The following is a 56,689-nucleotide window of genomic DNA, read 5'->3' on the forward strand; positions in this document are numbered from 1 at the left end:
GGGCATCGTCCGGAGGGCAGGACACACGAACCACACGAGCAAGACAGCAAGACAGCAAGACAGCAAGACAGCAAGTGATCGAGCACGCTCGCGAGCGAGTGCGCGTGTGGGTGGTGGGGTGTCGCATCGCGGTCGGGCTTGAAGCGCCCGAACCGTTCACGGCAACGAACCGGCCACCAGCACCAGTGCGAGCGGGAGGGCGAGTTCGATCGGCGGGCACCGCGGTGTCCTGCAACGCGAAGCGAAGCGAAGTGGACCGAGCACGGCGGAGGAAGACAAAAGCCGGGCTAGGAACCCGAAGCGAAGCAGAGCAGGGGCGGGGCGGGGCGGGCGAAGCGAACTGGATCGGAGTGGGTACGGCGAAGCGGCACACCGTGGAGCAGTGCGGCCTTCACCCGGTGCGGCGAGGCAAGAAGCTAGCCGAGCAGGTTGAGGGCGGCAAGTCAAAGCGGCACACCGCGAAGCAGTGCGCCCGTGACGCGAAGCGAGGCACGACAGGAGCCGGGCAGGCGGGGAAGCGAAGCGGAGCGGCTTCACCCCTCGCGCGATTGCGGAGCGGCTTTCGCCGGGCGAGGCGGGCGGGATGATGCCGAGCCAGGTGGGGCGGCAAGGTAGCGCGAAGCTGGGCGCCGTGGCCCTCATCGGGTGCGGCGGATCGCAGCGGTTGTCGAGATGCGGCGCGAAGTGCGTTGACGCCAAGCGAGGCAAGCGAAGCCAGTCCGGCGAGGCGAATCGGCTCTCACCATGCACAGCGGGGCGAGGCTGGACCAGGCTAAGCGGCGCGCGACGGTGTGAAGCGGCGCAGGGCGAACAGGAAGGGGGGTGACGACCAGTCCAGCGGTAAGACCAACCTCGGCCGCCCCGGACCGAGACGGCCCGGCCACACGAGCGCTCCGGCACCAACCACCCAGTCCGTTGTCGCCGCCCGTTTTAAGGCCGGGCAACACCGACCCGGCCCCGCCAACACGACCGCGGCAGTGCCCCAGCTCGCTGTCGCTGCCCGCCCTCACCTCAGCCGCCCTCGCTACCAGCCTTGAGACCGAGCGAATCCGACCCAGCCCCGACACTGCGGCCGCACGAACCACCCAGCTCATTGTCGTTGACCGTCTTAACCTCGGGCTTCGGTCACCAGACCCGGCGCGCCACGGCCCCACCGACCAAGCCGCCAGGCGCGTAAGCAGCCCAGGCGCTGCGGCTTCTCCGACAAGTCGAAGACCGAGCCGAAAAAGCGCGACCGGCACGGCCCCGTTCAAGCGCGTGAAGCCAACCCTCTGTCGCCCAGGCCGAGACGACCCGGCCACACGAGCGCTCCGGCACCAACCACCCCGCCCTTTGTCGCCGCCCGCTTTGAGGCCGGGCGAAACCGACTCGGCCCCGCGATCCGACCGCACGGACCGCCCCGCGCTTCGTCGCCGCCCGCTTTGCGTCCGACCCCCTGCGAGCCGACCCCTGCAACGCAACCCCGGGGCCAGTCGGCGCCGCACGGAGAGCCGTTGCCGCTTCGAGGCCCCGGGGTGCTGGAGCGTCGCCCGGGGCCTTCCCCCGCAGGCCCTTTCAGAGCGCGGCGAGCTTTGTTCTGACCCTGTCGAGTTCGTGGGGCGAGCCGAGTTCGAGGTAGACGCGTTCGGCTGCGCGCCAGTCGCGTTGGGCGTGGGCCGGATCGCCTCCAGCGTGTCGGGCGTCGCCGGTCAGCTCCCGCGCGAAGGCCACGGCGAGGTCGAGTTCGAGCGCTGCGAACATGGCACTGGCACGGTCGTAGTGCGCGAGCGCGTCCGCGTAGCGGCCCTCGTGCGTGGCGACGCGGCCGCGCCCGACGTGGACGTAGGCGATGCCCGGCAGGACCTCGGGTTCGCTCGCGGCGGCCATGAGGAGGTCGAAGCACTCGCGTGCCTCGTCGAGCTCGCCGAGCTGCGCGAGGTGCCAGCCCACCGCCCACAGCGCGCGGTACTCCCAGAACTCGTCCCCGGCCTCGCGGAAGCTGCGCACCGACTCCCGGGCGAACGCGAGCGCGGCAGCGTCGTCGCCCCGGCCCGCCTGGGCGCACAGTCCGAAATAGACGAAACCTTTGGCCCAGGGCTCGGCGTTCGCGTCGGCGAGCGCGAGCGCGCGCCGCAGCAGCGCCGCGGCCCCCTCCTGGTCGCCGATCTGGATCGCCACGGCCGAGAGGTACCCGACCGAGACGACCTGGCCGGACCCGTCCCCGGTCCGCTCGGCCGCCGCGAGCGCCGCGGTCTGGACGGCCCGCAGGTCGTCACTGCGGTTGCGGCCCATCATGTACTCCGAGAGGCACCACGCCAGCTGCCAGACCCGGCGGTCGTCGGCCGACCCCATGCGTCGCAGCGCCAGGCCCAGCAGGACGTCGTACTCGGCGCGGAACCACGCCGCCGCGGCGGCGGCGTCGCCGACCGGCTCGGGCACCACGCCCGGTCCCGGCGGCTCCAGGCCGGGGGCACCGCCGTGCACGGTGAGAAGGTGGTCGGCCGCATTGGAGGAGTGCACGAAGTAGTCGAGCATCCGCTGGGAGGCCTCGCGGCGGCGGTCCTCGGGGACCTCCTGGGTGAACCGCTCCCTCGCGTAGGCCCGCAAGAGGTCGTGCATCGTGTAGCGGCCCTCGCGGTGCTGGTCGGCGAGGTGCACTTCGGCGAGTTCGGCCAGGGCCGCTTCGGCTTCGGCGGCGGTGGCGCCCATGAGGCTCGCCATCGCCGCGACCGTCAGGTCCGGGCCGGGGTGGAGCCCGAAGAGGCGGAACGCCCGCGCGGCCTGCCCGCCGAGCTCCTGGTAGGAGCACGCGAACACCGAGCGCGGGTCGGAGGCGAGGTCGGGCGAAGAGAGCACCTTGAACACGTTCGTGGTGCTCTCCAGGCGGGACGCGAGCGACGCGAGCGAGAACCGCGGGTGCGCCGCGGCCCACGCGCCGATGAGCGTGAGCGCCAACGGCAGTCGCGCGCACGAGGCGACGATGCGGCGCACCGCGGTCTCCTCGGCGAGCGCCCGGTTCATGCCGATGCGCCGCACCAGCAGCGACCACGCGTCCCGGTCGGAGAGCAGGTCGAGCGGCACCGTGTCGGCGCCCTCGGTGTGGTCGAGGCCCGAGAGGCGCCCGCGGCTGGTGACGAGCGCGAAGCTGCCGGGCGCGACCGGCAGGAGCGGGCGCGCGACCGCCGAGTCGCGGGCGTTGTCGAGGACGACCAGGACCTTCCGCTGCGCGAGCACGGTGCGGTACAGGCCGATCCGCTCGTCGAGGCCGGCCGGGACGCGGTGGGACTCGACGCCGAGCACCGACAGCGCCTCGCCGAGGACCGCGCCGGGGTCGGCGCCCGGGGTGAGCGGGTCGAAGCCGCGCAGGTTGAAGTACAGGTGCCCGTCGGGGAAGCGGTGCGCGACCCGGTGGGCCCACCGCACCGCCAGGGCGGTCTTGCCGACCCCACCCATGCCGGTGACGACCGCGAGCCCCGCCTCGCCGTCGGCCGCGTCGAGGTAGCCGTCCAGGAGCGCGAGGTCGTCCTCGCGGCCGGTGAAGCGCGCGTTCGCCCTCGGCAGCATCGCCGGGACGAGCCGCGGCGGCGAGGGTTCGGCGTGGACCTGCGGCTCGTGGCGCAGGATCTGGAGGTGCAGCTCCTTGAGCTCGGGGTCGGGGTCGGCGCCGAGCGCGTCCGAGAGGCGCTCGCGCAGCGCCTCGAAGGCCTCCAGGGCCTCCACCGACCGACCGCCCGCGTGCAGGGCCCGCATGAGCTGCGCGGTGTAGCGCTGGCGCGTGTCGTGGACGGCGACGATCTGCCGCAGCTCCTCCACTAGGTCGTCGTGGCGCTCCAGGTCCAGGTCGAGGTCGATGCGCCGCTCCAGCAGCGCGAGGCGGTACTCGTCGTGGCGGCGGCGGATCGCCTCCACCGTCGCCCCCGACAGGTCCGCGAGCGCCGGCCCGCCCCATTCGGCGAGCGCCTCGCGCAGGCTCGCGGCGGCCCCCGCCAGGTCCCCCTCCTGTTTGCGTCGCCGCGCCTGGTCGTCCTTCGCCTTGCAGCGCAGCAGGTCCAGTTCGAGGGTGTCGATGACGAGCTTGTAGGCGCGCCCGACGGTCTTGATGCGCTCGCGCAGCAGCGCGTGCTTGCCGCGCAGGACGCCGATCGTGTTCTGGATCTGCGTCTCGGGGTCCTGGGGCCGGTCGTACCCGTAGACGGCGTGGACGAGCCGCTCCAGGGGCACGACCGCGTTGGCCTCGTCGAGCAGGATCGCCAGCACGGCCGCGGTGTTGCCGCGGGGCACGGCGATGTCGGCGCCGTCGGACCGGACCTGGAGCGGCCCGAGTATCCGCACGTCGAAGGTTGGCATGTGGGTGTCCGCCTTCACTCGTTTCCGGGGGACATCCAGTGTCCCACAATGCGATGAACTTCCGATTGCACCGAGTCATGACGGAAAGGTGACCGATCCGTGAGCGCGGGGCGGAGGATTCGCCCCTCAGCGTCGCGGCGGCTTCGGCGCGCCCCGGAGTGGAAGGAACGCCGATGGGACACGTCGATATCCCCGAGGACTACGAGGACCGCCTCCGCGAGGGCCGCCGCGCGGCCGACCGCCTGCCGGAGGGGCCCGCTCGCGACACCGCGTCGGCGGCGCTCGCGGCGGCGCCCTCCCGCGAGGACCACGCCCGCGCCGCTGCGCTGGCCGCGGAGGCGTCGGCCCTGACCGGGGCGCTCGCGGAGGCCGCGTTCGACGGCACCGACGCCGGGCGGGTCGCGTGGCTGCGCCTGGACTTCACCGGTCGGCTCCGGGAGCTGTCGCTGAGCCCGACGATCGACCGGTTGAGCAACAAGGCGGTCGCCGACGCGATCGAGGCGGCCTGGACGGCGGCCGAGGCCGCGCGCTCGGAGCACGTGCTACGCCTGGAGCGGGACCGCGCCGCGCTCCTGGCGGGCCGCGTCCCCGACCCGCTCGGCGACGCCATCCGCGACCGGGTGGCCCGAAGCACCGCCGAGCGCTTCGCGCACGTCACCGACGACGACCTGTGCGCCGCCGAAGTGAACCTCGAAGGGCGCCTTGTCGAGTTGAAGTTCCTGGTCCCGAACGCGACCGTCGACACCGACTGCGAGGCCCTCGCCGAGACCGCGGCGGCCGTCATCGCCCTGGTGCAGGCCAGGGCCGCCGAGCGCATGTCGGAAGTGGTCGCCTCATGCCTCGGTTGAGGCGTCGAGGACGGCCCGCAGGCGCTCGGCGAGCGCGGCCCGCTCGGCGGGGCTCTGGTCGAGCACGCCGTTCTCGGCCATGAGCGCGTGGAACTGCTGCTCGCCGTAGGGGACGCCGGGAGGGAGCGGCGCGACGTGCCAGTGCACGTGCGCGTTGCCCTGCATGCTGCCCAGCGACATGACGTAGACGCGTTCGACGGGCAGGACCGCCCGGAGCCCGATGCCGACCCTGCGGACCACCCGCTGGACGGCGAGGTAGGAGGCCTCGTCGAAGCCGCCCACGGCGTCCTCGACGTGCCGCTTCGGGCACACGAGCGTGTAACCCTCCAGGGTCGGGTACCGGCTGAGGAACGCGACGTGGTCGGCGTCCTCGTACACGATCTCGTGGAAGGACCCGGGTTCGCCTGCGACCAGGGCGCAGACGAAGCAGCCGCCGGTGCGCACCCGCTCGGCGTAGGCGTCGAGGTCGAAGGGCACCTTCGCGGTTCGGCCGTCGCTCAACGGATCTGAACGGGGAAGAGGACCGTGGTCTCGATGACGCGGTCGCGCTCCGCGGCCATCGCGGTGCGGCGCGGGTCGGCCATGTAGGCGTCGATGGCGGACTGGCCGGGGAAGCGGTAGACGTGGACCTCGTGGGGATTCCCGTCCGCGCCGTCGGCGACGGCGCGGGCGACGAGTTCGCCGCCGTGCTCGGGCACGAGCGCGAGCACCTTGTCCTCGTACGCGGACATGTCCGCCTCAAGGCCGGGCCGGGCCCGCAGGGTGCAGCACAGTTCGATCGCTTCGCTCATGGCGACCATGATCGCAGCCGGGGCGCGCGCGGCGAAGCGCGTTCCCAGAGCGTGGCCGCCTTCAGGAGGCGGGCGGGCGCTGGGCCTCGCGGTCGGCCTTGACGAGGCGCGAGAGGGTCGCGTGGACCTCGGCCACGCCCGGCACGCCCTTCCAGTGGACGTCGCCCGACCAGTTCGCGGCACGGAACACCAGGTGGCCGGTGCCCCGCATCCGGTCGAGGAGGCCGGTCTCGACCTGGATGCTGTCGATCTTCGCGAGGGCGATCTCGGAGGTGCGCCGCCGGGTCAGGCCGGTGCGCCACAGGATGCGCTCGTCGGTCACGACGTAGAACGTGGTGGCCCACCGGACGATCCGCTTGGCCAGCAGGAGGGCGATGAGGACGCCTGCGGCGATGGCGACCGCCCGGCCGCCGTCGCCCTCATCGCTGTCGGACATGCCGTAGAGGAACGCGATGAAGCCGAGAACGACGCTCCAGGAGATCGCGGCGCTCAACTCGCCGAAGTCGGCGCGGAATCGGACCTCGACGCGCTCGCCGTCGCTGAGCAGCTCATCGGGGAACATGGCACCTCCACATGCGCACCGGCACTTGCGAACCGGTCCCCGTGACCAATCGTTCACTCCACTGTATCGATGCCGCGCCCTCAACGGTGTGCTGCCGAAGCGGCTTTCTCACAGCAGCCGCTCTCGGCGTTCGAGGTCGAGGCGCAGGCGTCCGTTCGAGAGGTTCCGGATGCTCGCGTCGAGGCGTTTCCAGGCGGTGCGGGTGAGGAGGTCGGCGCTGACCAGGCGCACGGCCGGGCCGTCCTCGTCCTTCCTGGCGAAGAGGGCCGCGCCGCCGGGTTCCAGCTGGAACTCCAAGGCCTGCACGGCGTTCCGGGCGAGGCGTGCGCGGTCGGTGCGAACCTCGGCGCCGCCGGGTCCGCGCGTGACGGTGCGGACGGTGAGGTCGGCGGCGTCCGTGGCGATCTCGGTCCCGCCGGAGTCGAACGCCACGGGGCCGACCGGTTCCGGCGGCGGGGCCGGGCGGGCGGGCCGCTTTTCGGTTGCCTTCGTCGGCGCCGGGCGCGGCGGCGCGGCGCGCTGCGGCGGCGCCCGCCGGACCGGCGGCCGGTACGGGGCCGGGGCCGGTCGCGGCGTGAACTCCGCGGGGCTCGCGGCCAGGGCCGCGATCGCGATCACCAGGCCCACGATGATGCCGCAGACGCCGCCGATGCCGCCGAGCACGTCGGTGCGCGACTCCACTTCGGACTGCTCCTGGTACGAGTTCGACCCGCCGCCGCCGAGGTTGACGCAGGAGTCGCCCTCCTCCATCTCGACGCCGCCGCACTCCACGGCGTCGCCGCCGCCGAGCGACCCGACCGTGCACGCGAGCGAGACCCCCGCGATGAGGAGGCCGAACAGCACCGCGAGCGTCTTCGCGACCGCGGCGTCCGCCTTGGGACTCGACTGTGCCATTTCAACCGTGCAAACCCCTACGCGTACGGGTCGTCGTCGCTGCCGATGCCCCAGACGTCCTCGTCGGGGTCCTCGGTCAGGTTCGACTCGCGGGCGGTCTCGTCCTCGTTCTTGGCGCCGCCGCCGCGTCCGCCGCCGCCCATCATGCCGCCCATGCCGCTGCGGCCTCCGGCACCGGCCGAGGCCTTCGCGGGGACGGGCGCCGCCGCACCGGGCGCCAGCGCGCCGGGGGCGACGGTGCCGGTGCCGGTGGCGAGGCCGCCGGGGTTCGGGGCGCCGCCGAGGCCAGCGCCCGCGCCGCCGCCGAGGCCGCCGCCGGAGGCGAGGCCGCCGCCGAACTCCTCGGGGTCGGGCAGTTCGGCGGTCTCCCAAGGGTTGTCGAGTTCGGGGACCTCAGGGGCGAAGTCCTCCATGTCGGGGGTCTGCGGCATCTCGCCCTGGCCAGGGGTCTGCTGGGCCGACTCGGGCTGCGGGGTCTCCTCGGCGGGCTCCTCCTGCTCCTCCTCGGTCTCCTCCTCCGCTTCCTCCTCAACCGCTTCCTCGTCCTCTTCGGACGGCTCCTCCTCGGTGCCGGTGCCGGAGTGGTCGGCGGCCTTCTTGAGGTCGCGGTTCTCGTCGCCGGTGCCGGTCTTGTCGTCCAGCGGCTTCAGGAGGTCGGCGGCGGCCGAGAGGGCGGCGCCCGCGGCGGCGTCGGCGGCGTTCACGAGCGACAGCAGGGCCTGGAGTCCGGCGGTGCCGGCGGCGGCCTGCGCCTGGAGGGCGGCCTCGACGACGGCGCCGAAGGGCCCGGCGGCGGCGATCGCGATGCGCTGCACCGCGCCGAGGGTCACCAGCGGCGCGGGCTGGACGTCGAATCCGGCGGCCTTGAGCGCGGCGTCGGCGAGGTTGAGCATCGCGCACTCGGCGGCCATCTGCGCGCCTGCCGCGCTCAGGCCCGCCGCGGCGCCGTTGACCTCGCCGACGACCTGCGCGACATGGGCGTTGACCTTGGAGACGTCGCCGTTGAAGGCGTCGTTCGCCGTGTCCTTCCAGTGGACGTTGATCTGCGCGACCTGCTCGCCGTACTCGCCCTGGTGGGCGGTGAGGTCGTTCGCTGCGGCGGTCATCTGGGCGGCGTAGTCGACGAACTGCGAGGGCTCGGCCGACAGCGCGTCCTGGTAGGTGGGCATGGCGGTCTCCTATCGGGTCGGTCCGGCGGGCAGGTCGCCCTGGATGTCCTTGAAGCGGGTGCCGTTCTCGGCGTCGGCCGACTCCAGGTCGTCGGCGCTGCCGACGACCTGCTCCCCCTGCCAGTCGAGGCGGCGCTCGACGCCGGAGGCGACGGCCGCGAGCGCGGCCTGCCAGCGGGTCCCGGCCTCGCCGGTGGCGAAGCCGCCGTTGCGGTCCGCGGCGGACCGCGAGGGGCCCTCCACGCGCCGGGGCGCGTTCTGGGCTCCCGGTGCCAGGCCGCGCAGCCCGGCCCCGCCCGATCGCACGTCGTCGACGTCCATGTGCAAGGTCATGGGGTCCTCCTTCGAGGTGCCTGCGCCCTGGGGGCGGACGCCCGGCGGCGTCAACGGGTACTGTCGCGCGCTTCGTCACGGACCGGTCCGGGCCGGTGCGGAGCGGCCCATGACGGATTCGTGACCGGGCGGTCTTTCATGGGCCGCATGGTGTCCGGGACCGGCCGGGCGCAGCGACGAGGAGGGGAGCCGACGATGACCGACAACCCGTTCGCGGCCGCCGACGGCGGCGACGAGGCGGAGGCGACCTCGGAGGGCGTCTTCTTCTCGGTCGAGTCGCCGGGGTTCACGTTCACGATCGCCTTCGGCGACACCGGAACCGCCGCTGCCGGCGGTTCGCGGCCCGGCTGCGCCGCCGGGGCGTGCCCGCACCCGGTCGCGCATCCGGCCGAGGAGGACTGGGTGCAGCTCGCCTCGGCCGTCCCGGTGGAGGGCCAGCTGCACCGCTTCAAGCCGCGCTGCGAGGGCATGGCCTACCCGGCCGAGGAGGACTTCCGGGCCGCGATCGGCGCGGTCCGGCCCGAGGACGCGGACGCGTTCTCGTTGCAGCGCCTGCGGGGCGGCTGGAGCGAGGAGGTCGGCGCGGTGGTCGGGCAGTGGCCGGCGCGGATGCGGACGAACCTGGCGGCCCTCGCGGAGGGCTGGGCGGGCGACGACTTCGACGCGTTCGCGGCGATGGCCGACGAGACCCGCCAGCTCCTTGAGGGCGTGGTGGACGACGTCGAGGCCACGGTGGCGGAGCTGGAAGACCGCGAGGCGGCGATCTACGCGCTCCAGGGCGCCGACTCGGGCGAGATCCCCTATCCCGCACCGCTGGTCGGGGTGGAGGGCGAGTGGTCGGAGCTGGTGTCGCTGCATGTGCGCCCGGCCTGGTGGCACGGCGACTGCATCATCGTGACCTGCGAGGAGGCCGAGCGGGCGCTCGAACTCGCCGGGGCGGACCCGGGTCTGGCCTCGGAGGTGCGCGAGTTCATCGACGAGAAGGTCGGCGAGCGCCTGACGGGCCTGGGCGCCTTGGTGTCGGACGTGCGCCGCCTCGCGGGCGAGGAGGCGAAGGAGGTCTACGCCGAGCGGGTCGCGGCCGAACTGGCGGCGTACCTGGAGCGGCAGGCGGCCATCGACGAGTCGATCGCGGCCAAGCGCGCCGACCAGAGCGCGGAGCTGGAGGCGCTGCGCGCCACCGGCGAGGACCGCCTGTGGCCCACCGGCGCCGACGCCTCCTATATGGACCTCGCGGTGCCGGAGGCGGAGAGTCCCGCCGCGCCGGTCGCGCCGCGCACGACCCTCGACCCCAGTCCCGTGCCGCCCGAAGGCGACGGGACCGCCAGTGCGGCCTCGGAGGCCGACGATGAGTCCGAAGAGGACCCCTGGGATGCGGCGGGCGCCTCGTACGAGGAGGGCGGCCACGTCGGCGGCCTCGCGAGCGGCGGCGCTCCCGCGAACGCCGCGCCCACCAATTCGTCCGCGCCGATGCGCACCGGGGGCGCGATGCTCCCCGGCGGCGCGGTGCCGCAGGGCCTGTTCGGCCCCGCCGTCACCGCCCCGGCGTCCTCCTCCGGCACCGGCGCGGGCGCGGCCCGTCCCGGCGCCGCCCCGCAGGCGGGCTCGGCCCCCAAGGGCGGCAAGGGGAAGGACCGCAAGGACGAGGAGGCCGAGGAGGCGCCGCAGGACCTCGCGCGGCGCGAGACGGGCAACGTCTGGGGCTACGTCAAGCCCAACGAGGACCCCTACAACTGACCGGCCGCGGCGGCGGCCACGAGCGAAGGAGCGCGACATGGGCGAGCGGGTGTTCGACCCGGCCTCGATCGAGGAGTACCGGGCCTTCCTGCTGGAACTCATCGACGACCTGGAGAACCAGGTGATCCCGGTGCTGGCCTCCGGCACCCTGAGCCGGGCCCCGGCGTTCGGCACCGCGCCCGGCGCGGCCGAGAACGCCGCCGGGCGGTACCTCGACTTCCACGCCGCGACCTGGCGGAACCTCCAGTACCTGCGCGGTGCCCTGCACGGCATGGAGTCCGCGCTCGCGGCGGCGACCGGCGGCGACGACGAGGCCGGCGCGGCCGTCTACTTCCAGTTCGGGGTCGACCCGGGCTGAAGAGCCCCCGGCCGTGCGAGCCGCGCCGGCGCCCGGCGTACGAGACGGGCGACGGCGGCACGGCCGGGAGACGCGGCGGCGCCCGCCCGCATGTGCGCGCGGACGGGCGCCGTCGTACGTCTCCTGCAGTTCCTAGAAAGCAGCGCTGCTAGAAAGCACCGTCCGGGAGGTCCATCGCCACCAGGTCGGCGGCCTCGGCGATCTTGCGGTCGGCGGTCAGGCGCGGGAGGACCTCCTTGGCGAAGAACGTCGCGGCGGCGACCTTCCCGCGGTAGAAGTCGTCGTCCGACCCGGCGTCGAGTTTGGACTGGGCGATCTCGGCCTGGCGCAGCAGGAGCCAGCCGACCATGAGGTCGCCGACGGCCAGAAGCAGGCGCCGGGAGTGCAGCCCGACCTTGTACAGCTCGCGCGGCTCGCCGTTCATCGGGCCCATGAGCGAGGGCTGGAGCGCCTCCAGCAGGCCCTGGACGTCGCCGAGGGCCCGCAGGACCTTCCCGCGGGTCTCCGCGAGCGACTCGTGTCCGTCCTGGGTGGACTCCATGATCTCGGCGGCCACGGCCATGAGCGACTCGCCGTTGTCCTTGATGATCTTGCGGAACAGGAAGTCGAGGCTCTGGATCGCGGTGGTGCCCTCGTAGAGCGTGTCGATCTTCGCGTCGCGCACGTACTGCTCGAGCGGGTAGTCCTGGAGGTAGCCGGAGCCGCCGAAGGTCTGGAGCGCCTCGGAGCTGAGCAGGTCGTAGGCCCGCTCGGAGCCGCAGCCCTTGACCAGCGGCAGCAGCAGGTCGTTGATGCGCTTGGCGGTCTCGGCGGCCTCCTCGTCGCCGTCGATCTCGGCCAGGCGCGCCTTGTCCTGCCAGGAGGCGGTGTAGGCCACGAGCGCCCGCAGGCCCTCGGCGTAGGACTTCTGGAGCAGCAGCGAGCGGCGCACGTCCGGGTGCTTGATGATCGGCACGCGCGGGGCGGTCTTGTCGGTCGACTGGATGAGGTCGGCGCCCTGGATGCGGCTCTTGGCGTAGTCGAGCGCGTTGAGGTACCCGGTGGAGAGGGTCGCGATGGCCTTGGTGCCCACCATCATCCGCGCGTACTCGATGATGAGGAACATCTGGCGGATGCCCTCGTGCTTGTCGCCGAGGAGCCAGCCCTTCGCGGGGGACTTCTCGCCGAAGGTGAGCTCGGCGGTGGCCGAGACCTTGAGGCCCATCTTGTGCTCGATGTTGGTGACGTTGACGCCGTTGCGCTCCCCGAGCTCGCCGGTGGCCGAGTCGAAGAGGAACTTCGGGACGATGAACAGGCTCAGGCCCTTGGTGCCGGGACCGCCCGCACCCTCCTCGCCCACCGGGCGGGCGAGCACGTAGTGGATGATGTTCTCGGTCATGTCCTGGTCGCCCGAGGTGATGAACCGCTTGACGCCCTCGATGTGCCAGGTGCCGTCGGGCTGCTTGTAGGCCTTCGTGGTGCCCGCGCCGACGTCGGAGCCCGCGTCGGGCTCGGTGAGCACCATCGTGGCGCCCCAGCCCTTGTCGATGAACATCTGCGCCCAGGCGCGCTGCTCCTCGGTGCCCTCGCGGTAGGCGCTGTGCGCGAACGAGGACCCGGCGGCGTACATCCACAGGGCGGGGTTGGCGCCGAGCACGAGTTCGGCGAGGGACCACCAGAGCATCCGGGGCGCGTCGGTGCCGCCGAGGACCTCGGGGAGGTCCAGGCGCCAGTACTCGGCGTCGATGAACGCCTTGTACGACTTCTTGAAGGACTCGGGGAGCGTCACCGAGTTCGTCGCGGGGTCGAACACGGGCGGGTTGCGGTCGCCGTCGACGAAGCTCGCGGCGAGCTCGTGCTCGGCCAGGCGCGCCAGCTCGGCCAGGATCTCTCGTGCGGTGGCCTCGTCCAGGTCCGGGAAGGACGGGTGGTCGAGGATCGTGTCCGCTCCGAAGACCTCGAAGAGATTGAACTCCAGGTCCCGGAGGTTGTGGCGGAAGTGCGTCATTGCGGGTCCTCCATTACTCGGTGGTAACCACCATCATATTACCCGCGAGTAAGTACCTCAAGCATCCCGCGCCGACCAGGGTGAAGCCTGCCAGAATCCGCCCCTCCCTCGGCGGCGAACCCGCGCGTGTCGCGCCGTCCGCTCCTTCGATCGGGTGATCGTCACGCAATCCCGGCGCGCGCCGTAACCTGCGCATCCGTGCCTCGTTGAACCGTGCAGCAGACCGCCTGTGCGACGCACCCGCCCAGGCGCACCACCGCCCCGGCGCAACGCGCCCGCCGAGGCCCAGGTCAGGAGCCGCCCCCATGATCCGAACCGTCGCAGGCCGCCTGGCCGCCCGCACCCGCCCCGCCTACGTCGGCCGCCACCGCCGCACCCGGCCCGTTCTCCACCGCGTCTTCCGGCTCCCCGCCCAGCTCGGCCCGGCGGAGGCTCAGTCCGCCTCCGGGCGGTAGTCCAGCAGCAGCAGAGCGATGTCGTCGGCCAGCGGGCCGCCGACCCAGCGCCGCAGCGCCGCCTCCAGCGACGCCAGCCCGTCGCCCACGTTCCCGTGCCCGATCAGGCTCCAGGCCCGCTCGCGGATCGGGAAGAACTCGCCGTCCTTGCGCGCCTCCGCGAGCCCGTCGGTGTACAGGAAGATCCGGTCCCCCGGCTGCAACCGCACCGTCAGCTCCCGCGCCGACGGGTTCAGACCCAGCGGCGGCGCCATCGACTCCGGCTCCAAGTAGGTCGCCACCCCGTCGCGCACCAGCATCGGCGGCGGATGCCCGCAGTTGACGATCTCCAGCGTCCCCCCGCGCTCCTGCATCAGGATCGCCGTCACGAAGTCCTCGTCACCCGCGTTCCGCGCCACCGCGTGGTCGAGGTCGGTGATCATGCACCGCTGGTCGGCCCGCTCGAACGCCACGTGCCGGAACGACCCCAGCACCGTCGAGGACAGCCGCACCGCGTCCAGGCCCTTGCCCCGCACGTCCCCGATGATGATCCGCACCCCGTACTCGGTGCCCAGGGCCTCGTACAGGTCCCCGCCGATCTCCGCCCCCGACCGCGCTGACACGTACCGCGCCGCGATGTCGAAGGGCCCCAACCGGTCGTCGATCGGCCGCAGGATCGCCTGCTGCACCACCGACGCCAGTTGCGTCAGCTTCCGCAACCGGTCGTCGTCCCGCTCGCGCACGATCGCCACCGCCGCCGCGATCATCACCGCGACCGCCACAACCAGGAAGTCCACGCCGTAGGAGGCCACTTCCGCCACCGCGAAGCCGTTCAGCACCCACAGGTACGCGAACGCCGCCGCCATGCTCGCCACCCCGACGCCGGCCACCCACCGCCACGGCAGGAACGCCGAGGCCGCCAGCGGCGGCAGCGCCAGCCACGAGACCGCGTGCGAATCGCCCTGCGCGCTCAGGCGCAGCCCCACCAGGACCACCACGACCGCGAAGGCGGCGGTGAACGCCGATCGCACCGACGGCGCCGACCAGCCGTTCCAGCGGTCAGCGCGTGCCATGCTCGGCCTCCGTCGCGACATCGTGCGCATGTGAGCGAATGCCTCCTTCCTACCGGATCGCGGCCGGGTCCCCCGCCGATTCGCCGAAGCGCTCGCACGGGGGTCCCCGATTCGGGCAGGGCTGCCCGGTTCGCGGGCGCGCCGGCCGGAACCGGAGGGATCGTCGCGCCCGAACGGATCGAGGGCGAAGCGGCGCGGGGATCAGCGCACGGACTTCGACCATCGTCGATGGAGTACCCGGGATGCCGGACCCGACTCGACCACCGCCGATGTGAAGATCGTAATGGTCGCCGAGGCCTGACCGGGCGTGGAGGACACCGCCATACGGGTGACGGCCAAGTCTGTGCGTTCGGACGGCCTGAGCCGCCGAACGTGCCGCCCGACCTCGGCTGTTCGGACGGTGTCGAACGGCCCGTCGCGCGCTGGCACGGGGGGCGCGGCCGTGCGAGAGTTGATCGCGTGCAGTTCACGCTTACCCGGACCCCGTTCGACAGCCCCGTGGCGCAGGCGCTCTGCGCCGAGCTCCAGCGCGAGTACGTCCGCCGCTACGGCTCGGGCGACGAGACCGCGCTCGTCGAGGGCGACTTCGACCCGCCGAACGGCGACTTCATCGTGGCCTACGACGAGTCCGGCGAGGCGGTCGGGTGCGGCGGCTGGCGCTCGCACGACGACGGCGAGGCACTGTTTAAAGATGCAGAGATGAAGCGCGTGTTCGTGCGCGAGAGCGCCCGGCGCCGGGGCCTCGCGCGCCTCCTCGTGGCGGCCGTGGAGGCCTCCGCGGCCGAGGCGGGCCGCACCCGGGTCGTCCTGGAGACCGGTCCTCGGCAGCCCGAGGCGATCGCGATGTACGGGGCGATCGGGTACACCCCGGTGACGCCCTTCGGGCACTACGCGTGCGCCGACGGCTCGCTCCACCTCGGCAAGGAACTGGCGCCGGTCCCGAGCGCCTGACCGCAATCACCGCAAGGCCGGACGAGGATCGTCCGGCCTTTCCCCTTGCGCCGCCCTGATTCAGTGAATTATCGCTTTCCACCGCAAGCGGTCTGGAACACCACTCAAGGAACCTTTCGGTCTAGTCTGACAAACAGACCAACCCTCACATCCATCCCGAAAGGTTCACAGTGGACAGCAATCGCAAGTACCTCGCCCGCCTCGGCGCGGGCCTTGCGGCGGGCCTCGGCGCCGCCGCACTCGTCTGGACCGGCACCGCCGCCAACGCCGAAATCGCAGGGCCCCAAGGGGACTTCGAGGCCCAGATCATCGGCGGCGACGAGGTCGCCGAGGGCCAGTACCCCTGGCTCGTCGGCCTCGGCTCCCCCGGCGAGGGCACCCCGTGGGAGCGCCAGTTCTGCGGCGGGTCGGTCATCGCGCCGACCGTCGTCCTCACCGCCGCGCACTGCGTCGAGGACGCGGCCGCGGGCGACCTCGCCGTCTTCTCCGGCTCGGTCGACCTCGAATCGGCCGACGTCGCCGAGACCGCCGTGGCCGACCTCCACGTCGCCCCCGGCTACAACGACCCGGTCGCGTTCGCCAACGACTGGGCGCTGCTCCTGCTCGCCGAGCCGGTGGACGCCGAGCCGATCGGCCTGAGCGCCGACCCGGCCGTGTTCGACGCCCTGGAGACGGCCGGCTGGGGCCTGACCGAGGACAACGAGTACCCGACCGTCGCGCGCTGGGTCGAGGTGCCGTTCATCGACGACGACGCCTGCGCGGGCGCCTACCCGGGCGAGACCGACGCGGTCTCGATGCTGTGCGCCGGCGACCTCGCCGACGGCGGGATCGACTCGTGCTCGGGCGACTCGGGCGGCCCGATCATGGCCCCCGGCGAGGACGGCGGCCTCGTCCTGGCCGGCATCGTCAGCTGGGGCTACGGCTCCGCCGAGGCGGGCCATCCCGGCGTGTACGCCGAGGTCGCCGAGTTCGACGAGGCGATCGCCGAGGTCCTCGCCGACTGGGGCGTCTGAGCGCCGCGCCGCGGGGGCGGCCGGGCCGCCCCCGCGGCGCGTTCGTGTATGCTCGGTGCGGCTCCGTTCACCGGAGCGCGCGGGTGTAGTTCATTGGTAGAATGCGACCTTCCCAAGGTTGAGAGGCGAGTTCGATTCTCGTCACCCGCTCCAGGTTTTCGACGGCCGTCCCGGTTCCGGGGCGGCCGTTTCCGTGCGCCCGCCGCCCCGGCCGTCCTCGACCCCGCGGGGCGCGCACCGTCCGGTTTCGCGCAGAAATGATCATGGTGTCCACCAGCGAGTACGCCTGATTCGCGCCATCGTCCACCCCTGAGGCAGAGACCCTCTTCACTTTCCCGAGGCCCCCGGGTACTATGACCGCATCGAAAGTTTCCGATACTTGGTCCGAAAGTTTCGGCTGTGTTCCATGCCCTGCGGCCCCTCGAATGCCGCACGGAACCGCTGAACGCTCGGAGCAAGACTGCATCCCTCGAAAGGAAGACTCCGATGCGCAAACCCCTTCGGCGGCTCCGCGCGGTCCTCGCCGCCGGTGCCGCCGCCTCGCTCGCGCTGACCGCCGCAGCCTGCGGCGACAGCGGCGAGAGCGACGCCGACCTCTCCTTCTGGCACATCCAGAACCTCGACCCGGGCATGTCGACCTGGCAGGAGTTCGCCGACGGCTTCGCCGAGGAGAACGACATCACCATCGACGTCCAGGCCATCGAGAACCAGGCCTTCAAGGACCGCATGGGCACCGCCGCGCAATCCGGGGACGTGCCCGACATCTTCCACACCTGGGGCGGCGGCGTCCTCGCGCAGCAGGTCGAGGCCGGCCTCGTGAAGGACCTGACCGGCAAGCTCGACTGCATCGACCAGATCAACCCGATCGCCCTGGAGGCCTACACGATCGACGGCAAGCTGTACGGCATGCCGTTCGACGCCGGCGTCGTCGGGTTCTGGTACAACATCGACCTCTTCGACGCCGCGGGCGTCACCGAGCCCCCCGCCACCTGGGACGAGTTCCTCGTCGCCGTCGAGAAGCTGAAGGACTCCGGCGTCGCGCCGATCGCCCTCGGCGGGGCCGACCAGTGGCCCGGCCACTACTACTGGACCTACCTGGCGATGCGCACCGTCGGCCTCGACGGCCTCGAGGCCGCCGCCGCGGCCGGTGACTTCTCCGGCGAGGGATTCGTCCAGGCCGGCGACATGGTCGCCGAGCTGGCCGCCATGGAGCCGTTCCAGGAGGGCTTCGAGTCCGCCGGCTACGGCGAGGCCGACGGCCAGTCCGCGGTCATGGGCGAAGGCGCGGCCGCCATGGAGCTCATGGGCCAGTGGGCGCCGCAGGCCGCCCGCGACAACTCCGGCACCGAGGGGCCCGAGAACCTCGGCTTCTTCCCCTTCCCGACCGTTGAGGGCGGCGCCGGCGTCTCCACCGAGTGGCTCGGCGGCGGCAACGGCTACGCCGTCGCGGCCGACGCCCCTGACGAGGCGCTCGACTTCCTCTGCTACTTCATGGAGCCCGAGAACTACGCGAAGGCGATCACCGACGCCAGCCTGACCCCGGTCGCCGTCGACGTCGCGTCCGTCGCTCCCGAACTGAACCAGGACACCCAGAAGGTCGTCGACTCGCTCGCCACCGCCACCGGCACGCAGCTCTACCTCGACCAGGCGTACCCGCCGGCCATCGGCGGCACGATCAACGAGGCCACCGAGGGGCTCATCCTCGGCGAGCTCACCTCGCAGGACTTCATCGACATGGTCAACGAGGCCTGGGCGGCCGAGAAGTGACCATCAAGTCCCCCTTGCAGGGCTCCCCTGCCGTGGGGCGCCCGGACCGCCGCGCGGGCTTCGGCCCGCGCCGGCGGTCCGGGCGCCCCGGCGCGGGGACGCTCGCGTCGTTCATCGCGCCCGGCCTGGTCCTGTTCCTGCTCTTCGTGATCCTGCCGGTCCTGTTCGCCGCGTACGTGGCGTTCTTCCGGTGGAACGGGCTCGGCGGCGTGCCGACCGACTTCATCGGCCTCGAGAACTTCCGCACCATGCTCGCCGACAAGGTGTTCCTGGGCGACCTGTGGCGCCTGGCGATCATCGTCGTGCTCTCGCTGGTCATCCAGCTGCCCCTCGCGTTCGGGCTCGCGATGCTGCTGCACCAGCGCTTCCCCGGGCGCACCGCGTTCCGGCTCATCTTCTTCGTGCCCTACGTGCTCACCGAGGCCGTCACGGCCGTCCTCTTCGGACTCGTGTTCTCACCGCGGCGCGGCTTCGCCGACTCCCTCCTCGCCAGCCTCGGCGTCGAGGCCCAGATCGGCTGGCTCTCCGACCGCGACATCGTCCTGTTCGTCATCTTCGGCATCCTGGTCTGGAAGTTCTTCGGCTTCCACATGATCCTGTTCCTCGCCGGGCGGCAGAACATCCCCGAGGAGCTGTACGAGGCCGCCGCCATCGACGGCGCCACCGGCACGCAGGCGTTCCGCTCGATCACGCTGCCGCTCATGGGCCCCACCGTGCGCATGATCGTGTTCCTCTCCGTCATCGGATCGGTGCAGCTGTTCGACCTCGTGTTCGTGCTCACCGGAGGCGGACCGTTCCACGCCTCCGAGACGCTCGCGATCACCATGTACGAGCAGGGCTTCCAGCGCAACCAGATCGGCTACGCCTCGGCGCTGTCGATCGCCATGTTCGCCGTCAGCCTCGTGTTCGCGCTCTTCTACCAGCGACTCGTCCTCAACCGCGACCTCCAGGGGTCGCTGACCACCGCCGGGAACCGCTCATGACGACCACCTTCCGCCGCGTGCGCCTGCTGCGCAACACCGGCTTCTACATCGCCGCGTTCATCACCCTGGCGTTCGTGGCGACGCCGATCCTGTTCGCGCTCCTGGGCGGGTTCAAGGACAACCAGCAGCTGCGCGAGAACGCGCTGGGCCTGCCGAACCCCTGGAACGTCGCCAACTACACCGACGTCCTCGCCTCCGGCGACTTCTGGCGGCAGGTCGTCTCCTCGGTGTTCATCGCGCTGGTCACCACGTTCCTCGTGGTGGCCTGCTCGGCGATGGTCGCGTTCGTGTTCGCCCGCTACGCCTTCCGCGGCCGCGAAGGCCTGTTCACGCTCTTCGCCGCCGGGATGATGTTCCCCTTCGCCGTGGCCGTCCTGCCGCTGTTCATCATCCTGCGGACCTTCGAACTGCTCAACAGCCCGCTGGGCGTGATCCTCCCGCAGGCCGCGTTCGGCCTGCCGCTGACGATCATCATCCTGCGCACGTTCTTCCGCTCCATCCCCGGCGAGGTCGAGGAGGCCGCGACCATCGACGGCGCCGGGCCGTGGCTCTTCTTCGTCCGCATCCTGCTGCCCATGTCCCGCCCGGTGCTCGCCACGGTCTCCGTGCTCGCGCTCGTCGGCTCCTGGAACTCCTACCTGCTGCCGCTGGTGGTGCTCCAGAAGCCGACCTGGTGGACGCTTCCCATCGGCGTCACCCAGTTCAGCGGGCAGTACGCGGTCGAGACCGCGAAGGTCCTCGCGTTCGTCATGCTCGCGATGCTCCCGGCGCTGGTGTTCTACGCCTTCGCCGAACGGCACCTCATCAGCGGCCTGACCTCGGGCGGCACCAAGGGGTGAGTCGTCCGAACACCAGACGGGCCCGGGGTGATGGGACTCCCCGGGCCCGTCGCGTTCCCCGCGGGAACCGCGCGGCGCCCCGCGGCGTCCCAGGAGGCATGAAGACCAGACTCCTCATCGCACTCGCCGCCGCACTCGGCGCCGGCGCCTGCACCGCACCCTCGGGCGAGTTCGTCCCCGACGTCGCCCAGCCCCCCTGGGTCCCCGTGTCCGCCCAGCTCGCCGCCTTCGACTCCTGCGAGGACGCCCTCGAAGGCATCCAGGACGCCGCCATCGCCGCCCTCGGCGACTGGGAGCCCGGCGGCGAGACGCGCGGCGGCATCGAGTTCGCCGAGGAGGAGGCCGGCGCCGTCGCCGACGCCGAGGCGCCCACCGCCGCGGGCGACCAGACCTCCCACTCCGAGACCAACAACGCCGTCGCGGGCGTGGACGAGCCCGACATCGTCAAGACCGACGGCACCTACGTCTACAGCGTCGTCAACCAGGTCCTTCGCGTGGTCGACACCCGCTCGACCGAGGTCGTCGCCGAACGCGCCCTCGACACGTACTCCTGGGACCACCGGCTGTTCCTCGGCGACGGCGAACTCCTCCTCATGTACACACAGGACGTCGAGACCGACGAGACGTACTACAGCCAGTTCCGCATCGAACGCCTCGACCCCGCCACCCTCGACGTCCTCGACCGCTTCGCGATGGAGGGCTCCATGGTCGACGCCCGCCTCGTCGGCGGCGAAGTGCGTCTCGCCGTCTCCTCCCAGCCGCAGCTCGAACCGGTGTGGAACCTCATGTGGGACGGGCACTCCGACGCCGACGACGTCGCCGAGGCCCTGCGCGACACCGAGATCGAGGACTGGCTTCCCGAGTTCGAGGTCAACGGCGAAGCGGGCGACATCGACTGCGCCGACGTCGCCCACCCCGAACGCTTCAGCGGCAACTCCCTCAGCGTCCTCGCCCTCCCCGCCGACGGCGGCTGGGAAGGCGCCGAGCCCCACACCGTCATGGCCGACGGCGAGACCGTCCACGGCACCACCGAGAGCCTCTACATCGCCCACTACGACTATGCCTGGGACGAGACCGAACCCGAAGCCGAGACCGAGCTCTACCGCTTCGCCTTCGAAGACGGACAGCCCCGCCTCGCCGGCGAGGCCGCCGTCCCCGGCACCCTCCTCAACCAGTACTCCCTCAGCGAATACGACGGCCACCTCCGCGTCGCCACCACCGAGAACGACACCGCCTGGTGGGGCGGCTGCGGCCCGATGACCGACTGCGCGTGGGAGATCGCCCCTCAAGACCAGGAGCCCTCCAAGTCCACCGTCACCGTCTTCGCCGTCGGCGAGGACAGCCTGGAGCAGACCGGCTCGGTCACCGACCTCGGCGTCGACGAGCAGATCTACGCCGTCCGCTTCATCGGCGACACCGGCTACGTCGTCACCTTCCGCCAGACCGACCCGCTGTACACAGTGGATCTCACTGACCCCGCGAATCCCGTCGTCACCGGCGAACTCAAGATCACCGGCTACTCCGGCTACCTCCACCCCGTCGGCGACGACCGGCTCCTGGGCGTCGGCCAGGAGGCCACTGAGGACGGCATGACCACCGGCCTCCAAGTCAGCCTCTTCGACACCGGGGCGGACGAGGCGACCGTCCTCGACCAGTACTTCATGCCCAACGCCGACTCGGCCGTCCAGTGGGACCCCCACGCCTTCCTCTACTGGGCCGACACCGCCATCGCCGTCATGCCCACCACCAGCTGGGGCGAGAACGGGTACGACTACCAGTCCGGCGCCCTCGTCCTCGACGTCGGCGACGACACGCTGACCGAAGCGGCCTGGATCGAGCACGACGGAGGCACCGACGAAGAGAGCGGCTACTACCAGGAAGTCCTGCGCGCCATCGTCATCGGCGACGAGCTTTGGACCCTCTCCACCTCGGGCCTCCAGGCCAACGGACTCGGCGGCGACTACATCGAGGCCGGGTCCGTCGCCTGGTAGCGCCCTACTTCACCGCGTCCGCGGAGGACCGCTGACCGGCGCATCACGCGCGCGGGCCCGCACCGGGGGTGCGGGCCCGCGCTAGCGTAGGACCCGGAGGTGCGACATGCCGAGCAGGGACGAAGCCGCGATCACCCTCCGCCACGTCCGCAGCTACCAGCGCCGCCCCGGCACCGAAGGCGGCACCACCACCGTCTACCGCGGCCCGGTCGCCACCTTCACCCTCACCCGCCCCGACCCGCCCGGCGAACGCACCGTCACCTGTCCCCACTGCGAGCGGGAAGTCACGATCGCACTCCGCTCCGCCCCGCAGATGCAAAGACTCAGAACGGCACTGACGATCACGCTCACCACGGCGCTCGCCCTCCTCGTTCTGAGCCTCCTCCTCGTCTACGGCGACTCCAGCCTCCTGCGCCTCCTCTTCGGCCTCCTCGGCGCCCTCGCCCTGGTGACCGCCGCCTTCACCGCCCTCCGCCTCCGAACCGACAACGGCGCCGAAGTGGTACGCGACAACGCCACCTACCACCACCCCAGCGGCACCGACCTCCCCGAGGAAGACCAATTCCACGTCCTCGCCTGACTCCCCTCCTGGGCGGAAGTCATCCAGGTCAAAGGATTGCGACTCATCAGAGGAGCCGTCGCAGGGATCTCGAACCTACGTCCGGAGTGCTAAGACTGTCCTTCCAACCGCTGTTGCTTGCGGAGTTCAAGTCTCGTGTACCACTCTCGGCCGGCTTTCCCACAATTGTTCCCGATGTGATCACGAAGCCCACCAGTGCGGTTATTGTAAAGGCTCAGGTTTTCCTCGCCCCGCAGGATCTCCACCTTGAGTCTCTCCAGAGAACCGAATAGCGAATCGACGGCATACTTCACTGCCTCAAATTCTCTTAGTTCACGTCGCCGCCCACTATATGACCGCTGGTTCAACCGCCGGTCCAGGTATTGCTTTCTTCCCTTGAGTTGACTCAAGCTTCCCGAGACATCTCGCCTTACCTGAATTGCAATATTCTTATGCCTATGCCATTCGTCGGCAATGGACATGCTTTCAAAGTGTTGTTTCTTCAAGAAATCGAACCTGAGCTCATCGTATTGTCGGAAAACAATTCCCTGTAGCTCGCTCCCTTTCGCTTCCAACTTCTGCCGCGCATTCTCAAGCACGACTTCCGCACCTGAGGTCCGGGAGCGGAGCCTATCAGCCTCTTCAATTATCCGTGCAGGATCGTTGGCGCTTCTTTGTTCGAGCTTATTTTGGCACCATACTACGAAGAATACGATCGCAGCGATAAGCCCCAGAATCACAAACGGAAGAGCATGGGTGATCAACCAAGTTACCAGCCAGACGATTACCTTTACTCCGAGAGCGAAGGCAACCAGTGCATACATCACCCCCCAGAAGAACTTCATTGCCCGCCACTCCTGTCCCGCTTGCCTTCAAGCGCCTGCCAATTGGCGATCGCAAAGTCCGCCGGACCGAGCTGAAGAACCTCTGAGAGCTTGACTAGATTGTCTCCCCTGTGCATGAGCACATGACCAATGTTTCCGGAGAGCACCGCAATGGTTTCTGTCGCTATGATGCGCTGTTCAAGTTCAATCCGAGGCTGCCCGCAGATGTTCACCATGTTCTGCATCGCGCGAGATATCCCACCGAGCTGCACACTGAGTTCCCGAGAATGGTCCCGCTCCAACTCGAACTGACGGATGATTTGAACCTGCCTTACCCAAATCTGCTCCTGGATGATGCCCTGCTGCCGCGCGATAATATTCTCAATCCTCTTGAACCGCCTGATTTCGGTAATACAGGCTCCGATGTGAGAAACCGTTTCCGCAGCAGCTCCCAGCGGGTTCAGCGCATCCGAGATAGCAGAGACCACTTCCGCCCAAATCGGTTTCTTCCCTTCAAATTGAACAATTTCTTGCATTGCGATTCCCTTCTCGTGAGCACCAGGCATGGCCGATCGCCTTGATGGCTCCTATGCCCGATTGGCACATAACCGTGCTTACACGCATCACCAAGGAAATCCTGATGTAATCCTAATCCAGGAGATACAGAAGCGCACGCCCCGGTACTCGTATTCGCCCATGCTGGCTCCGCGCAACAATAGGATCGCTAATATGCGGACGTACCTTTGGAGAGCTTGAACGTTAATCGCCACTAGGGAACCATCGAGTCATATCCATTACCTATGGTGCCGTAGAATCCGTGCGACAACATGATCATCGGCAAGAGACGACTCGCCATGTGGGGCGACTACAACCCGCACGTCGTCTTCATAGATCACGTGTCCGGGATTGGTGGGACGAACCGTTTCACACTCGACACCGTGCGCGGTCAGGATCCTCAGGTAGCCGGGAACGCGCGATGAGATGCGTCGCCGAGGATCTGACCGGGCCGGGCCCGGTGTTGACCTCGTGGTCATAAACGGCCGGATCCGCCGTCGAGGGGTCCGGGTACGCCGCGTTGTACCAGTCGTTGTTGCCGCGGCGGCACCGCTCCTGTTCGTCGGTCAGTGCTCCCTATTTCGCGAGGGTACTGATCAGCCCGAACACTCCGGTGAAATGCCCCGCGCTGACCCATTGCCTGGGCTGAAACCGCACATAGTGAACCGGTCCCGCGCCGCTGTCCCCGATGGTCTCCATCCCCGATTCCTCTCACCGCCGCCGTTGGGGTCGGATCGGTTTCGGCGCGGCTGCGCTGCCGTCATCGATGGCAGGAGGCGGCGCCGTGCCGCCCGTGCGAAACGGCTCCCTGCGAGAATGCCGTGTGACTTTTACTCCTGTGAGCCTGTGCCTGCTGACCCGGACCGCTGCCGATGGGAGGCGGGAGGTGCTGCTCGGGCGGAAGAAGCGCGGGTTCGGGGTGGGGAAGGTCGTCGGGCCCGGGGGCCATGTGGAGTCGGGAGAGAGCGCGGCGGAGGCGGCCGCGCGGGAGACCACCGAGGAGACGGGGCTCGCGGTCGCGGTGGGTGACCTTCGAGCGGCTGCGAACGTGACCTTCCGGTTCCCGGCGAAGCCGGCTTGGGACATGCGGGTCGCCGTGTTCACCGGGGAGCGGTTTGCTGGGGAGGCCCGCGAGACCGAGGAGTTGGCTCCGCGCTGGTACCCGGTCGATGCGTTGCCGATCGACGAGATGTGGAGCGACAACCGCCTCTGGCTTCCCCAAGTGCTGGAGGGTCGGCGGCTCGATGCGGCGTTCGTGTTCGCTGAGGACGGCGAGACCGTCGCCGAGTCCCATGTTGCGATCGTCGCCGAGGACTGGGCCGAATAGCCCGCTCGGCGGAGGGGCAGGCTGCCCTGACTTCGGAGACGCCGCATGGGAACTGATGCGCGAGGGGCCCGTGCCGGGTGCGGCACGGGCCCTTTCCCGGTTTCCCTTCGGGTTCTTGCGGCGCTGGGAGAACCGGCGACCGAGGTTCTTGCTCTCCGCCGAGATCCAGCGCCGTGAACGGGCCTAGCGGCTGAGGTTCTTGAATCGGCTGACGCCGAGGGGCAGGAAGATCGCGGTGATGACCAGGGGCCACAGGAGGGCCGCGAGGAGGGCGTGCTGTTCGGGCCAGGAGCCGCCGGCGGCGATCGGGTTGCCGAAGAGTTCTCGGATGGCGGTTGCGGTGGCGGAGACGGGGTTCCAGGCGGCGATGGCGCCGAGCCAGCCGGGCATGAGCTCGGGGGGAGTGAACACCGAGGAGACCATGCCGAACGGGAAGGCGAGGGCGAACAGGTTCCCGGCCTGCTCGATGCCCTTGACCAGGAGGCCGATCCAGACGCCGACCCAGATGAGGGCGAAGCGCAGCCAGAGCAGGAGTGCGAAGGCGCCCAGGGTCTCCCAGAAGGTGCCCTCGGAGCGCCAGCCGATGACGATGGCGATCAGGAAGAGGACGAGGAGGTCGACGGCGGCGTGGAGGGTGTCGGCGATGTTGCGGCCCACCACGACCGCGGAGGAGGCCATCGGCATGGAGCGGACCCGGTCGATGAAGCCCTTCTCCTTGGCGTCGGCGACCGCGAAGGCGGTGTTCATGAAGCCGAAGGCCATGGTCATGGCGAACATGCCGGGCATGGCGTAGGCGACGTAGTCGACCCCGGCGCCCTGGCCGGTGACGTCCATGGCCGAGCCGAAGACGTACACGAACAGCAGGACCATGACGATCGGGAACCCGAGCTGCCACAGGAAGTTCGAGGGCTGGCGCAGGAGGTGGGTGAACTCCTGGCCGACGATGGTGCGGTAGTCGTGGAGCGTCCATTTGACGCGCCCGGCGAGCGTCTCGTCGGGCATGGCGGCGAGCGCGGTCATCGGTCCTCCTTGGGGGCCTTGGTGGTGCCTTCGCCGATGAGTTCGAGGAAGGCCTCGTCGAGGGTGGGGCGGCGCAGGCCGATGTCGGCGACGGTCAGGGCGCGGTCCCTGACGGCGGTGGCGGCGGCCGTCAGGGCGGCCACGGGTTCTTTGACGGGGGCGGCGACGGAGGAGGCGCCCTCGTCGGTGACGACCTCGCCTTCGGCGACGGCGGCGACGATGTCGGCGAGCGCGGAGAGGTCGGCCGGGTCGGCGGCGACGATCTCCAGGCGGTCGGCGCCCATGCGGCGCTTGAGGCCGGCGGGGGTGTCGTCGACGAGGTTGCGGCCGTGGTCGATGACGGCGATGCGGTCGCAGAGCCGGTCGGCCTCGTCGAGGTAGTGGGTGGTGAGGACGACGGTGGTGCCGTCGGCGGCGAGGCCCGAGACGGCGTCCCAGACCTCGCGGCGCCCGGCGGGGTCAAGGCCGGTGGTGGGTTCGTCGAGGAACAGGACCTGCGGGGCGAGGATCATGCTGGCGGCGAGGTCGAGGCGGCGTTTCATGCCGCCGGAGAAGCCCTTGGCCTGGCGGTCGGCGGCCTCGGTGAGCCCGAACTGGTCCAGGAGCCGGTCGGCGCGCTCGCGTGCGGCGGCCTTGGGGAGGCGGAAGAGCTTGCCGAAGAGGACGAGGTTCTGGCGGGCGGTGAGCAGTTCGTCGACGGCGGTCCGCTGGCCGGTGAGGCCGATGCGGCGGCGGACCTGGCGGGCCTCGCGGGCGATGTCGAAGCCGGCGACCGCGGCGGTGCCGGTGTCGAAGCGCAGCAGGGTGGTGAGGATGCGGACGCAGGTGGTCTTGCCCGCGCCGTTGGGGCCGAGGAGCCCGAGGACGGTCCCGGACTCGGCGACGAGGTCGAAGCCGTCGAGCGCGGCGGTGTCCTTGAATCGTTTGCCGAGGTTGCTGGCCTCGACGGTGGTGGTCGGCATGGACTGGTTCCCCCTTGATCGGGTACGTTGTACCCAGTAATAGCATACGACGTACCCGATTAGCAAGCGCGATATCATGAGGCCCCTATGGCGACACCACAAACCGGCGCAGGCGACCCCGTACGCAGCTCAGAGCTGCTCTGGCGCGCGTTCGAACCGCAGCACACCAGGCCCGGGCCCAAACCGAGGCTCACCGTCGAGCAGATCGTCACCGCGGCGATCGCCCTCGCCGACCGGGACGGGCTCGGCGCGCTCAACATGCGCAACGTCGCCGCCGAGCTCGACGTCGGCACCATGAGCCTCTACCGGTACGTCCCCGGCAAGGGCGAACTCCTCGACCTCATGGTCGACGCCGTCAACGCCCCTGACGGCGACGAGCCCGACACCGCGGGCATGGACTGGCGGGAGGTCCTGGAGTACCTGGCGTCGAGCACGCTCACGTTCTACGCCGCCCACCCGTGGATCCTGGAGGTCAACCAGAAGCGGCCCGTGCTCGGGCCTCAGTCGCTGCGCGGCCTCGACTTCGCGCTCGCGGCCTTCGACGACCACGACCTCTCCGACCGCGAGGCCATCCTCATCATCACGGCCGTGTTCGGCACCGTCACCGGGATCGCCCTGTCGTACCTCATCCAGGACGTCCCGGCCGACCAGGGCGGGCCGGTGTCCACCGAGGAGGAGTGGTGGGAGGTGCAGCTGCCGTACCTCCAGCGCGCCATGGAGTCCGGCCGCTTCCCGCGCATGTCCCGCCTCGACCAGGAGGACGCCTGGAACGTCACCCCCGAGACGGCGGTCCGGCACACCCTCGACGCCTACCTGGCGGGCATCGCGCCGCGCATGGAGGCGACCTACCGGCCGGGCGCGCGCTCGCCGGGGCGCGACGCGACCTGACGGACGGCGGCTACGCCCAGCGGAAGTACCAGGCGCGCGACCTGATCATGTGCTCGGCGAGGTCCTCCAGCGTCGGGACGCCCGAGTCCAGGAGGTCCGGGCAGTACGCGTACGCCTCGCCCGCCACCGCGATCGCCTCCTCGGCGCTCGGCGGGCGCGGCACGTACAGCTCCACGACGTCGTACGTCATCGCGACCAGCTCGGCCTCGAAGCGCCGGTTCCAGCTGCGCAGGACCGCCGCGTGCTCGGCGCCGTACAGCTCCCAGTTCGTCGAGCCCTTCCAGGGGAACATCGCCGGGATCTTCCAGCCCGCGTCGGTCTCGACCAGGCCCAGCAGGCCCTCGTACTGCGGCGTCGCGAAATCGGAGTCGCCGCGCCGTGGCAGGATCGGCACGCCCCGGGCGGGCTCGCCCGCCTCGGCGGCCTTGTCGTGCAGGAGCTCGGCCGAGTCGATCTCGTCGGCGCGGGCAAGCTCGTCGTCGCCCTCGTGGATGATCGCCTCGCCGTTGTCGCGCCACTCCTCGGGCGCGCCGAGGAGCACCGGCATCCAGCCGGTCTGGTCGGCGGCCTGGCGGATGTCGAGCCACCAGCGCAGGGCCTCCGAGGAGCGGACCGCGAACGCCCACATGGCGGTGTCGCCCCGCCGCACCAGCTGGTGCATCTTCGGGACGGCGAGGCCGGCGGCGCGCAGGTCCGCGCGCGGCGAGCCCTCGATGTCGAGCGCCTCGTCCGCCTCCATGCGCGGCATCATCTCGTCGCGGCCGGTGCCCGAGCGGCGCGGCGGCTCGGGCTTGTCCAGGGAGAGCAGTTCGCGGCGGGGCCGCTCGGGCACGAAGATCTCGGACGGCACGGGCCGATCCCCGTCCAGGTCGGGCACGGCCACGAGCCGGGGGGCGTCGGACTCGCCCTCCGGTTCCGGGTCGAGCGCGGGCACGAGCCGGAGGCCGGCGGCGGCCGGCGTTGTCGAAGCGATGCTGTCCTCCTCGGGAGCGTCGGCCCGGGGCTGCGGGCCGGTCTCGGGGGCGGCATCGTCGAGGGCGCCTGAGGTCGGGCCGGGTTCGGAGTCCGGCTCGGGCTCAGGGGTCGCTGAGGGTTGGGCGGCGGGATCTGGCACTGAATCTGGCGTGTCCCGGCGCCCCAACAGACGCTGGAGGAGTCCCACAGTTCTCCATGATGCCCTGTCGCCGTCGGACGCGCCACGCCCACCCCCGAAGAGGGACACGCGATTTCGGGCCGGGCGCGGGACGCTAGCGGCCGCGGCCCTTGCGGAACAGGATGCCGAAGAAGAAGGCGCAGGTCAAGATGATGACCAGCACGGCGAGGAGTTTGAACAGCAGGATCATCGGGACTTCGCAATCGGTGTCGGGGCGCGCATCACTGCACCTCGGTGAGGTCGGGTCGCTTCGGGTCCACCGTGTCGCCGCTGGACTTGCCCGTCAGGCGCCGCTTCACCCACGGCGCGAGGTGCCTGCCGGCCCACTGCACGCCGTTCATCTCGCGGCGGGGGCGCGGCAGGTCGGGGAGGGGGCGGACCCAGGCGGGGTCGGGCTCGATGTCGAGCGCGCGGCACACGTCGTAGGCGACGCGCTGGTGGCCGAGGGTGTTGAGGTGGAGGCGGTCCTCCGACCACAGGCGCGGGTCGTCGAAGGCGCGGTCGTCCCACAGGTCGACCAGGACGGCGCCGTGGCGTTTGGCGACGCGCTTGTACGCGTCGTTGGTGGCGATGAAGCGCTTGCGCAGCACCGCGATGCCGGGGATGTGCGGGGTGATGTCGGCGCAGGTGAAGAGGATGACCTCGGCGCCGGAGGCCTTGAGGAGGCGGACCACCTCGTGGGCGCGGGTGGAGAGCTGCGTCGGGTTGAACCCGGGGCGCAGGGCGTCGTTGCCGCCCGCGGCGAAGGAGACGAGGTCGGGGCTCTGCTTGATGGCGGGGACGACCTGCTCGTCGACGATGCGGTCGAAGAGGCGGCCCCGCACGGCGAGGTTGGCGTAGGCGAAACCGGGCCAGTGCCGGGCGGCGCGGCGGGCGAACAGGTCGGCCCAGCCGCGGTACCGGTCACCGTCGGGATCGGGGTCGCCGACCCCCTCGGTGAAACTGTCGCCGATGGCCACGAAACTCGAATACTCCGCCGCCAATGCCCCCCACCTCCGTGTTCGCCCCAGTGCCCGCGCCGGAACCGCGTTGGCGCTGACCAGCATGACTCATGGAGATAACGATCGGATTTCAATCAGGTGGCGACCACAGACCCACCGGTTCGGATTCACCCCGAACGTGAGGCGCCTGCGGACGGGTCCGCTTCGCCCGCTTGGCATCTCGGTGCCGAGCGGGCGAAGCGTCACAGCGGGCCTCAGGCGTGCTCGCGGTGCACGACCACCTCTCCGGCGGGCACGTCGATCACCGCGTCGGCGGTCTTGACCTTCGCGTCGGCGGCGGTGTGGTTGATGCAGAACAGCCAGGCGCGGCCGTCCTCGTGGGCGCGGCGCACCACTTCGACCCCGACCGGCGCCTCGGCGACCGGACGCACGCCCGCGTCGTCCGCGGCGGCGGCCACGACGCGGTCGAGGGTCGCGTCGTCGGGGAAGGTGGTGAGGTAGTGCGCGGTGCCCTGCCCGAAGCGGTTGACCAGCCAGGCCGGGGTCCCGTCCTCGTACGTGTCGCGGACCTCGGCGCCGTCGGCGGCCGCGTCCTCGCTCCAGATCCGGCCCGTCCCGCCCGAGGCCAGGGCCACGGTCGTGTCGACGAGCGGGTAGAACTCCTCGGTGCGCACGCCGAGCACGTCGCGCAGCGCACCGGGGTAGCCGCCGAGGTAGACGGTGTCGGTCTCGTCGGCGATCCCCGAGTACGGGGTGACGAGCACGGTGCCGCCGCCGTCGGTGAACCGGCGCAGGTTCTCGGCCGCCTCGCGCGAGAGCAGGTAGACGGCGGGCACCACGACGAGCTTGTAGCCCGAGAGGTCCCCGTCGGGGGCGGCGACGTCGGCGGTGATGCCGGCGCGCCACAGGGCCGCGTAGTACTCGTTGAAGACGGCCTGCGGGTCGAGTTCGACGGTGGGCCGGGCCTCGTGCTCCTGGGCCCAGCGGTTGGGGAAGTCCCACAGGATCGCGGTCTCGGCGGTGACGCGCGAGCCCTCGACCTCGGCGAGTTCGCCCAGGCGCGCGCCCAGTTCGCAGACCTCGCGCCAGATCTTGGAATCGGTGCCCGCGTGGGGGAGCATCCCGGAGTGCCATTTCTCGGCGCCCTGGCGGGAGGCGCGCCACTGGAAGAACATGACGGCGTCGGCGCCGCGGGCGAAGTGCGCGAGGGAGTTGCGCAGCAGCTCGCGGGGGGCCTTGGCGCGGTTGCGGCCCTGCCAGTTGACGGCGGAGGTGGAGTGCTCCATGAGGATCCACGGCCTGCCGTCGCCGAGGGAGCGGGCGTAGTCGGCGGCGAAGGCGAGGTTGACGTGCCCGTCGGTGCCGCCCAGGTAGTGGTCGGTGGAGACGACGTCGACGACCTCGGCGAACTCCCACAGGTCGATGTCGGCGTGGGAGCCGGTCATGAAGTTGGTGGTCATCGGCTTGTCGGAGTACCTGCGGATGACCTCGGCCTCGGCGAGGTAGTTGCGCACGAGGCGGTTGGAGGAGAACCGCTTCCAGTCGAGGACGTGACCGGGGTTGGGGATCGTCGGGGTCGGGAGCGGGGCGAACACCTGGTCCCACGAGGCGTAGGCCTGGGACCAGAACGCGGTGCCCCAGGCGGCGTTGAGGCCGTCGAGGTCGCGGTAGCGCTCGCGCAGCCAGACGCGGAACTTCGCGGTCGCCGCGGCGGTGTAGGAGCGGGCGTTGTGGCAGCCGTACTCGTTGTGGACGTGCCAGAGGGCGACGGCGGGGTGGTCGGCGTAGCGGGCGGCGAGCCGCTCGGTGATCGCGAGGGCCTTGGCGAGGTAGACGTCCGAGGACGGGTCGAAGCCCTGGCGGGAGCCGTGGGTGAGCTGGCGGCCCTCGGCGTCGACCATGACGGCCTCGGGGTAGGTCGCGGCGAACCACGGCGGCGGGGAGGCCGTGGGGGTGGCGAGGCAGGCTTCGATGCCGTTGGCGGCGAGGAGGTCGAGGACCTCGTCGAACCACTCGAACTCGTAGCGGCCCTCCTCGGGCTCGAACAGGGCCCAGGAGAAGATGCCGACGCTGACGCGGTTGACGCCCGCTTCGCGCATGAGCCGCATGTCCTCGGCCCACGTCTCGCGGGGCCACTGCTCGGGGTTGTAGTCACCGCCGTAGACGATGGCCATGGTGGAGCTCCTTCGCTCGCTGAGGGTTGGGTGCGCCCCCAAGGCTACGGCAACCCGATCACCGCTTCAAGGCCATTCACCAGCTTTTTCATACCCTTGCACTAAGTGGCGGAGGTCTCGAAAACGCTCTCCTGCACCCGTCTTGAGCAGCCCGGGGAGCGCCGGAACGTGTGCATTGCGACGCGTGCGGGTGCGGGAATTCCTCGGTCAGGCCGCGGTGTACCAGCCGGCCGCGCCCGGCTCGACCCACCAGGTGCGCTTGCGGCCGAGTTCGCCGACCAGGCCGTCCTGGATGAACGTGACGGAGTCCTCCGGGTGCACGGCCACGGCCCGGCCGCGGGCCCGGCGCACCTCGATGCGCAGGCGCTTGCGCAGGCGGCCCACGGTGACGGGCACCGCGATCGCGACGTCGACCTTCCCGTCGGCCGGGTCGGGCTCGGCCAGGACCATGTCGTCGGCCGCCGCGTACCCGTCGGCGTTCGCGACGACGCAGGCGAGGATCTGCTCGCTGCCGTCGGCGAGCACGACGTCGTCGAGGTTGACGACCCCGCGCCAGGGCCGGTCGCCGCCCCCGAGGCGCACGCCGTCGATCGCGACCCCGCCGCCGTCGTGGCGCAGCAGGTCGGTGCGCTTCACGCGGCCTCCGGCGACGGCCGCGGCGACCTCGGCGGGCTTCTCGGGCAGGCCCAGGCGCGCGACGATGCCGGGCACGGCGCCCAGCGGCAGGACCGCGAGCGCGGGCAGGTCGGCGACGGTGCGCCCCTCGGGCAGGCCCTCGGGGCGCTTGGAGGCGGCGGGGAGGGCGTGGCGGGTGAAGCGGGCGAGGACGGCGTTGACCTGCTCGTCGGTGTCGGCGGCGAGGACGATGCGCGATTCGGGGTCGTCGAGGGCGGCGTCGATCTCCTCGGCCTTGGCGGCCTCGACCATGCGCACGGCGGCGCCGCGCGCTTTGAGGTCGTCCACCAGGTGCAGGGTCGGGGTGCGCGGCCCGGGGTTCGCGCAGTTCGTCTCCACGAGTGTCAACACGACAACGTTCACGGCCGCAACCTTACGGTGTGACGGGGACCCGATTCATAGTGCTCAGCCCTGCTGAGACCCCGGATAAATGAATGCAAGTAGGCTTACCAGGTAATCGGGTGATCAACTTCCCGGGAGGATGGGCAGATGCCAGCGATCGCGGTCGTCGGAACGCAGTGGGGCGACGAGGGCAAGGGCAAGGTCACCGACCTGCTCGGTGCCGAGATGGACTACGTCGTCCGCTACCAGGGCGGCAACAACGCGGGGCACACGGTGGTCGTCCCTGACGGCACGAAGTACGCCATCCACCTGGTGCCCGTGGGCATCCTGACGCCGGGCGTGGTCCCGGTGATCGCCAACGGCGTGGTCGTGGACCCGAAGTTCCTCATCTCCGAGCTCGACGAGCTGACCGCGGGCGGCGTCGACGTCTCGAACCTGAAGCTCTCGGCCGACGCGCACCTCATCATGCCCCACCACCGGGCGCTCGACCGCGTGGTCGAGCGGTACCTGGGCGGGGCGCGGATCGGCACGACCGGCCGCGGGATCGGCCCGGCGTACGCCGACAAGGTGGCGCGCCAGGGCATCCGCGTGCAGGACCTGCTTGACCCGAAGATCCTCTCGATCAAGCTGGAGCAGATCCTCCGCGAGAAGAACCAGATCCTCGTGAAGGTCTACAACCGCAAGGCGATCGACCCGCAGGCCGTGGTCGAGGAGTACCTGGGGTACGCGGAGCGGCTGAAGCCGTACATCGCCGACACGCGCCTGCTGCTGAACCGGGCGCTGGAGGAGGGCAAGAACGTCCTCCTCGAAGGCGCCCAGGCGACCATGCTCGACGTGGACCACGGCACCTACCCGTTCGTGACCTCGTCGAACCCGACGACTGGCGGGGCGTGCGTGGGCACGGGCATCGCGCCGCAGAAGATCACGACGGCGATCGGCATCATCAAGGCGTACACGACCCGCGTCGGTTCGGGCCCGTTCCCCTCGGAGCTGTTCGACGAGTTCGGCGAGTTCCTGCTCAAGCGCGGCGGCGAGTACGGCGTGACCACCGGGCGGCGCCGCCGCTGCGGCTGGTTCGACGCGGTCCTGGGCCGGTACGCGGTGCGCGTCAACGGCGTCACCGACCTGTTCGTGACGAAGCTCGACGTGCTCTCGGAGCTGGAGCGGGTCCCGATCTGCGTGGCCTACGAGGTCGACGGCGAGCGCGTCGAGGAGATGCCGATGACGCAGACCGACGTGCACCACGCCAAGCCGGTCTACGAGTACCACGACGGCTGGTTCGAGGACATCTCCCACTGCCGCAAGTTCGACGAGCTCCCGGCGGCGGCCCAGTCCTACATCGAGCGCCTGGAGGAGCTGTGCGGCGCCCGCGTGAGCGTCGTCGGCGTCGGCCCGGGGCGCGAGGAGAACATCATCCGCCACCCGATGATCTAGCAGTGCTTGCATGAAGGGCCCCGGCGTCGCCGGGGCCCTTCGGCGTGTGCGGGTTCAGCAGCCGGAGCCGCTGGTCTGCATCCAGTACCGCAGGCTGATCTGGTCCTGGAAGCCGATGACGGTGCCCCCAGGCGGGTCCTGTTCGTGGACCTCGCACGGGTTGCCGATGCCGCCGTCGTAGAACACGATGCTGTACTCGACGTTGGTGAAGCCCTCGTCGTTCAGCATCGACTTCGCCTCGGACAGCAGGTAACCGGTGACGTCCGGGATCTCGCCCTCGGTCGCGGGCGGCGAGTCGTCCTCGGTCTCGCCGGAGCCGCCGTCGTCACCGCCCCCGCCGTCGTCTCCTCCGCCGTCGCCTTCTCCGTCGCCCTCGTTCCCGCCGGTCTCGGTGCCGCCGGGGTCCGTGCCGCCCGGGCCGGTTCCGCCGGTGCCGCCGGATTCGCCGGTCCCCGAAGGGGTCTCGGTGCCCGACTCGGAGGGCGAGGCGGTGGGCGTCGGGGCGGTCGGGGTCGAGGAGTCGGTGCCGGTCGTCTCGTTCTCGGTGGCGTCGGTGGGCGCGGACCCGCCGAGGGCCTCGCGGCCGTCGGGCCATTGGTTCCAGGCGATGAGCGCGCCGAGGAGGACGAGGACGGCCACGATGGCGAGGAGGACCGCGGTGCGGCGGCCGCGGCGGGGGCGGCGGGCGAGCAGGACGGTCTCGTCGACCTCGGCCTTCGTGGGCGTCTCCGGCGCGTCCCCGCGCGCCTCCACGGCGTCCAGGCCGTCCGTACCCGGTTCGGCCGTGGGCGTCCCGGCGGCGGCCGCCGCGGACTCGACGGCACCGGCTTCCACAATGCCCGGATCGAGCGTGCCGTCCTCCACGGCTTCGGCCTCGACCGGCCCCGGTTCCCGCCCGCCCGGCGCGGCGGCCCGGCAGGCGGCGGCGAGGTCCGCGCCGGAGGACCACCGCTCGGCGGGGTCCTTCGCCAAGGCGCGCAGCACGATCCGCGACACGGCGGCGGGCACGGTGTCGGGCAGCGGTTCGGGTTCGAGGAAGAGGTGGGCGTGGATGATCGCCTTGGCGTTCTCACCCGCGAAAGGCGGGCGGCCGGTCAGGCACTCGTAGGCGACCGCGCCGAGCGCGTAGATGTCGGACTCGGGGGTGGTCTCCTCGCCCTCGAACTGCTCGGGCGAGACGTACGGGAGCGTGCCGAGGACCGCGTTCGACTGGGTGAGGCGGGTGGCGTCGGTCAGGGTCGAGATGCCGAAGTCGACCACGCGGGTGCGCTCGTCCGCGTCGATGAGGAGGTTGCCGGGCTTGACGTCCCGGTGCACGATGCCGACGCCGTGCGCGGCCCCGAGCGCCTCGGCGGCCTCGGCGATCCGGGTCATGACCTCGCCTGAGTCGAGCCGGCCGCTGCGGTCGAGGCGGTCCTTGAGGGACTCGCCCTCGACCAGCTCCATGACGATGTAGCGCACAACCTCGTCGCCGTCGTGGTGCTGGCCGACGTCGTGAACCTCGACGCAGCCGGGGTTCCTGACGCGGGCGAGCGCCTTGGCCTCGCGCGCGAACCGCTCGGCGGGCTTGTCGGCCGAGTGGAGGCCGCGCAGGAGGAGCTTGACGGCGACCTCGCGTTCGAGGCTGAGGTCGAAACCGCGCCACACCGAGCCCATACCGCCCGCCGCGATGTGCCGGTCGAGCCGGTAGCGGCCTGCGATGACGAATCCTGGTTCCACTGCGGTTCCTCCGGGGGGCGGGCGTCGGGCTGGTGTCAGGACTGGTGTCGGGAATGGAGTCGGGGCGGGCGACGGGAAGACGGTGCCCATGTGACCGGGTGCGGTCACGGATCGGTCATGGCCCGGGGCGCGCGGGCCGTGAAGGGCGTTCGGGCACGCCGGGCGGCCTCCGTCCGGCCCTTCGGGCGAGGCGGCTCCCGCCGATACGGCCGCGGCTCATTTGAGGCGCCACCGCCCGAAGCGGCGGCCCCCGGCGGCGCGGACCACGGCATCCACTTCGTCCTTCGTCGCGGCGATCATGGTCTGGCCCAGGTCCAGCCGGGTGGTGCCCTGCCTCGGGGCGGGCAGGATGCGGTGCAGGAGCGCCTCCTGGGTGCCCGTCAGCTCGCGGACACCGCGCGGCCAGGGCCGCGTGGAGGCGCGGGGGCGACCGGCCGCTTCGAGGAACCGCAGCGGGCCGGGCCGCAGGTCCGGGTCGAGGGCGAGGCAGGGGGCGACGAGGGCGGCCAGGCGCGGGGGCGCCGCCGCGAGGTCGATCTGGGTGCTGCCGCCGGCGGTCACGGCCGCGGTGAGGGTCGCGACGGCGCGCATGGCGTCCGGGACGGTGGCGGTGCCGCCCGCCGTGCCGTACAGGAGGCGGGCGCCGTCGGCGGCGAGGACCACGTGCGAGGGCGTGACCTGCGGCAGCGGCAGGCCCCGCCGGAGCAGGTCGTCGACGGCGGCGGCGAGGTCGGCGCCCAGGCGCAGCGCGGCGGCCTCGGAGAACGCGCCGACGCGACCGGCGGTCTGCGCGAGCGTCGGGCCGGGGATGAACGCATAGGCGGCCCAGGGGTTCGCGGCGTCGGTGTCGGCGTCGGCCACGGCCGGGGTCCAGATCCCCGAGGCCTGCCGAGCGCCCTCGACCTCGGCGGCGAAGCGGGCCCGGAAGTCCTCGTCGGCCGCGAGCGCGTCCGGGGTGCGCTTGACGGCGAAGAGGCGCCCGCTCGGGCCCGAGGCCAGGAAGACGCGGCCGGTGCCGCCTTCGCCGAGGACCGCGTCGACCCGGTAGGGGCCGATCCACATGGGGTCGGGTCGCTGATTCACGTCGTCACCGTCGCAGGCGGAGCGTCATCGGCCGGTCCAGGGGGTGGGAGCGGGTGCGGCGAGCCGCGTGTCGGCTTCCGATTGTAGAGAACCCTTTTCGTACCGCGGTCCCCCGCCGCGAGGCTGCGGCCTCCACTCCCCTTGCGGCAGCGCCGGAACCGGCGGTGTCGGAATGGCGACAACCGGGCGTCGGCGCAGGTCGCGACTGGACCGGCCCTCCTAGGCTGGCGTACAGGCATCGCTCCGACCCCCTGGAGGCCGACATGCCCGCACCGGCGGTGAGGGACCGACACCTGCGAGAGGCGCTCACGCGGGCCGCCCACTGGATGGAGGGGGCCTACATCGGATCGGTCGCCGCCTGGCCCGTCACCCGCGGCGACGCCGACACGCCCGTGTGGGGCGGCAGCATCGACGGCATCCGGGCGTTCGCCGCGGTCGAGCGCCTCCGCGAGATCGGGCACGGCCTCGACGTCCCCGACCACTTCGACATCCGCTTCGACGAGGTCGTCGCGGGCATCCTCGGCCAGCAGAAGCGCGACGGGTCCTTCCCGCTGCGCGAGATCGGCTTCGCCGGAATCGAGCCGACCGCGTGGGTCCTGGTGGGGCTCAAGGAGTACGGCCATCCGCGCTCGGAGCACGTCGACCGCGCGCTGGCGTACCTGAGCTCGCGGGTCGCGCAGGACGGGACGGTGCGGTCGGGTGTGGAGGAGACCGACCGCAGCCCGCGCGTGATCCCCTCGGCGCTGACGCTGTGGGCGTTCGCGCTGTGGGGCTACGACGCCGACGCGCAGGACCGCATCCGCAACTTCCTGTTCCGCACCAGGGACCCGAACACGGGCGGGTGGGGCGCGCGCCGCAACGGCACGCCGAGCCCGGCGATGACGGGCATGGTGCTGCACGCGCTGACGGCCGCGGACACGCCGATCCCCGCCGAGGTGCAGAAGGCGGCGCTGCGGTACCTCCAGCGCCTCCAGAATCCCGACGGCTCGTGGCCGCCGGTGAGCGACCACTGGGCGATCCGCACCCGCCGGGAGGTCCGCTTCCCGCACTTCCACGTCTCGGGGAACTTCTGGATCCTCTTGGCGCTCACCAGGTGCGACGACCAGTCGGCGCGGGACATGGCGCGGCGCCTGGTGCGGCACGTGCTCGCCTCGCAGGACCGGTCCTCCAGTGTGGGCACGATGGGCTCGTGGGACGACACGTTCGGCAACGGCACGGACCGGTACGTGTGGCTGGTCTCGCAGGGCATGATCGCGCTGTGCGAGTGGCGGCTCTCGCGCCCGCGCACGCGCCGCGCGGCCGCCGCCGAGGCGCTGCGGGACGCGTTGCAGCGCACCGCGAGGTGGTTCGCGAGGCGGCGGCTGTGGATCGTGGTGCTCGGCCTGACGATCATCGTGCTGGCCCCGCAGATCGACGCGAGCGTGCGCACCATCGCGGACTGGTTCGACCTCGACCCGGCCTCGCTGCGCGAGGAGCTCGTGGCGAGCGGCCTCGCGTCGGTGGCGATCGGGCTGCTCAGCGTCCTGTTCCGGCCGTCGAGGCGGGGACGCGGGCCGCGCTGAAACGGGCCCGGGCCTAGAAGTGGGTCTCGACGCCGAAGGCCTCGCGCAGGCACGCCATGTCGGCCCGGTCGCGCTCGGTCGGCTCGTAGCCCTGGTGGAAGTGGACCTGCTGCGCCGCCGACAGGCACCGGACGGCGACGGTGCCGATCGTCCCGGTCGTGAAGGCGTCCGCGGGGTAGCGGAACGGTTCAGGGTCGAAAGAGGACTGCTCGGCGGCGCCGTCCTCGCCGAAGCGCAGCGGGTGCAGGTCGACGTCGCGCCCGCCGGTGCCGGTCACGACGAACCGGACCGGCCGCCGGTCGAGCGTCTCGGCGTACCCGAGGGAGCCGAGGAGCGCCGTGAGACGGTCCTCTTCTTCGCTGCGGTGCATGAGGTCGAGGTCGCGGTGCGGGCGCGTCTGCTCGCCCAGGAGCGCGTCGATCCCCCACCCGCCGCCGACCCACACGCTGAGCCCGGCCCCGCCGATCGCCTCCAGCAGGGACAGCACGGTCGCAGACGCCATCATGGGCGACACGCTAACGGCCCCGGCCGCGAGCGGCAAGCCGATTGCCGCCGGGGCCCGGTTTCACTTCCCGGTGCGCAGGGCGATCTTCGGCAGGTACCAGACTGCGGCGGCCACGGCCGCCGCCGCGAACGGGATGAGCAGCGAGAGCGGGTAGGCCGCGGCGGTGCCGATCGACCCGTCGTAGGCGGTGGCGCCGGAGAGCTCGGCGCTCATCGCGACCCAGGCGTTGGCCGAGTCCGGGGTGCCCGACACCGCCTGCCAGTAGGTGTCCTGCGCGTTGGCGACGAGCACCGCGAGGGCCACGAGGGCGGCCAGGGGCCAGCCCGCGCCGAGCAGGGACGCGCTCGCGGCCTGCGGGGTCGCCCCGGCGGCGAGCATGGCGCGGCGGCGCCGCTCCAGGCCCCAGAACAGGGCGGTGAGCAGGAACAGCGCGGGCACGGCGATCCAGGCGCGCGGCATCGAGGCGGTGAACGTCCCGAACTCCTCGGCGTCGCGGAGCGCCGCGAAGTTGGACAGCGCGAGCGGGCCGCTGCCGGTGAACAGCCAGGGCGCGAAGGGCAGCAGGAGCCACAGCGAGTGGTCGCCGAGGGGGCGGAGCATCCCGATCGCGACGGCCCCGGCCAGCGCGGCGGCGAAGCCGACGACGCTGGTGACCAGTGCGGGCCCCCAGGTGTCGGCGGCGACGGTGGCGGTGTCGTAGGGCGCGGCGGGGCCTTCGGTGATCCGCGACAGCCACGGCCACAGGCGCATCAGGATGCCGGTGGCGAACAAGGCGAGGAGGATGATCGCGCCGATGCCGGCGCCGGTCCGGAATCCCTGCGGCTCGTCGGGTTCGGAGGAGACGTCGAAGTGGACGCGGGCGCCGATGAACAGGAGTGCCGCGCCGAGGCCGAGGAGGGCAAGGAGGATGAGAATGAGGATGGAAAGGGCGGCGCCGAGGCCGAATTCGCCGATCTGGAACGTGGTGCGGAACAGGTGGTAGAGCGGCGACTCGGGTTCGACGAGGGTGACGCCGCTGAACGAGAACGCCTGGAGGCCGGTGGCGGTGAGGGCCATGGCGGTCAGTCCGGCGGCGGCGAGGATCGTGCGGGCGCGCTTCCCGGCGGCGGCGCCGCGGAAGGCGGCGAGGCCGACGAGGAGGCCGGTGCCGAAGACGACGCCGCCGGTGATGCCGACCCAGGAGGACCATTCGGGTACGAGCGGGCCGGTGGCGTCCTCGGCGAGGTGCTCGAAGTGCGTGGCGAGCAGGCCGAGGGCCCAGGCGGCGGGCGCGAACGCGACGGCGGCGAGCGCGGCGGTGATGCGGGCGGCGGTGCGCACGCCGTGCCCGGCGCGGTGGACGCACCAGGCGACGAGGAAGGCGATGACGGCGCCGCCGACGGCGGCGCCGAGTCCGATCCCGGCGGCGAGCGCGAGGCTCTCGCCGAAGGCGGTGTCGCCCAGGACGGTCGAGTAGTTCTCGCCGCCGACGGATTCGCCGCCGCCGAGCATCGTCTCCGCTCGCATGCTCGTGGTGAGGGTGTCGAGGGTGGGCAGGACGTAGGCGAAGAGGAGCGCGGCGGCGGGCACGACGAGCAGCAGCCAGCCGAGCAGTGCCCGGTTCGGCGCGGGTGTCGGTGCGAGGGGGGCGGGCGGCGGTGCCTGGTCCATGGCGGGTCCGATCTCTCGTGGGCCGTCGGGCGGTCGGCCGGTCACCGTCTCGACACTAGGGGGTGGTCACCAACCCCCGGCGCGGTATCCGAGTCCGTTCGTTCGCTCGCTCAGCGCGGTTGCGGCTCGCAAGCGTCGCCGAGGCCGCGGAAGGCCCTTTGGACACCGGTGTTGTTTCCGAAGGGCCGACAACGAAGCGAGCGGGCCGGACAGCGGCCGCCCGGGGTCGGTGAACACCCCCTCGGGGGTGTCGGCCAGTGCGGGGGCGAGCGGCCCGGTGGTTCATCCGCAGACGTGCCCGGTCTCGGGGGCGGCGTACACGCCGAGGCTGATCACCTGGTCGGGGGGCGCTTCGCCGTCGGCCGGGGTCTGTTCGGCGACCTGGCAGGCGATGACGACGGCGCCGGGATGGTCGAGGACGTCGGCGGAGTAGACCTCGACCTGATGGAAGCCGGCCTCGGCGAGGGTGTCGGTCGCGTCGGCGAGGAGCATCCCGCGCACGTCGGGGACGGCGGCGGTCGCCTCGGCGGAGGATTCGGCGGGTGCGGAGGGTTCGGCGCCGGTGGCGGTCTCGGCGGCGGTGGTCTCGCCGGTCGGGTCGGCGGAAGCGGTCTCGTCGGGGGCGGCGGTTTCGGTGGCCGGGTCGGTCGGCGCGGGCTCGGTGGCGGTGCCGGTGGGGGCGGGGGCCTCGGTCGCGGTCCGGGTCGCTTCCGCTGCGGCGCCTGGGGTGTCGGCGGGCCATTGGCGCCAGGCGACGAGTCCGGCGGTCGCGGCGATGAGCGCGGCGGTGACGGCGAGGATGGCGATCGTGGTGCGCCGCTTGGGTTCGGGTGCCGCGAGAGGGAGGACCTCGGTGGGCAGGCTGTCGGTGGAGGGTCCCGTGTCGAGGCGCGTGGTCTCGGCGCCGGGCCGGTGCCCGCGGCAGGCGGCGGCGAAGTCGGCGCAGGAGGCCCAGCGGGCCGCGGGGTCGGGGTCGAGTGCGCGGGTGAGGGCGGCGGCGAACGCGGCGGGGACGGTGTCGGGGAGCGCGGTTTCGGGGAGCGCTGTTTCAGGCAGTGCCGTGTCGGGGAGCGCGGTTTCGGGGAGCGCTGTTTCAGGCAGTGCCGTGTCGGGGAGCGCGGTTTCGGGGAGCGCTGCCGGGGCGGTGGCGTGCCCGTGCGGTCCGCCGGTGAGCCGTTCGCGGGCGATGCTCGCGAGCGCGTACTGGTCGGACCGGTCGGTGGCGGGGGCGTCGTCGCGCAGTTCGGGGGCGGTGGGGGCGGCGTCGGCGGGGAGGGCCTTGGCGTGCCGGGCGATGCCGAAGCCGGTGACGCGGACGTGGTCGTCGGCGTCGATGAGGAGGCGGGCGGGGGCGAGGTCGCGGTGGACGAGTCCGCTGCGGTGGGCGGTGTCGAGGGCGTCGGCGGCCTCGGCGGTGTGGCGGGCGGTCCGCTCGGGGTCGGCGGGGCCGGAGGTGAAGGGCGTGGCGCCTTCGACGAGGTCGGTGACGACGTGCCTGCCGTGGTCGGTCTCGTCGGCGGCTCGGAGGGCCGCGAACCCTGGGCCGTCGAGGCCGGCGAGGATCGCCGCTTCGCGCCGGAAGCGGTGCACGGGGTTCGCGCCGGGGCTGCCGGGCGGCAGGACCGTGACCGCGACGGCGCGGCCGGTGGTCTCGTCGCGGCCGCGCCAGACGGTGGCGCCGTCGCCGAGCGGGGCTTCGAGGCGGTAGCGGTCGGCGAGGAGGAATCCCGGTTCCATCACTGCTCCTTCGGGGTCGCGGTCGGGGGGTGTCAGCACATGGAGTCGCTGCCGCCGGGCATGGCGGTCCAGTAGACGCCGAGGGTGATGGTGGTGTCGGGGGAGGCGGTCGTGTCGACGGGGTCTTGGGCGACGACCTCGCAGCCCGAGGGGATGATCCCGGAGGCGGAATCGCTCCAGTCCATCGTCTCGTACTTGCTGACCTCGGTGAATCCTGCGGCGTTGAGCTCGGCCACGGCGTCCGCGTACTCGATGAAGCGCACGTCGGGGACGGTCCGCTCCTCGTCGTGTTCGTCGGTGCCGGTCGTGGAGCCGCCGCCGGTGTCGTCCTCGTCCGGGTCGGTGCCGCCGGTCTCGGTGCCGACGGTGGTGTCCTCGCCGTCGTCGTCCGTGCCGTCGTTCGATCCGGGGTCGTCCGAGTCGGCGGTCTCCGGGGAGGCGCCCGGGTCGGCCGAACCTGAGGGGTCGGGGCTCTCGCCGGTCGTCGTGGTCTCGGCGCCGGCGGCGATCCGGCCGGTCGCGCCCTCGCCGGGGCCGTCGCGGTCGGGCCAGTACCGCCAGGCGAGGAGCGATCCGGCGAGGAGCACGACGAGGACGGCGGCCAGGACGAGGGCGAGGCGCCGTCCGGGGCGCCGGTCCTCGGCGAGCGTGCCGGCGGCGGGTTCCAGCTCGGGTTCAGATTCGGGTTCGGGTTCGGGGTCCGGGTCGAGGTCGCTCCGTTCGCCGATGACGACGCCGAAGCTGCTGTGGTTGGCGTCCTCGGAGGCGGCAGCGCGGCAGGCGGCGGCCATCGCGGCGCCCGACTCCCACCGGTCGTCGGGTTCCTTCTGCAAGGCGCGCAAGACGATCGAGGCGATCGCGGCGGGGACGGTGTCGGGGAGCGGTTCGGGCTCCTCGTAGAGGTGGCCGGCCATGATCGACTCGGGGCTGTCGCCGGTGAACGGCGGGCTGCCGGTCAGGCACTCGTAGGCGAGCGCGCCGAGCGCGTACAGGTCGGACTTCGCGGTGGCGTCGCGGCTGCGGAAGACCTCGGGGGCGGCGTAGCGCAGCGTCCCGAGGATCGTGCCGGAGACCGTGAGGCTCGTGGCCCCGGAGAGGGTCGCGATGCCGAAGTCGACCACGCGGACGCGACTCTCGGCGTCGAGGATGAGGTTGGCGGGCTTCACGTCCCGGTGGACGACGCCGGTGCGGTGGGCGAGGTCGAGCGCTTCGGCGACCTCGGCGACGAGGAGGAGCGTCTCATCGGCGGTCAGGCGTCCGCGCCGGTCGAGGACGGCCTCGACCGAGTCGCCGTCGACGTACTCCATGACGATGTACCGCACCGTGTCCTCGCCCGCGGCGTCCTCGCCGTAATCGTGGACGGCCGTGAACGCGGGCCCGCTGAGCGCGGCGAGCGCCTGCGCCTCGCGCTGGAAGCGCTCCTCGGGCTGCGCGGCGGAGGCCAGGCCGCGCTTGAGGACCTTCACCGCGACGGTGCGTCGCAGGCGCAGGTCGTGCGAGCGCCATACCGAGCCCATGCCGCCCGCTCCGATATGGGCGTCGAGCCGGTAGCGGCCCGCGATGACGTCTCCGGGTTCCAAAGCTGCTCCTAGGGGGGGTTCGCGTGGGCGTCGGGTCATGGATACCGGGGGCCGTCACGAATCCGCCATGACGCCGGGGGTCCGGCCCGGGACGGGCCGCCGGGCGCGGCCCGCGACTGCCGCGATGGTAGCGAAACGGAGCAATCCGGCTGGCGCCGTTTCACACCGGGCGTCCAGAGCCGGTCCAAGGCGTGCACCGGCGGCCGTGGCGCGGAGCGCCGCCCCTGGCTAGAGTTGCGTGTCGGGAGGTGAGCCGTGCGCAGGAGCTCTGAATGGGTCGTAGTCGAGCGCAGCTCACCCACCCGTCGCATCTCCTCACTCGTGCTCTACGCGCTCACGTGCGCCGCGGGGGTCGGCGCGCTCATCGGGCTGGTGCACACCGAGCCCGGCACGCTGGACTCCGGTGAGCCCAACCCGGTCGCGGCGCTGCCGGGGTTCTTCACCGTCATGGCGCTGCTGGGCGCGATCTGCTTCCTGGTGCCGCTGGTGCGCCCGCCGCGGCTCATGGTCAACCACTTCGGGCTGCGGGTGCGCCCCAGCTTCGGCAAGAACCTGCTCATCCCCTGGAGCAACATCGAGGAGCTCGCGGCCATCCACGTCGGGTCGCGGCGCCGCGGGACGGCCTACCTGCTGTTCGCGGCGGACATCTACCTCGGGCGCGGGGGCTCGGACCGGCCCGGGTTCATCGGGCGATCGGTCCTGCGGGAGGCCAACCGGGCCACCGAGGGCCTCGTCGCCGGGTTCGACCTGGCGGTGCGCTGCAAGGACTTCGCGCTCGAACCGCAGCAGCTCCTCGCCCGCCTCGCGTCCTACGCGCCCGGCCACGTCCAGGTCGTCGACCGGCTCTGACCGGCCATGCGTGACGCGCGCGACTTCCAGGATGCACCGCTTGCCCCAAATGCCGGTCCCTGACCGCCGGGGCCGATCCGTACACTGGAGGCGACCGGGCGCCCGGCCCGGTCACGGCCGGCTGCGCGCCGCCGGCGGCGCGAGACCGCCCCGACCGGCCCGCCGCAGCGGCGGACGATCCAGCATTGGGGGGACCCCATGGCGTCGATCCAGGACGAGGGCCTGCGCGCGACCCTGGCCACCATGGCGCCCGGCACCGCGCTCCGCGACGGCCTCGAACGCATCCTGCGCGGGCGCACCGGCGCACTCATCGTCGTCGGCTGCGACGCCCTGGTCGAGACCATCTGCACCGGCGGCTTCGAACTCGACATCGAGTTCTCCGCCACCCGCCTCCGCGAACTGTGCAAGATGGACGGCGCAGTCGTGCTCACCACCGACGGCGCCCGCATCGTCCGCGCCGGCGTCCACCTCATGCCCGACCCCTCGATCCACTCCAACGAGTCCGGCACCCGCCACCGCACCGCCGAACGCGTCGCCATCCAGTCCGGCTTCCCCGTCATCTCCGTCAGCCAGTCCATGCACACCATCGGCCTCTACCTGGGCGACGTCCACCACCTCGTCGAACCGTCCACCCAGATCCTCTCCCGCGCCAACCAGGCCCTCGCCACCCTCGAACGCTACAAGCAGCGCCTCGACGAGGTCGCCGGGAACCTCTCCAGCCTGGAGATCGAAGACCTCGTCACCGTCCGCGACCCCGTCACCGTCCTCCAGCGCCTCGAAATGGCCCGCCACATCGCCGACGAGGTCGAAGGCCACGTCATCGAACTCGGCACCGACGGACGACTCCTCGCCCTCCAACTCGACGAGCTCATGGCCGGCGTCGACACCGACCGCGAACTCATCGTCCGCGACTACCTCCCCGAAGGCGCCGACTACCCCACCGCCCTGCGCACCGTCGACGAGATGAGCTCCCCCGAACTCCTCGACCTCGTCGCCGTCGCCCGCTCACTCGGCCACCCCTACACGCCCGACGTCCTCGACCGCCGCGTCAGCCCCCGCGGCTACCGGATGCTCGCCAAGGTCCCCCGGCTCCCCGAAGCCGTCATCGAACGCGTCGTCGGCCACTTCGGCGCCCTCCCCGAACTCCTCGGCGTCACCGTCGAAGAACTCCAGGACGTCGACGGCGTCGGCCCCGGACGCGCCCAGAGCATCCGCGAATCCCTCACCCGCCTCGCCGAGGTCTCCATCCTCGACCGGTACCTCTGACGCAGGACCGGCCTCAGGTCAGCTTCAACACCGTCGGCGACGACACCGCGTCCCCCAGACGCGCCCGCAGCTCGTACTCGCCCGCCGGCAGCTCCCGCCGCGCACCAGTGCAGCCCTCCTCCGACGCCAGACCGTCCACCGTGAACTCCACGGTCTGACCCGCGCCGTCGCTCAAGCCGACCTCCTCGCCCGAGGGCGTCTCGCAGTGCGCCGTCGAATACACGACGTCCTCACCCGAGGCCAACTCCACCGCGACCTCCCGCAGGTCCGCCGTGCACTCCTCCTCCGCACCGCTCGCCACCAGCACCGAAACCGGCACCTCCGCGCCCGACCGCACCTCGTCGAACGCCGCCACCACCTGAAGCATGAGATCCGACGACGCGCACGGCCCCACCTCCGGCTCCGTCGGACTCGGCGACGCACTCGACGGCTCCTCCGTCGGCGTCTGCTGGATGTACGGCCGCTGGACCGTCCCCGACGGCGACGGCGGCTGCCACTCCCCGTGCGTCACCGCCGCCTCCTTCCCCGACTCCTCGGCCTCGCCGCCGCCCAGCGCGGCCGCCATCACCACCACGACGAGCACCAGCGCCAGCACCGCCCCGGCCACGATCGCCCGCCGCTTCCAGTACACCGACTCGGGCTCCGAACCCTTCACGAACTTGCCCTTGAAACCCTGCACGCCGGGACGCTAACGCAAACGGGCACCGCCCGAGCGGAAAACACGCCACCGGCCGAGAGCCCTTCACGGCCCCGACCCACCCGGACCGGTGTCGGACCCCGCCCCGACAATGGAGCCCATGCGCGCCGCCGAAACCGCCGCCCCCGCGGGCCCCATGCCCACCCCCGAACTCCTCGCCGAACGCCTCCTCCCCTGGTTCGACGCCCGAGGCCGCGACGACCTGCCCTGGCGCAGGCCCGGGACCACCGCCTGGGGCGTCCTCGTCTCCGAGGTCATGAGCCAGCAGACCCAGGTCGCCCGCGCCGCACCCGTCTGGGAGGCGTGGATGGCGCGCTGGCCGACGCCGGCCGACCTCGCGGCCGCGCCGACCGCGGACGTCCTGCGCGAGTGGGGCCGCATGGGCTACCCGAGGCGGGCACTGCGGCTCCAGGAGTGCGCGCGGATCGTCGCCGAGGAGCACGGCGGCGTCGTGCCCTCCGACCCGGTCGAGCTGGAGCGGCTGCCCGGCATCGGCGTCTACACGGCGGCGGCGGTCGCGGTGTTCCACTACGGCGGCCGCCACGCGGTCGTGGACACGAACGTGCGCCGGGTCGTGGCCCGCCTGGGCGGACGCAGCGACGCGGGCACGGCCACGACGAGGGCCGACCTGACCGCGGCCGAGGCGCTGCTGCCCGCCGACGCGGCGACGGCCGCACGGGTCTCGGTGGCGCTCATGGAACTCGGCGCGCTGCTGTGCACCGCGCGCAAGGCCGAGTGCGGGGACTGCCCGGTCAGCGACGAGTGCGGGTTCTCAGGCCAGGAGGTCCCGGCCGGGCCCAGCCGCAAGCGCCAGCGGTACCAGGGCACCAACCGGCAGGTCCGCGGCAAGGTGATGGCCCTGCTCAGGGACGCCGAGGAGCCGGTGGAGCGGGCGCGGATCGACGCGGTGTGGCCGCAGGCGCGGATGCTCGACGAGGCCGTCGCGCAGCTGATCGCGGAGGGGCTCATCGCCACCGACGAATCGGGGCGGTTCGAACTCCCGACCCGGTGACAAAGGCACAGGCCGCTGGTAGCGTCGAACTGAGAGAACTTCACGAAGCAGTGATCTGGAAGATTCCAGCACTGCTTGAAGCACAGAACTTCGTGAAGCAGAGAACTTGATGATGCACAGAACTTGATGATGCTCGGTCGGCGCCGATGCACCGATCGGCGGACCCGGGTCGAACCCCACTCCGTCACCGAGTGGGGCACCGTACGGACCGCAAGGTCCGGCTCACCAGCGGTGCCGGGTCCGAATCGCCTACCGCAGGGCCGCCCCCGAGCGGCCGGCCAGGACACGACGACGCGGCTCGCGCCAACAACCGTCGCGTCGACCGCGGACCGGCCGCACGCAAGCGGGCCATGCGGAAGCGAACGCCGCCAAGGCGGACGCGACCGAGCAACGGCAATGCCGTCGGGGTACCGCGCGCTCAGACCCGGGCGGCATTGCTATGCGTGACCCCGGTGCACCCACCACCCCACTCTTCTTCATGGGCCGACGTCCGCGCGGCGATCGGCCGGACCGAGGCCCCGCGACGCGGCCTGAGCAGCGCCGCCGAACCGGCTGCGAGGCGAACCGCCGTGATCCTCTCGGTCCGCAGGCCTGAACTGCGCGGTCCCTCAGGCGCCTTCGGGCTCCGCGGGATTCGGCGTCCGCGCGGGCCCTTCCGCTTCCCCGGAGACCATTGCGAGGGTCTTCCCGGGCACGTAGCCCTCCTCGCGCTGCGCCCAGCGGACCAGCCACCACACGATGAGCACCGCGGGCAGGCCCTTGAGCATCACCCCGGCCAGGACGCCGAGCGCGCCGAGGCCCAGGCCGTCGCGCAGCAGCGGCGAGTTCCACAAGGCGTGCAAGGCGATCACCGCCGCCAGGGCGCCCGCCGACACCCACACCGACCGGGCCGTGCGCCGCGTCGCCGCGTACGCCACCCCCGCGCCCGCGATCGCCGTGAACACCGCGTGGCTCCACAGCCCGGCGAGCACGCCGCGCACGATGAAGACCGCGATCACCGGTTCGACCACGTCCCCGGCCCGGTTGAGGACCGTGCTCGACATCGCGAACGCGTAGCCCTCCACGATCTGGAAGCCCACCCCGCAGAACGCCCCGAGGACGATCCCGTCGAGCACCCCGTGGACCCGGCCCCAGGCGATCGCCACCACCAGGACCACGCCCGCGGTCTTGACGACCTCCTCGACCACCGGCGCCGCCAGCACCGGCGACCACCGCTCGGCCCAGGTCGGACCCCACGCGGTCGCCATGAGCCCGTGCAGCGCGCGCGAACCGAACAGCGAGGTCATCACCGCCACGGTCGCGCCCCACAGCAGCCCGAGCACGGGCGCCGCGGCGGGCAGGGCGAGACGGTCGGCGAAGCGGCGGCGCAGCCACCAGAACGGGACCGCGAACAGCGAGAAGAGCACGAGCGCGGTCGTCCCCGCCCGCGGGTAGGCCAGCGCGACCGGCAGCGTGTTGTACAGCAGCAGGATCGCGGCCGCGCCGATGAGCAGCGCGGCCGTCCACTGGGCGGGGGAGGTGGGGTCGGGGCGCATCAGGCGGCCCCGAACGAGAGCTGGGCGATGAGCGAGTCGATGCGGCCCACCGTCCCCGGGTCGAGCGAGGCGCCTTTGGCGGTGACCTCGGCGCGGATCTCGTCGTGGACGAACGCGCACGTGAAGCCCGCGCCGGTCTCGGTCACGAAGCTGCGGCCCGCGCCCTCGACGCCGTCGGCGGCGCACTCGCGCGGCTCGGTGAGCTGGACGCCCGGCTGGACCTCCAAGAGGCGCCCCATCTCGGCGGCCAGGTACTCGGCGTCGAAGTCGTAGGGTCCGGCCACGGCGATGTCGACCTCGGCGTCGCCCACGAGGAACTCCGCGCGGCCCGAACCGGGCTGGTAGTAACCGGGGCGCATGAGGACGTCGTCGGGGGCCGTGACCGTGACGCCAGCGAGGACGAAGGTCTCGCCGCCGACGTCCACGGTCGGGGAGACCGCCTTGTTCAGCAGCGGCACGCCGAGGGCGAACAGCAGGACCACGGCGGCCACGGCGGTGGCGACGGCGAGGCTCCTCCTGCGGGACACGCCTCAAGCGTGGCACGTGATCTCCGGCGGCGCATCGGGAATGCCCGCCAATCGGGCACGGGCCCCGTGCGCGGCGGCGGCACGAAAGCGGCAGAGCGGCGAAGGCGGGGACGGAGAAGGACCGGTCGGCATGGCCGGACCGGTCCTGAGGGCCCAGAGGGCCGGGGCCGTTCGCTCCGGCGGGGCGTGCCGGTGCGGTCGGGGTGCGGGCCCTGAGGGAGGGCCCGCTTCCTCGAATCGGGCTGACCGCGGCGCCGACTGCCGCGGTGTCGATCGGACGGCGGCCGGAAGGGTGGTCCGGCCCGCTGATCGGTGCCGCGCCGCAAGCGGCGCGGGGCGGGTTCGGCGGGGGGCTAGTCGACCGACTCGCGCTGGGTCGGGATGTCGCCGTTGATGAGCGCGCGGATCTCGGACTCGCGGTAGCGGCGGTGGCCGCCGAGGGTCCGGATCGCCGAGATCTTCCCGGCCTTCGCCCAGCGGGTGACGGTCTTCGGGTCCACGCGGAACATCGCGGCGACCTCGGAAGGGGTGAGCAGGGCCTCGGATTCCACCGGAAGGTTCAGCTCTGTCGTCATCGTTCTTCTCCTCCACAGACGGGCTGCGAATCACCGGCGCCGAGCCTTGATTCGTTCCTACCGCTAATCGTCCGGCTTGTCCTAGGTGTCCGACATAGGCCGAACGGCCGATTTTGCTTGGACTTTCCGCTCGGCTCCCTCATCCGAGTGATCAGTCCACAAGCGAACACGCTGGCAGGAGGGTTCGCGGTGCAGCCGTGCTCAGTTCAGGCGTTCGGCGAGACGACGATCACGCCAGCGGTCGACCAGGCGCGCGTAGCAGTCCTGCGCGTCCTCGGGCTCGGAGGCGCCGAGGTGGTCGATGGCCTGCCAGGTGAGGTCCACGGAGTCCTCCTCGCGCAGCTCGGCGGGGTCGAGCCGGGAGGCGAGGCCGCCGTAGTCGAGCTCGACCACGGCGTCGCGGTGGAAGCCGTCGAGCCACCGGCCGGTCTCGGCGAGGGCGGCGGCGAGCTCGGCGTCCTCGCCGAACTCGGCCCGCACCAGGTTGCGGGCGACGACCATGCCGGTGCGGGACTTGCTGATCGGGGTGCGGTAGCGCAGCTGGGAGAGGCCGGGCCGCAGGACCAGTTCGCGGTCCTCGGGGCGCACGCACGCGAACCAGCGCAGCGGCACCGACCAGGAGGCGACGTGTTCGTGGGAGTCGGCGGGGGCCTCGTGGCGGTCGGCGCCGTCGTCGAGTTCGACGATCTCCTCGGCGGAGGCGAGGAACTCCGGCGGGAACAGCGCCTCGGCCACGGCCTCGGGCGTCAGGCGCTTCACTTCGAGGGCGGCGGCGGCGATCCGGTAGCGCAGGTTCCAGGGGCACACGAGCGGGTCGGCGCCCGGCCCTCGGTCGATGACGTAGGCCTCGCGGTTGAAGGAGGGGACGACGCGCCAGGGCCACCCGATGCGCTCGTAGAGCGCCTCGCGGCGCAGCCGCGGGCCTTCGAGCGGGTCGACCGCGCGGCCCGAAGCGGCGTACGCGCGCCAGTAGTCGGCGTCGGCGAACGCCGCCGCCGGCTCGTAGACGCGCAGATAGGACGCGTTCGGTGCGTACACGAAGCGAATACTTCCATAGTCATATGCTGGGGGCGTAGGCATACCCGCGCTACACGACACGAGTCGGCCGAGACCCGGCCGACCGGGGCGGAGCGGGGCTGTGCGGGCGCGAAGCGTTCACCGGTGTCGCCGTGGCGGACCCGGGAACGCGAGGTGTTCACTGGCCCTACCGTGGTGGACCGGCGCGCCACCGCCGCCCGAAACGAGAACTGGAGAGCAAGCCATGAGCATCTTCGACGCCAGCGGCCATGAACAGGTCGTGTTCTGCCACGACCCCGAGTCGGGGCTGCGGGCGATCATCGCGGTCTACTCCACCGCGCTCGGCCCGGCCCTCGGCGGCACCCGCTTCTACCCCTACGCCTCCGAGGAGGAGGCCCTCACCGACGTCCTGCACCTGTCGGAGGGCATGGCCTACAAGAACGCGATCGCCGGGCTCGACCACGGCGGCGGCAAGGCCGTCATCTGGGGCGACCCCGGGGTCGACAAGACCGAGGCGCTGCTGCGGGCCTACGGGCGCTTCGTGGAGTCGCTGGGCGGCCGGTACGTGACCGCGTGCGACGTCGGCACCTACGTCGAGGACATGGACCACGTCGCGCGCGAGACGCGCCACGTCAGCGGCCGCAGCCCCGAGTCGGGCGGCGCGGGCGACTCCTCGATCCTGACCGCGTTCGGCGTGTTCCAGGCGATGCGCGCGGCCGCGCAGCACCGCTGGGGCGCGGTGGACCTGGCCGGGCGCACCGTCGGCGTCGCCGGGCTCGGCAAGGTCGGGCGCCACCTCATCCCCCACCTCCTCGAAGCGGGCGCCGACGTCGTGGCCTGCGACGTCGACCCGGCCGCGATCGGCCGCACGGCCGCGAACCACCCCCAGGTGCGCCTCGTCGCCGACGCCGACGAGCTCATCGCCTCGGGCATCCACATCTACGCGCCGTGCGCGATGGGCGGGGTCCTCAACGAGTCGACCCTGAAGACCCTCGACGCCGAGATCGTCTGCGGCGCGGCCAACAACCAGCTGGCGGAGCCGGAGGTCGCCGTCGAGCTCGAACGGGCCGGCGTCCTCTACTGCCCCGACTACGTGGTGAACTCCGGCGGGGTCATCCAGGTCGCCGACGAGTACGACGGCGCCTTCGACTTCAAGCGGGCCGAGCGGCGCACCCTGGGGATCTTCGCGACCACCGCGCGCATCCTCGAACGCGCGAAGGGCGAGGGGACCACGCCCGTCGCCGCCGCGAACGCCATCGCCGAGGAGCGCATCGCCGCCGTCGGGCGCCTCCAGCGCCTCCGCATGTTCCGTTAGCCCGTCCTCGCGCGGCGGCCGCACCGGCCGCCGCGCGACGGCGGAGCGTGGTTCCGCCGGTGCTTTCGGTGAGATTCGACCTCGCATTTCGGGCGGTCGTTCGTCCCGATCTGGTGGTCATCGCCGGTAATCTGTGGCATCCAACTCATGGGCCGGGATGCAGTCTGACGCCGCGAGGTTGTACCGTAGGACCCACGAAGAGATTGCAAGCATTCCGGGGCGCCTTATCGGCTGCCCCGATGATTTCTGTGCGAGGGGGTCGAGCCATATGGGGCGAGGCCGAGCTAAGGCAAAGCAGACCAAAGTGGCCCGTAAGCTCAAGTACCACACTCCGAACACCGACATGCGAGCGCTGGAGCGCGAGCTTGGTTCCGGTCGTGAGGACGAGGTCGACATCGAGCCTCCTGAAAAGGAGCCGGACCCGTATGCCGCTTATGCCGACGATCGGTACGACGGAGACGAAGACGACCTCCGTGAAGATGACTGGCTCCCGCCTAAGAAGCAGTTAGCCGGAAGGCGCCGCGGCGATCCGCCGCGAGCCGACCTGGCGGGCCCGCACACCGATACCCGCAATCTCCATATCCAGCGAGCGCAGACGTCCCCGGCGGACCCTGCGCCGTTCGCGAAGGTCCGCTCCCCGCGAGCCGGGCCGGAAGCGCTGGAGCAAGGACTTCGGATAGCGGCGCGGACGCCGAGCCCTTGAACAGCGCGGCGACAGACACCATAGACGAAGCGGCGGCGCGACCTTCCGGTCGCGCCGCCGCTTCGGCGTCGCTACTGCTGGGGGGCCTGGGGCCAGTTCTGCTGGCCGGGGGCGGCCTGCGGGGCCTGCGGCTGCACGGCGGCCTGCTGGCCGGTCGGGTAGGCCGGGGCGGCGGGCTGCGCGGCGGCCGCGGAGCCGGGGACCAGGATGGCGCCGGTGACGAACAGGCCGTAGGCGCCCAGGAGCAGGATCGCGCCGATCCAGGCCGAGGCGTCGGCGGCGTTGTCGTTGTCGGGCAGGGCCAGCAGCACGAACAGGAGCTTCGCCAGGAACAGCGTCGCGCCGACGAGCGTCAGCGCCTTCCACAGCGGGCGGAGCTTCTCACCGGTGAACAGCGTCAGCGCGAACGCGACGATGACCGCCACGAGGATCGACAGGACGCCGCCGGAGAGGTCGTCGCGGACGAAGTCGGCGAGGTAGGTGCCCTCGCCGAACTCGGAGGAGCCGCCGGAGCTGGTGCCGGCGATGAGGCCGGCGAGGACGAGGGCGCCCAGGCCGCACAGGCCCAGGATCGCGGGCATGGAGGGCACGCCGATGCGGTCGAACAGCGTCGGGCCGGGCTGGGCGTAGGCCGCGTACTGCTGCTGCGCCTGGTACTGGGCCTGAGGGGAGGCGTACGCCTGCTGGTAGGGCTGCTGCGGTTGGGCAGAGGTGGGCTGCTGCGGATACCCCGCACCTGATTGCTGTTCACTCATGACCTCATCATGCCTTGGACGGGCAAATGGACGCATCCGGGTTGCGAACCTGGTCCGGGTACCCGCCGGGCCCTCAGGCGGGCCCCGGGGCGCCCGGTCGGCGCCGCCCGCCCGGAATCGGGAGGCCCATCGTCGGCATCCAGGGCCCGCGAACCCGTACGCTGGAACCATGTCGCAACGTCTCCGTCCCGTCGCTCCTATTTGGGTGGCGGGCCGCCCGCAGCACGGCGAGGAGGAGTTCTTCGTCACCCACCCCTACGACGAGTCGCCGGTGGGGGCGACCTCCTGGGCCACCGCGGGCCAAGTGGAGGCCGCGGTCGCCGCCGCGGCGGGCGCGGCGGCCGAGTGCGCGGCGCTGCCCGCGCACGTGCGGGCCGAGGCGCTCGAACACGTGCGCCGCCGCCTCGACGAGGAGTCCGAGACGTGCGCGGAGCTCATCACCGCCGAGTCGGGCAAGCCGATCGCGTGGGCCCGGGTCGAGGTGCGCCGGGCCGTCTCGACGTTCCGGTGGGCCGCCGAGGAGGCGCGCCGCTTCGGCGGGGAGGTGCAGCGGCTCGACACCGACCCGACCGCGGACGGGCGCATGGCGCTCGTGCGGCGCTTCCCGCGCGGCCCGGTCCTGGGCATCACGCCGTTCAACTTCCCGCTCAACCTGGTGGCGCACAAGGTCGGTCCCGCGATCGCGGCCGGCTGCCCGATCATCGTCAAACCGGCCCCGGCCACGCCCCTGTCGGCCCTGCACCTGGGCGCCCTGTTCTCCGAGACCGACCTGCCCGCCGCGATGCTCTCGGTCCTGCCGGTCCCGAACCACCGCGCGGAGCTGCTCGTCGACGACCCGCGACTGGCGGTCGTGTCCTTCACCGGCTCGTCCCGGGTGGGGCGCCAGCTCCTGCGGCGCGTCCCCGAGAAGCACGTGACGCTCGAACTGGGCGGCAACGGCGCGGCCCTGGTCACCGCCGACTACCCCAAGCGGGACTGGGCGGCCGAGCGGATCGCGATGTTCGGGAACTACCAGGCCGGGCAGTCGTGCATCGCCGTGCAGCGCGTGTTCATCGAGGCGCCCGCGTACGCCGACGTCGCCGGCCGGATCGTCGAGCACGTCAAGGCCCTGCCGACCGGGGACCCGAACGACCCCGCGTGCAAGGTCGGCCCGCTCATCGACGCCGAGGCCGCCGCGCGCGTCGAGGCGTGGATCGAGGAGGCCGTGGACGAGGGCGCGAAGGTCCTGTGCGGGGGCGGGCCGCGCGTCGGCGCGCTCGTCGAGCCGACCGTGCTCGCGAACGTGCGCCCCGACGCGAAGGTCCTGCGCGACGAGGTCTTCGGGCCCGTGCTCGTGCTCGCCAGCGTCGAGGACTACGCCGAAGGGCTCGCCGCCGTCAACGACTCCCGGTTCGGGCTCCAGGCCGGCGTGTTCACCGAGAGCCTCCCGCAGGCCATGCTCGCCCACCGCACGCTCGACGTCGGCGGCGTCGTCATCGGCGACGTGCCCGCATTCCGGGCCGACCAGATGCCCTACGGCGGCGTCAAGGCCTCGGGCACCGGGCGCGAGGGCGTGCGCTCGGCGATGGAGGACTACACGGTGGAGCGGGTCCTCGTCCTTCCGGACACTCTTTGAGCCGCTGATTCGGTCGCCGCGGCCCCCGCGGTGACGGCCGGGCCCGAAGACGCCGCCCGGTCGCGCACCTCGCACCG

General features: G+C 71.9%; 50 protein-coding genes, 1 tRNA gene and 1 pseudogene. 23 read left to right on the forward strand and 29 right to left on the reverse strand.

The window, feature by feature from the left end:
- Positions 1-1,554: 1,554 nt before the first annotated feature.
- Entirely contained in the window at positions 1,555-4,326 is a 2,772-nt protein-coding gene (locus tag E9998_RS15950; RefSeq protein WP_136530698.1) for an AfsR/SARP family transcriptional regulator, read from the reverse strand.
- Positions 4,327-4,499: 173 nt separating this feature from the next.
- Here E9998_RS15950 and E9998_RS15955 point away from each other — a divergent pair, with 173 nt between their 5' ends.
- Positions 4,500-5,174 carry a hypothetical protein gene (locus tag E9998_RS15955; protein WP_136530699.1) on the forward strand — a complete coding sequence of 225 codons (675 nt, stop codon included), beginning with the start codon at positions 4,500-4,502 and terminating at the stop codon, positions 5,172-5,174.
- On the opposite strand, the gene E9998_RS15960 is transcribed toward E9998_RS15955, so the two are convergent.
- From E9998_RS15960 to E9998_RS15985, 6 genes are all read right to left on the reverse strand, one after another.
- A complete protein-coding gene (locus E9998_RS15960) occupies positions 5,160-5,675 on the reverse strand; it encodes an HIT family protein (protein ID WP_192907104.1) in 516 nt (171 codons plus the stop codon). The genes E9998_RS15955 and E9998_RS15960 overlap by 15 nt on opposite strands.
- Complete coding sequence (locus tag E9998_RS15965) at positions 5,672-5,965, reverse strand: DUF1330 domain-containing protein (protein WP_136530700.1); 294 nt, start codon at positions 5,963-5,965, stop codon at positions 5,672-5,674. The genes E9998_RS15960 and E9998_RS15965 overlap by 4 nt, the downstream gene beginning before the upstream one ends.
- A gap of 61 nt (positions 5,966-6,026) precedes the next feature.
- Positions 6,027-6,527, reverse strand: coding sequence for a PH domain-containing protein (locus E9998_RS15970; RefSeq protein WP_136530701.1), 501 nt, complete (start codon positions 6,525-6,527; stop codon positions 6,027-6,029).
- 108 nt (positions 6,528-6,635) lie between these two features.
- Positions 6,636-7,421, reverse strand: coding sequence for a hypothetical protein (locus tag E9998_RS15975; protein WP_136530702.1), 786 nt, complete (start codon positions 7,419-7,421; stop codon positions 6,636-6,638).
- A gap of 17 nt (positions 7,422-7,438) precedes the next feature.
- The gene (locus E9998_RS15980; protein ID WP_136530703.1) at positions 7,439-8,590 is read right to left on the reverse strand and encodes a hypothetical protein; all 1,152 of its coding nucleotides are present in this window, start codon (positions 8,588-8,590) and stop codon (positions 7,439-7,441) included.
- A gap of 9 nt (positions 8,591-8,599) precedes the next feature.
- Positions 8,600-8,923 carry a hypothetical protein gene (locus E9998_RS15985; RefSeq protein WP_136530704.1) on the reverse strand — a complete coding sequence of 108 codons (324 nt, stop codon included), beginning with the start codon at positions 8,921-8,923 and terminating at the stop codon, positions 8,600-8,602.
- Positions 8,924-9,118: 195 nt separating this feature from the next.
- Between E9998_RS15985 and E9998_RS15990 the strand changes: the two genes are divergently transcribed.
- Together E9998_RS15990 and E9998_RS15995 are read left to right on the forward strand one after the other, a co-directional pair.
- Complete coding sequence (locus E9998_RS15990; RefSeq protein WP_136530705.1) at positions 9,119-10,660, forward strand: hypothetical protein; 1,542 nt, start codon at positions 9,119-9,121, stop codon at positions 10,658-10,660.
- A 37-nt stretch (positions 10,661-10,697) separates the two neighbouring features.
- Positions 10,698-11,018, forward strand: coding sequence for a hypothetical protein (locus E9998_RS15995; protein WP_136530706.1), 321 nt, complete (start codon positions 10,698-10,700; stop codon positions 11,016-11,018).
- A gap of 148 nt (positions 11,019-11,166) precedes the next feature.
- Here the strand turns inward: E9998_RS15995 and E9998_RS16000 are convergent, their stop codons facing one another.
- Positions 11,167-13,005, reverse strand: coding sequence for an acyl-CoA dehydrogenase (locus tag E9998_RS16000; RefSeq protein ID WP_136530707.1), 1,839 nt, complete (start codon positions 13,003-13,005; stop codon positions 11,167-11,169).
- Positions 13,006-13,310: 305 nt separating this feature from the next.
- Between E9998_RS16000 and E9998_RS25410 the strand changes: the two genes are divergently transcribed.
- Complete coding sequence (locus tag E9998_RS25410) at positions 13,311-13,460, forward strand: hypothetical protein (RefSeq protein WP_158299834.1); 150 nt, start codon at positions 13,311-13,313, stop codon at positions 13,458-13,460.
- Here E9998_RS25410 and E9998_RS16005 read toward each other — a convergent pair.
- On the reverse strand, positions 13,439-14,512 hold the full coding sequence (locus tag E9998_RS16005) for a PP2C family protein-serine/threonine phosphatase (RefSeq protein WP_136530708.1): 1,074 nt from the start codon (positions 14,510-14,512) through the stop codon (positions 13,439-13,441). The genes E9998_RS25410 and E9998_RS16005 overlap by 22 nt on opposite strands.
- A gap of 459 nt (positions 14,513-14,971) precedes the next feature.
- On the opposite strand from E9998_RS16005, the gene E9998_RS16010 reads away from it, so the two are divergent.
- The 8 genes from E9998_RS16010 (at position 14,972) to E9998_RS16045 (ending at position 22,636) form a co-directional block, all read left to right on the forward strand.
- Complete coding sequence (locus E9998_RS16010) at positions 14,972-15,463, forward strand: GNAT family N-acetyltransferase (protein ID WP_240037642.1); 492 nt, start codon at positions 14,972-14,974, stop codon at positions 15,461-15,463.
- A gap of 170 nt (positions 15,464-15,633) precedes the next feature.
- Positions 15,634-16,476 carry a serine protease gene (locus tag E9998_RS16015; protein WP_158299835.1) on the forward strand — a complete coding sequence of 281 codons (843 nt, stop codon included), beginning with the start codon at positions 15,634-15,636 and terminating at the stop codon, positions 16,474-16,476.
- Between the two features lie 79 nt (positions 16,477-16,555).
- Positions 16,556-16,629 (forward strand) — tRNA-Gly (locus tag E9998_RS16020).
- Between the two features lie 333 nt (positions 16,630-16,962).
- Positions 16,963-18,243 (forward strand): extracellular solute-binding protein, encoded by a 1,281-nt coding sequence (locus E9998_RS16025; RefSeq protein ID WP_136530711.1) that lies wholly within the window; start codon positions 16,963-16,965, stop codon positions 18,241-18,243.
- Positions 18,240-19,226 (forward strand): carbohydrate ABC transporter permease, encoded by a 987-nt coding sequence (locus E9998_RS16030; protein WP_204745478.1) that lies wholly within the window; start codon positions 18,240-18,242, stop codon positions 19,224-19,226. The genes E9998_RS16025 and E9998_RS16030 overlap by 4 nt, the downstream gene beginning before the upstream one ends.
- Complete coding sequence (locus E9998_RS16035) at positions 19,223-20,065, forward strand: carbohydrate ABC transporter permease (protein WP_136530712.1); 843 nt, start codon at positions 19,223-19,225, stop codon at positions 20,063-20,065. The genes E9998_RS16030 and E9998_RS16035 overlap by 4 nt, the downstream gene beginning before the upstream one ends.
- 98 nt (positions 20,066-20,163) lie before the next feature.
- Positions 20,164-22,056, forward strand: a complete 1,893-nt coding sequence (locus E9998_RS16040; protein WP_136530713.1) for a beta-propeller domain-containing protein — start codon at positions 20,164-20,166, stop codon at positions 22,054-22,056.
- 106 nt (positions 22,057-22,162) lie between these two features.
- Entirely contained in the window at positions 22,163-22,636 is a 474-nt protein-coding gene (locus E9998_RS16045) for a hypothetical protein (protein ID WP_136530714.1), read from the forward strand.
- Between the two features lie 89 nt (positions 22,637-22,725).
- Here the strand turns inward: E9998_RS16045 and E9998_RS16050 are convergent, their stop codons facing one another.
- Both E9998_RS16050 and E9998_RS16055 read right to left on the reverse strand, forming a co-directional pair.
- Positions 22,726-23,460, reverse strand: coding sequence for a hypothetical protein (locus E9998_RS16050; RefSeq protein ID WP_136530715.1), 735 nt, complete (start codon positions 23,458-23,460; stop codon positions 22,726-22,728).
- Complete coding sequence (locus E9998_RS16055; protein WP_158299836.1) at positions 23,457-23,975, reverse strand: hypothetical protein; 519 nt, start codon at positions 23,973-23,975, stop codon at positions 23,457-23,459. The genes E9998_RS16050 and E9998_RS16055 overlap by 4 nt, the downstream gene beginning before the upstream one ends.
- 291 nt (positions 23,976-24,266) lie before the next feature.
- On the opposite strand from E9998_RS16055, the gene E9998_RS25910 reads away from it, so the two are divergent.
- Positions 24,267-24,419: a hypothetical protein gene (locus tag E9998_RS25910; protein WP_204745479.1), complete on the forward strand. Its 153-nt coding sequence runs from the start codon at positions 24,267-24,269 to the stop codon at positions 24,417-24,419.
- Between the two features lie 413 nt (positions 24,420-24,832).
- Positions 24,833-25,321 carry an NUDIX domain-containing protein gene (locus tag E9998_RS16065; protein ID WP_204745480.1) on the forward strand — a complete coding sequence of 163 codons (489 nt, stop codon included), beginning with the start codon at positions 24,833-24,835 and terminating at the stop codon, positions 25,319-25,321.
- A 183-nt stretch (positions 25,322-25,504) separates the two neighbouring features.
- Here E9998_RS16065 and E9998_RS16070 read toward each other — a convergent pair whose 3' ends face one another.
- Both E9998_RS16070 and E9998_RS16075 read right to left on the reverse strand, forming a co-directional pair.
- Positions 25,505-26,341, reverse strand: a complete 837-nt coding sequence (locus E9998_RS16070; protein ID WP_136530717.1) for an ABC transporter permease — start codon at positions 26,339-26,341, stop codon at positions 25,505-25,507.
- Positions 26,338-27,303 (reverse strand): ATP-binding cassette domain-containing protein, encoded by a 966-nt coding sequence (locus E9998_RS16075; RefSeq protein ID WP_136530718.1) that lies wholly within the window; start codon positions 27,301-27,303, stop codon positions 26,338-26,340. Before E9998_RS16075 ends, E9998_RS16070 begins: the two co-directional genes overlap by 4 nt.
- An 87-nt stretch (positions 27,304-27,390) precedes the next feature.
- On the opposite strand from E9998_RS16075, the gene E9998_RS16080 reads away from it, so the two are divergent.
- Positions 27,391-28,191, forward strand: coding sequence for a TetR/AcrR family transcriptional regulator (locus E9998_RS16080; RefSeq protein WP_136530719.1), 801 nt, complete (start codon positions 27,391-27,393; stop codon positions 28,189-28,191).
- A 10-nt stretch (positions 28,192-28,201) separates the two neighbouring features.
- On the opposite strand, the gene E9998_RS16085 is transcribed toward E9998_RS16080, so the two are convergent.
- From E9998_RS16085 to E9998_RS16100, 4 genes are all read right to left on the reverse strand, one after another.
- Positions 28,202-29,305, reverse strand: coding sequence for a DUF4253 domain-containing protein (locus E9998_RS16085; RefSeq protein WP_136530720.1), 1,104 nt, complete (start codon positions 29,303-29,305; stop codon positions 28,202-28,204).
- 260 nt (positions 29,306-29,565) lie between these two features.
- The gene (locus tag E9998_RS16090; protein ID WP_240037643.1) at positions 29,566-30,303 is read right to left on the reverse strand and encodes an SGNH/GDSL hydrolase family protein; all 738 of its coding nucleotides are present in this window, start codon (positions 30,301-30,303) and stop codon (positions 29,566-29,568) included.
- A 236-nt stretch (positions 30,304-30,539) separates the two neighbouring features.
- Positions 30,540-32,459, reverse strand: a complete 1,920-nt coding sequence (locus E9998_RS16095) for a beta-galactosidase (RefSeq protein ID WP_136530722.1) — start codon at positions 32,457-32,459, stop codon at positions 30,540-30,542.
- 207 nt (positions 32,460-32,666) lie between these two features.
- On the reverse strand, positions 32,667-33,497 hold the full coding sequence (locus E9998_RS16100; protein WP_136530723.1) for a hypothetical protein: 831 nt from the start codon (positions 33,495-33,497) through the stop codon (positions 32,667-32,669).
- Positions 33,498-33,623: 126 nt separating this feature from the next.
- On the opposite strand from E9998_RS16100, the gene E9998_RS16105 reads away from it, so the two are divergent.
- A complete protein-coding gene (locus E9998_RS16105; protein WP_136530724.1) occupies positions 33,624-34,910 on the forward strand; it encodes an adenylosuccinate synthase in 1,287 nt (428 codons plus the stop codon).
- A gap of 54 nt (positions 34,911-34,964) precedes the next feature.
- On the opposite strand, the gene E9998_RS16110 is transcribed toward E9998_RS16105, so the two are convergent.
- Positions 34,965-36,629, reverse strand: coding sequence for a serine/threonine-protein kinase (locus E9998_RS16110; RefSeq protein ID WP_158299837.1), 1,665 nt, complete (start codon positions 36,627-36,629; stop codon positions 34,965-34,967).
- A gap of 216 nt (positions 36,630-36,845) precedes the next feature.
- On the reverse strand, positions 36,846-37,712 hold the full coding sequence (locus E9998_RS16115; protein ID WP_136530726.1) for a serine/threonine-protein kinase: 867 nt from the start codon (positions 37,710-37,712) through the stop codon (positions 36,846-36,848).
- Between the two features lie 263 nt (positions 37,713-37,975).
- Here E9998_RS16115 and E9998_RS16120 point away from each other — a divergent pair, with 263 nt between their 5' ends.
- Positions 37,976-39,274 (forward strand): prenyltransferase/squalene oxidase repeat-containing protein, encoded by a 1,299-nt coding sequence (locus tag E9998_RS16120; protein WP_136530727.1) that lies wholly within the window; start codon positions 37,976-37,978, stop codon positions 39,272-39,274.
- Between the two features lie 13 nt (positions 39,275-39,287).
- Here E9998_RS16120 and E9998_RS16125 read toward each other — a convergent pair whose 3' ends face one another.
- The 4 genes from E9998_RS16125 to E9998_RS16140 all read right to left on the reverse strand — a co-directional run bounded on the left by E9998_RS16125 (position 39,288) and on the right by E9998_RS16140 (position 44,746).
- A complete protein-coding gene (locus E9998_RS16125) occupies positions 39,288-39,776 on the reverse strand; it encodes a nucleotidyltransferase domain-containing protein (RefSeq protein ID WP_420842445.1) in 489 nt (162 codons plus the stop codon).
- 63 nt (positions 39,777-39,839) lie between these two features.
- Positions 39,840-41,429 carry a hypothetical protein gene (locus E9998_RS16130; RefSeq protein ID WP_136530729.1) on the reverse strand — a complete coding sequence of 530 codons (1,590 nt, stop codon included), beginning with the start codon at positions 41,427-41,429 and terminating at the stop codon, positions 39,840-39,842.
- 282 nt (positions 41,430-41,711) lie between these two features.
- On the reverse strand, positions 41,712-43,166 hold the full coding sequence (locus E9998_RS27235; RefSeq protein WP_136530730.1) for a serine/threonine protein kinase: 1,455 nt from the start codon (positions 43,164-43,166) through the stop codon (positions 41,712-41,714).
- A 32-nt stretch (positions 43,167-43,198) separates the two neighbouring features.
- Positions 43,199-44,746 (reverse strand): serine/threonine-protein kinase, encoded by a 1,548-nt coding sequence (locus E9998_RS16140; RefSeq protein ID WP_158299838.1) that lies wholly within the window; start codon positions 44,744-44,746, stop codon positions 43,199-43,201.
- Positions 44,747-45,001: 255 nt separating this feature from the next.
- Between E9998_RS16140 and E9998_RS16145 the strand changes: the two genes are divergently transcribed.
- Positions 45,002-45,595, forward strand: coding sequence for a hypothetical protein (locus E9998_RS16145; protein WP_136530732.1), 594 nt, complete (start codon positions 45,002-45,004; stop codon positions 45,593-45,595).
- Positions 45,596-45,670: 75 nt separating this feature from the next.
- Positions 45,671-46,861: a DNA integrity scanning diadenylate cyclase DisA gene (gene disA / locus E9998_RS16150; RefSeq protein WP_136530733.1), complete on the forward strand. Its 1,191-nt coding sequence runs from the start codon at positions 45,671-45,673 to the stop codon at positions 46,859-46,861.
- 13 nt (positions 46,862-46,874) lie between these two features.
- Here disA and E9998_RS16155 read toward each other — a convergent pair whose 3' ends face one another.
- Complete coding sequence (locus E9998_RS16155) at positions 46,875-47,540, reverse strand: hypothetical protein (RefSeq protein ID WP_136530734.1); 666 nt, start codon at positions 47,538-47,540, stop codon at positions 46,875-46,877.
- 118 nt (positions 47,541-47,658) lie between these two features.
- Between E9998_RS16155 and E9998_RS16160 the strand changes: the two genes are divergently transcribed.
- On the forward strand, positions 47,659-48,570 hold the full coding sequence (locus tag E9998_RS16160) for an HhH-GPD family protein (protein WP_240037644.1): 912 nt from the start codon (positions 47,659-47,661) through the stop codon (positions 48,568-48,570).
- Between the two features lie 608 nt (positions 48,571-49,178).
- Here the strand turns inward: E9998_RS16160 and E9998_RS16165 are convergent.
- The 4 genes from E9998_RS16165 to E9998_RS16180 form a co-directional block, all read right to left on the reverse strand.
- Complete coding sequence (locus tag E9998_RS16165; RefSeq protein ID WP_136530736.1) at positions 49,179-50,105, reverse strand: PrsW family intramembrane metalloprotease; 927 nt, start codon at positions 50,103-50,105, stop codon at positions 49,179-49,181.
- On the reverse strand, positions 50,105-50,632 hold the full coding sequence (locus tag E9998_RS16170) for a hypothetical protein (RefSeq protein ID WP_136530737.1): 528 nt from the start codon (positions 50,630-50,632) through the stop codon (positions 50,105-50,107). The genes E9998_RS16165 and E9998_RS16170 overlap by 1 nt, the downstream gene beginning before the upstream one ends.
- A 353-nt stretch (positions 50,633-50,985) precedes the next feature.
- Positions 50,986-51,207: a BldC family transcriptional regulator gene (locus E9998_RS16175; RefSeq protein WP_136530738.1), complete on the reverse strand. Its 222-nt coding sequence runs from the start codon at positions 51,205-51,207 to the stop codon at positions 50,986-50,988.
- A 201-nt stretch (positions 51,208-51,408) separates the two neighbouring features.
- A complete protein-coding gene (locus E9998_RS16180; protein WP_136530739.1) occupies positions 51,409-52,245 on the reverse strand; it encodes a DUF8083 family protein in 837 nt (278 codons plus the stop codon).
- Between the two features lie 223 nt (positions 52,246-52,468).
- Here E9998_RS16180 and E9998_RS16185 point away from each other — a divergent pair, with 223 nt between their 5' ends.
- On the forward strand, positions 52,469-53,539 hold the full coding sequence (locus E9998_RS16185) for a Glu/Leu/Phe/Val dehydrogenase dimerization domain-containing protein (protein ID WP_136530740.1): 1,071 nt from the start codon (positions 52,469-52,471) through the stop codon (positions 53,537-53,539).
- Positions 53,540-53,807: 268 nt separating this feature from the next.
- Positions 53,808-54,023 (forward strand): annotated as a pseudogene (locus tag E9998_RS27120) (DUF3073 domain-containing protein); the annotation flags it as partial.
- Positions 54,024-54,313: 290 nt separating this feature from the next.
- Here the strand turns inward: E9998_RS27120 and E9998_RS16195 are convergent.
- Positions 54,314-54,997: a hypothetical protein gene (locus tag E9998_RS16195; protein WP_136530741.1), complete on the reverse strand. Its 684-nt coding sequence runs from the start codon at positions 54,995-54,997 to the stop codon at positions 54,314-54,316.
- Between the two features lie 169 nt (positions 54,998-55,166).
- On the opposite strand from E9998_RS16195, the gene E9998_RS16200 reads away from it, so the two are divergent.
- Positions 55,167-56,612, forward strand: coding sequence for an aldehyde dehydrogenase family protein (locus E9998_RS16200; protein WP_136530742.1), 1,446 nt, complete (start codon positions 55,167-55,169; stop codon positions 56,610-56,612).
- The last annotated feature ends 77 nt before the right edge of the window (positions 56,613-56,689 follow it).

Source organism: Glycomyces paridis, assembly GCF_004912155.1.
Taxonomy (GTDB): Bacteria; Actinomycetota; Actinomycetes; order Mycobacteriales; family Micromonosporaceae; genus Glycomyces; species Glycomyces paridis.

Bases quoted from the DNA above. Each gene is read 5' to 3' on its own strand.
- E9998_RS15950 (WP_136530698.1), bottom strand. From the start codon at position 4,326: ATGCCAACCTTCGACGTGCGGATACTCGGGCCGCTCCAGGTCCGGTCC.
- E9998_RS16000 (WP_136530707.1), bottom strand. From the start codon at position 13,005: ATGACGCACTTCCGCCACAACCTCCGGGACCTGGAGTTCAATCTCTTC.
- E9998_RS15995 (WP_136530706.1), top strand. From the start codon at position 10,698: ATGGGCGAGCGGGTGTTCGACCCGGCCTCGATCGAGGAGTACCGGGCC.
- E9998_RS15955 (WP_136530699.1), top strand. From the start codon at position 4,500: ATGGGACACGTCGATATCCCCGAGGACTACGAGGACCGCCTCCGCGAG.
- E9998_RS16095 (WP_136530722.1), bottom strand. From the start codon at position 32,459: ATGGCCATCGTCTACGGCGGTGACTACAACCCCGAGCAGTGGCCCCGC.
- E9998_RS16050 (WP_136530715.1), bottom strand. From the start codon at position 23,460: ATGAAGTTCTTCTGGGGGGTGATGTATGCACTGGTTGCCTTCGCTCTC.
- E9998_RS16200 (WP_136530742.1), top strand. From the start codon at position 55,167: ATGTCGCAACGTCTCCGTCCCGTCGCTCCTATTTGGGTGGCGGGCCGC.
- E9998_RS27235 (WP_136530730.1), bottom strand. From the start codon at position 43,166: ATGGAACCGGGATTCCTCCTCGCCGACCGCTACCGCCTCGAAGCCCCG.
- E9998_RS15965 (WP_136530700.1), bottom strand. From the start codon at position 5,965: ATGAGCGAAGCGATCGAACTGTGCTGCACCCTGCGGGCCCGGCCCGGC.
- E9998_RS15975 (WP_136530702.1), bottom strand. From the start codon at position 7,421: ATGGCACAGTCGAGTCCCAAGGCGGACGCCGCGGTCGCGAAGACGCTC.
- E9998_RS15985 (WP_136530704.1), bottom strand. From the start codon at position 8,923: ATGACCTTGCACATGGACGTCGACGACGTGCGATCGGGCGGGGCCGGG.
- E9998_RS15970 (WP_136530701.1), bottom strand. From the start codon at position 6,527: ATGTTCCCCGATGAGCTGCTCAGCGACGGCGAGCGCGTCGAGGTCCGA.
- E9998_RS16075 (WP_136530718.1), bottom strand. From the start codon at position 27,303: ATGCCGACCACCACCGTCGAGGCCAGCAACCTCGGCAAACGATTCAAG.
- E9998_RS25410 (WP_158299834.1), top strand. From the start codon at position 13,311: ATGATCCGAACCGTCGCAGGCCGCCTGGCCGCCCGCACCCGCCCCGCC.
- E9998_RS16080 (WP_136530719.1), top strand. From the start codon at position 27,391: ATGGCGACACCACAAACCGGCGCAGGCGACCCCGTACGCAGCTCAGAG.
- E9998_RS16125 (WP_420842445.1), bottom strand. From the start codon at position 39,776: ATGGCGTCTGCGACCGTGCTGTCCCTGCTGGAGGCGATCGGCGGGGCC.
- E9998_RS16070 (WP_136530717.1), bottom strand. From the start codon at position 26,341: ATGACCGCGCTCGCCGCCATGCCCGACGAGACGCTCGCCGGGCGCGTC.
- E9998_RS16025 (WP_136530711.1), top strand. From the start codon at position 16,963: ATGCGCAAACCCCTTCGGCGGCTCCGCGCGGTCCTCGCCGCCGGTGCC.
- E9998_RS16040 (WP_136530713.1), top strand. From the start codon at position 20,164: ATGAAGACCAGACTCCTCATCGCACTCGCCGCCGCACTCGGCGCCGGC.
- E9998_RS15980 (WP_136530703.1), bottom strand. From the start codon at position 8,590: ATGCCCACCTACCAGGACGCGCTGTCGGCCGAGCCCTCGCAGTTCGTC.
- E9998_RS16055 (WP_158299836.1), bottom strand. From the start codon at position 23,975: ATGCAAGAAATTGTTCAATTTGAAGGGAAGAAACCGATTTGGGCGGAA.
- E9998_RS16005 (WP_136530708.1), bottom strand. From the start codon at position 14,512: ATGGCACGCGCTGACCGCTGGAACGGCTGGTCGGCGCCGTCGGTGCGA.
- E9998_RS16130 (WP_136530729.1), bottom strand. From the start codon at position 41,429: ATGGACCAGGCACCGCCGCCCGCCCCCCTCGCACCGACACCCGCGCCG.
- E9998_RS16175 (WP_136530738.1), bottom strand. From the start codon at position 51,207: ATGACGACAGAGCTGAACCTTCCGGTGGAATCCGAGGCCCTGCTCACC.
- E9998_RS25910 (WP_204745479.1), top strand. From the start codon at position 24,267: ATGATCATCGGCAAGAGACGACTCGCCATGTGGGGCGACTACAACCCG.
- E9998_RS16165 (WP_136530736.1), bottom strand. From the start codon at position 50,105: ATGCGCCCCGACCCCACCTCCCCCGCCCAGTGGACGGCCGCGCTGCTC.
- E9998_RS16105 (WP_136530724.1), top strand. From the start codon at position 33,624: ATGCCAGCGATCGCGGTCGTCGGAACGCAGTGGGGCGACGAGGGCAAG.
- E9998_RS16185 (WP_136530740.1), top strand. From the start codon at position 52,469: ATGAGCATCTTCGACGCCAGCGGCCATGAACAGGTCGTGTTCTGCCAC.
- E9998_RS16045 (WP_136530714.1), top strand. From the start codon at position 22,163: ATGCCGAGCAGGGACGAAGCCGCGATCACCCTCCGCCACGTCCGCAGC.
- E9998_RS15990 (WP_136530705.1), top strand. From the start codon at position 9,119: ATGACCGACAACCCGTTCGCGGCCGCCGACGGCGGCGACGAGGCGGAG.
- E9998_RS16035 (WP_136530712.1), top strand. From the start codon at position 19,223: ATGACGACCACCTTCCGCCGCGTGCGCCTGCTGCGCAACACCGGCTTC.
- E9998_RS16160 (WP_240037644.1), top strand. From the start codon at position 47,659: ATGCGCGCCGCCGAAACCGCCGCCCCCGCGGGCCCCATGCCCACCCCC.
- E9998_RS16120 (WP_136530727.1), top strand. From the start codon at position 37,976: ATGCCCGCACCGGCGGTGAGGGACCGACACCTGCGAGAGGCGCTCACG.
- E9998_RS16195 (WP_136530741.1), bottom strand. From the start codon at position 54,997: ATGAGTGAACAGCAATCAGGTGCGGGGTATCCGCAGCAGCCCACCTCT.